The following is a 57052-nucleotide window of genomic DNA, read 5'->3' as shown; positions in this document are numbered from 1 at the left end:
CCCGCTTGGGCGGGCCGGTAGAGGTCGGCCGCGCACCGCACCCCGCCGGACTCGAAGGACACTTCCTCAAACGCTGACACACCGGTTCCGCTCTGAGTCGGTACAACGTGGTCTCAATCTGCCCGTGGCCGCGCCGCCCCACCAGAACCAAGAGGACCACCCTTCGGTGACCTTGGCCCCTACTGAACGGTCAAGCGGATGTCGATGCTCTCGGTATGCGTGGCAGACGACCGCAGTTGCTGCTCGACCAACTCCACGACGAACGCGGCCGACGGGTTGTGCTGGTCTCGCACTGCCTGCTGAACGAAAACACCCGTTACGCCGGCGGCGCCACCCGACCTGGTGCCGTGCCGGAGGTGGTCGAGGAGCTGATGAACGCGGGTTACGGAATTCATCAGCTGCCGTGCCCGGAGCGGCTGGCCTGGGGCGGGGTATTGAAGCCCCACAGCCTGCACCTGCACCACTCCAAGGGCGGATGGCTGTATCCACTGCGCGGCCCACTGCTGCATGCCTTCGTGCTGTGGACCCGCCTCGTCTATCGGCGCTTGGCGCGGCAGGTCGCCCGCGACGTTGCCGACTACCAGCGTTCCGGGATCACGGTGGCCGGCATCGTCGGGATCGGTGCCTCGCCGTCGTGCGGGTTGACCACGACGCTGGACATGCGGGCCTCGCTGGAGGTTGTCGCGTCGTGTCCGGCCGCCGCCCTGACGCGGGACGTGATGACCGAACGTGCCGTTCTCGGGTGCCGTCGCGAGGGTGAGGGCTTGTTCATCGCTGCGCTGGATCGGCGGTTGCGCCGTCGGGAATTAGAGGTTCCGGCGCTCGAACACGACCTCGCGGCGGAGCTTCGGGGTTCGCGGCAGACAGTGCTCGCCGTGGGAGCGGTGCGGACCCTGGGTGCACTCGGGCAGCGAGATACCCCGCCGAGCGGTGGCACACCCCACTGACCGTGCTCCCGAGTCCTCAGCTGCGACAGCACAACTCAATAACATCGGCCGCGCAAAAATGCTCTTGCGTTTGATACCCTACGGGGGTATAGTCCTCGGTATGAACGAGACAGATACCTGCCACTGCAAATCCACCGGTTGCACCTGTGGGGACTCCGCCTGCACCCGGGCGGGCGGCTGCACCTGCGGTCACCCCGCGTGCACGTGTAACGATTAGTCACCTTCAGTTCAAGGCCTCGACCCCGCGTCGAGGCCTTGACTGGTTTATCGATGCTTGCGGCCACAACGTTGACGTCATTACCCTACGGGGGTATGGTTGCCGGCATGGAAGCGGCCGAATCTTGCCGCAGATTCGCGGACTCAGGCTGTAAGTGAGTCATTACCAGGTGATTACGAGACTCTTTATCAGCATCAGCGTCGTCCTCGGCGCCGGGGTCGAGCTAGCGCCAGCGACCAGCGGTGACCCCGGCCCGTTCAGCAACCTGAGCTGTCATTGCCCGTCGCCACCGGATCCCAGTGCTGATGTTCCCGGTCAAATCGCCCGCGGAATGCACGACGGTCTCTCTCGGCTGCAAGCCCATCAAAGCGATTCGCCGCCAGCCAGACCCTGATGCGGGCCGCCCTGGGTGGTCTCGATCCGGCGTGCCCCTTGACACTCGTGGGCGCAGAGGACTTAAGCCCCTACCCCCTTGGGGTATGAGCTCGCACACTGAGGGTTACGCGCAACAGAGAACGGAGACTCTGATGAAATCTCGAGCGAGAAAGGCGATCGTGCTGTTCAGCGGTGCGACGGTGCTGACTTTGGCGGCAGGTTTCGGCGGCGGCGAAGTGCTCAGCAACACCACCACACCGATGGCAACCCCGACCTCCACCGTTGCGCCGGCACCCCCGGCCAAAGACGGTCCGGGAGCGCCCGCAACGAGTCAGCCCACGCGGGACTTCGACGGTCCACATGGCGACACCGGATGTATTCCCCATATCAACTGTTAGGTCATCGACACCGTCGCGAATGCGAACAGATGTGGTTGTGCCCGAACACATCCGGGCGGTGACGCGTAGTCGCTAGAAGAGGTGGGGGGTGCTTCGGTGATGTCGGTGGTCGTAGTGCACGACCGCCGCGACCACACCGGCGCCGAGACCGACGCAGGACAGCAACGCGGCGGCCGCCACCATCGCCCAGCCCGGGTGGCCGGAACCGGCCGCGAAGAGGGCCATCGGCAGCGCGGCGAACGCGAGCAGTGTGGACATGAGCCCGGTCCAGGCGGCGAATCTGTTGAGCATCATGATCTGAGCCTCCTTAGCCGTCAGTCACGATCATCGTCCTTGTCATGGCCGGCGGGCAAGATGCCAAATACATCGAAGTCCGTGCCGAGGTGCACCTCCGTCGCTGAACCCTCACCCATCTCCTGCTCTGCGTCACCGGCCGGAGCGCCTCGATCTGGACCGCCCGACCGCGGGCAGAGCGGGCCGGGCGGGAACTGGCTAGCCCCGTGTTACGGGGAACACGCTCTTCGTCTGGCGCGCAGCACTTCTCGGGACACAGCCGCCGAACGATCACCATTGAGTACGGCCGCGCGAACGAATTCGGTCACTTTCATCCTGGCTTCATGTGCCGGCGCTAGCGTCGCTTTCGCAACCAGGTCACGGACGGAAAGGGATGGATCCATGAGGGTCAGAACGAAGATCGGTATCGGTGTGGCCAGCGCCGCCACCCTAACGGCCATCGGCATCGGCGTCGCCGCCGCGGACGACCAGGAGATCACCGGGCCGGCCGCCGACCAGGCCCGCGCCGCGGCGGTACAAGCAATACCGGGCAAAGCCGGGAAGGTCGAAAAGGAGACCAACGAGGGCGCCGCATATTACGGGGTACTCGTTACCAAAACCGACGGCACTCAGGTGGAAGTCCACCTGGATCAGGGCTTCCATTTCCTGGGTACCGAAGCTCCGGATAACGATTGACCCCGGAATCTCGATTCGCATGGGTCGCGATGCCGATCCCTACTCCGGCGGGCGTCGGCGGACCCAGATCGACGGGATGGCGCAACTTCAGTCGGAGCTGCGGCGAAAGACGGGGGTTTCGAAGTGAGCCAAACCGTTGAAACGGCAACCTATCTCGCCGGGGCGGCCGAACGGTTCGGCGCGCCACGCATCGCGCTCACGGCAGGGCTGACCGGCGTGCTCACACTGGCCGCTGCGGCATGGCGGCTGCCGCGGAGTGCTTGGAGCGACGTCGTCGCCCTCGGCGCCCTGAGCGCGGCCGCGGTGTTCTTGTGGCGAATGTCCGCCAACATGCCACAACTCAACAGCGACGGGCTGCCAGGCTTTTCCGCGAACGATTGGCTGGCACCCGTAATGACCTATTTCTTCCTCTCGGCATACACCGATCTCCGGTCACCTAGTGATCCACGGCGTTATGGCCAAATCCGCACGATTGCCGTCGTAATATCGCTGTTCGTCAACGTCGTCACCATTTGAAAGACGCCGCGTAGTTCCCTGGCGTGCAACACTTCTCGGCCGTCTGGTTCGCCGATTCGTCTCACACCGGATTCAGGCGTCGATCGTCAGAGGCAACGTTGATTACATACTCGATATGAGTCAGGCCGACCCTTACCCACCCGCCGGCGCCGTCGGCTTCGGCCGGCTCCTCGCGTACTTCTTGAAGCTGGGCGCAATCGGGTTCGGTGGAGCACCAATGGATCGATCGTCAGGATTTCCTCGACGGAGGCTTCGTGCTGAGCATCGGCACTACCCCGACTGCAGGTTGGTGGAGTCGAGGGCCGGGCGCAGCCCCTTCGCCAGGGTGACCGCATCGTCGACCGCCCAATAATGCATGTAAAACAGCCGGGGCTCCTCGGTGAGGCCGTGATTGTGCAACTCGACAATCTGGATGTTGCCGCCGCGCAACGCCTGGATGACCTTCTGCACCTCGGGGGCGATCAGGATGAAATCACCGTTGATCGCTGTGCGACCGCCGCCGATCGGCTGAAAATTGACCACGGTCGTCAGGTTCAGCGATGCTGCGGGCAGCACGCGTCCGTCCTCGACGATGGTGTCTTTGCGGGGGATGCTGTACTTCAATAACCCGCCATCTTGGGTTCCCTTGCGGCCCAAAGTTTGTTGGACCCCGGCAACGTCGATGTCGACCGGCGGCTGCTGCGCCGGCGGCGGGATGGCCGGGCCGATCGATGTCGCGTCCAGCGCCGCTCTAAGCCCCTTTGCCAGCTGCACAGCATCACCCATGCCATGGATGTGGGTCCACCACACTGGCGGATTCTGTTGCAGCAGTTGCTTGTGCAGCCCGGTCTGGGCGATGCCATGCGCCTGCAGCGCATCGGTGACCGCGGGCAACTCTTCCTCGGTGACCACGAGGTCGCCCATCATCAGCGCCGCGTTGTCGCCGTAGCGGGCGAATGCCACATACCCGCCCAAGGACAACCCCGGTTTGATGTCCACACCGTAGGAGGTGATGTGAAGATCGTTGCGCGGCAGATTGATCCGATAGGCGGTGTTGTTGTCGCCGAGCTTTCCGGTCCGTCCGATAGCGTCGGCCACCGGCTTCCAGTCGGCATCGCTGGTGCTCACCGCTGAACGGGGGTTGGCCGGTTGCCCGGTGCCGCTACCCCCGCCGCCCTTGGAGCCAGAACCACACCCTGCCAGCACTACCGCCGCCACGGCGGTGATCGCGGCAATTCTCGCCACACCATGCTCGACACCCGCCATGGCCGTGGGTCTACCGCTTCTTCATGAAGCCACGATGAAGCTTGACCGGAGCGTGCCCGACACGGCGGGCGTGTCCTCATCGTGGCTTCATCAACGCCGACTACACCCGACATACGTCGACAAGGGCGATGATGGTGTAGGCCCGGTGCCGTCACAGGCACCGAGCACGGAAAGGGTGGTGACTACCGTGCGCGTGCTGGTCGTCGAGGACGAGCCCAAGATGGCCGACCTGCTGCGCCGGGGTCTGACCGAAGACGGCTACGCGGTCGATATCGTTGCCGATGGCGCCAGCGGCTACCACGCCGCGACCGTATACGACTACGACGCGGTGGTGCTGGACGTGATGCTGCCAGGCATGTCGGGTTTCGAAATTTGCCGAAAATGGCGCAGCAGGCAGAACTGGGTCCCGGTGCTGATGCTCACCGCGCGCGGCGCCGTCATCGACCGAGTCGCCGGGCTTGACGGGGGGGCCGACGACTACCTCACCAAGCCGTTCCACCTCGATGAGCTCTTCGCCCGGCTGCGGTCGCTGATCCGGCGCGGACCCACACCACGGCCCACCGTGTTGACGGCCGGGGAGCTGCGCGCCGACCCTGCGAGTCGCAAATGCTGGCGCGGAGATGTCGAAATCGACCTGACCACTAAGGAATTCGGTCTGCTCGAACTGCTGATGCGGCGGCCCGGCACGGTCTTGACCAGAGAGCTCCTGGTGGAACATTGCTGGGACTTCGCCTACGAATCGCGCTCCAACGTCGTCGACGTCCACATCCGCGCGCTGCGCGACAAGATCGACCGGCCGTTTGGGATGCGCTCCATCGAAACCGTGCGGGGTATCGGCTACCGGATGCGCACCGACGGCGGCGTGCCCGAGAAACCGGGCCGATGATCCGGCGCTGGCCGATCCGGATCAGACTCACCGCCGCCTTCACCGCCGTGATGGCGCTCTTGCTGTTGGCCGTTGCAAGCCTGACCGTTGGCCACACGAAGGAATCGCTGGACACGGCGATCACCGAGTCACTGCTAAACCAACTGACCAATTTGCGGCCGATCGCAGAGGACGATGATCCCTTGCTCGCCGGCGGCGATGCCGATACCGCCCAACAAGTCATCGCGGGCGACGGCAGGGTGCTTGCTGCCACCTCGAATCTCGTCGGGCAGACCGCGCTGACGCCGTCCGAGCTGGACAGCGCCCGACGCGGCCGGCTGGTTGCGGATCACTCTCGGCTGGGCAACCTGGAGAGCCCGGTTCGGGTGGCGGCAGGCCCGGTCGCGGGGGGACGCGTCGTTGTGGCGGCCCAGAGCATGGCCGACTGCGACGCAGCGGTGGCGGATCTGCGCAACGAGTTGGCCGTCGGTTTCCCGTTGGTGTTGTTCGTCGCCGCCATCGGAGCGTATCTGCTGGCGGCCGCCGCCCTTGGACCCGTCGAACGCATGCGCGCCCGTGCCGCGGGCATCAGCGCCACCGACGCGCACGCCCGCCTGCCCGTCTCGGCCGCCCGCGATGAAATCCAGTCGCTCGGAATAACATTCAATGAGCTCTTGCAACGGCTGCGCGACGCGCTGGAGCGGGAACGACAGTTTGTCAGCGATGCGGGCCACGAACTTCGCACCCCGCTCAGCCTGCTGACCACCGAACTCGAACTTGCCCTGCGACGCCCACGAAGCAACCCCGAACTGGTCTCCGCAATGCGCTCGGCCCTCGACGAAACCATCCGACTTTCCCGCCTGGCCCGGGACCTGCTCACAGTCGCAGACACCGGCGGCTCCGCCAAGCGGGAAACCGTTGACCTACGAACCCACCTTGATGCAATCGGCGAGCGTTACCGCCACGGCCTCGACGAACAACTCGAGATCGACTGCCCCGCGGGGCGATACGTCAGCGTCGATCCGGTCGACCTCGATCGGATCATTGGCAACCTGATCGACAACGCCACCCAACACGGCGCTCCGCCGATCACCATCCGCGTGCCGCAGGCATCCGCCGAGGGAGTGGAGATCCGCATCGGCGACCACGGTCCGGGATTCCCGCCCACCTTCCTCCCACATGCCTTCGGCCGATTCACCCGCGCCGACACGGCACGAACCACCGGCGGCACCGGACTTGGTCTGGCCATCGTCGACACCCTCACCCGGCGCAACCATGGCACCGTCACCGCCGGAAATCACGCCGCGGGCGGCGCGGAAGTGATTGTCACGTTGCCTGCCGCTGCACCGCCCGCGGAAACTGAATGACAACTCGCCTGAAGCGCCGCAATTAATCTATTATCTACGTATGGATGCAGATAGAGCTGGACGGCGATGACCGGCGAGAACGTTCACCAACATCACCACGACCATGGTCATGACCATGACCACCCAGGGGGGATTCGCGGCGTGGTGGCCCACCTTTTCGTCCCGCACAGCCACGACGCCGCCGACAGCGTCGACACCGCGCTGGAATCCAGTTCCGTCGGCATCCGGGCGGTCAAGATCAGCCTGATCGGCCTGGCCGCGACCGCCACCATGCAGGTGGTCATCGCCGTCGTGTCCGGGTCGATCGCCCTGGCCGCCGACACCATTCACAACTTCTCGGACGCGCTGACCGCGGTCCCGCTCTGGATCGCGTTCTCGTTGGGCCGACGTGCGCCAACCCGCCGATACACCTACGGCTACGGGCGCGCCGAGGACATCGCGGGCTTGTTCGTCATCGGCATGATCGCCCTGTCGGCGATCATCGCCGGCTACGAGGCCGTCCTGCGGCTCATCCACCCCGTCGCCGTCGAGCACGTCGCCTGGGTCGCGGTGGCCGGCATCGTGGGCTTCCTCGGCAACGAGGGCGTCGCGAGCTACCGGATCCGGGTCGGCCGCCGGATCGGCTCGGCCGCCCTCGTCGCCGACGGCCTACACGCGCGGACCGACGGATTCACCTCGCTGGCAGTGCTTTTCGGGGCGATCGGCGTCGCTCTGGGCTACCCGATTGCGGACCCGGTCGTCGGCATGATCATCACGGTGGCGATCGTGGCCGTGCTGTACCGCGCCGTGCGCGACATCTTCCGCCGGCTCATGGATGCGGTGGACCCGAGCCTCGTCGACACCGCCGAGGCGTGCCTTGCCGCCCGGCCGGGTGTCCGCAGCGTGCGCAGCATCCGGATGCGCTGGATAGGTCACCAACTGCACGCCGACGCGGAACTCGACATCGATCCCAACACCAGCCTCGAGGACGCCCACCGCATCGCTCATGACGCCGAACACGAGCTGACTCACGCGGTGCCCAAGCTCAACAGCGCACTTGTGCACGCCTACCCGGCGCACCACGACGAATAGGACGTCTTAGGTCAAGCCCAGCGCCTGCGGAACCATGTAGAGCCCGAAGCCCATGACAACGAGGCACAGAACCCAGGTGATGTATTTGTGCGGCCCGCGCATGCGCCACTGCTCGGGCAGCGCCTTGGCCTCCAGCGCCAACAGCAATCCCAGCACGATCGGCAGCAGCAGGGCGTTCATCACTTCGACGTCCACGGCGAGGTTCACCAGGTCGACGCTGGCCAGGACGAGCACGGCGCCGACGACGTGGGCGAGCCCGTAGGTGATGTAGAACTTGGCGGTCTCACGGTTGGGCCGCTCGTTGAGCGTGTGCCGCCACCCGAAGACCTCCGCAAGCCCCCATGCTCCGGCGAGCGATGCGACGATCGCGGCGACCAGCGCCGCGCCGAGCATTCCCAACCCGAAGAGGACCGTCCCGCCGGTGCGGCCCAGGTAGGGGGTCAGCGAATTGGCGATCTCGCCGACGGTGTTCAGGGAAGCTCCGCCGTCGTGCGCGCCAACCGTCGAGGCCATGGTGACGACCACCGCGATCATGATGAGCTGGGTCAGCACCGCGCCGGTGGCCGTGTCGTAGCGGGCCTGCCGAATCGTGGCCTCCGACAACCGCTTATCCACCACCGCGCCCTGCTGGTAGAAGACCATCCACGGCATGATGACGGCGCCGACGTTGGCCGCGACCAGCAGCAGGTATGACGAGTTGCCCAGCGGCATCGAGGACAGACCGTCCAGCAGCGCGTCCAGCCGCGGCCGCGCCAACACCATGGCGACCAGGAACGCCAGCTCGGCCGCGCCGACGATCAGGCCGATGCGTTCGACGCGCCGGTAGCTGCCGGTGAACGCCAACGCCAACAGCGCGCCGGTCGCGACCGGGATGCTGAACCACCGCGAAACACCGAAAAGTTCCCCCACCCCGGCGACCCCGGCGAACTCCGTCAGCAACGCCCCGATCGCCGAGGCGAACAGCGTGAAGGCCGACAGCCACGCCCAGCCGCGACCGAACCGCTCCCGGATCAGCGCGCCGTGACCGCGTTTGGTGACGATGCCGAGCCGCACCGTCATCTCCTGCACGCAATAGAGGATCGGCATCAACATGAGCTGCGGCAGCACCATCCGGTAGCCCCACTGGGCGCCGGACTGCGACGCGGTGATCAAGGAGCCCGCATCGGTGTCGGCCAGCATCACCACCAGCCCGGGGCCCCAGACCGCCAGCAGCCCCCACCGCAGCCAGCGGCCGCGCGCCCGCAGCGACACCGACGGCGGGCCGTCGAATTCCTCCGCCACTGGCGTGGTGGTATCGGTCACCCTTGCCCCATTCCTTCACACGACTGCGTTCAAGCGGCCCGACTGCCGATGATAACTAAGCCTCACCTAACCGCTGCAGTTTCGCCTGAAGAGCGGCATTCTCAAATCTGCGATCTGCCCTCTCCGAGAGCGAGAGTACGTTACCGGAGCATGCGCAAGGGACGAGACTTAATGCCCAGCCGGGTCAGGCGTCGATCACGAGGCGATCGCCCTTGGCCCGGGAGACGCACACCAGCATCTCGCCGTCGCCCTCCACGGTGCGGCCGCGGCGATCAACCTGCCCCGCAAGCACTTTCACCTTGCAGGTGCCGCAGAAGCCTTGCTGGCACGAGTATGCGGTCCTCGGGTCGCCGTCGAGCATCACGTCGAGCGCCGAGCGGTTTCCCGGGACGCTGAGCACGCGCCGCGAGCGGGCGAGCTCCAGCTCGAACGGCACACCGTCGACGACGGGCGGCGGCCCGAAGCGTTCGTAGTGCAGCGGCGCGTTCGCGTGCTGGTCGCGCTCCGCACGCACCGCTTCGAGCATGGCGGTCGGGCCGCACACGTAGACGGCCGTCGTGGGCCCGGCGTCGGCCAGCAGTTCGCCGGCGGTGGCTATGCGGCCGCGCTCGTCGTCGACCCATACCGTTACCCGGTCGGGCGCGATCGCCACGAGCTCGTCGAGCAGCGGCATGTACTCGCGGCTGCGCCCGGCATACACCGCGCGCCAGTCGATTCCGTGCTGCTGGGCGAGCCGGACCATGGGCAGGATGGGTGTCACGCCGATGCCGCCGATCACGAACAACACCTCACGCTCGTCGGTGACGAGATAGAACGCATTGCGGGGGCCCTCGAACTCGACCGTGTCGCCCACGTCGAAGGCGTCGTGCATCTCGATCGAGCCACCGCCGCCGTCGGCGATCCGGCGCACCGCGATGCGGTAGTCGGTGCGCCGACCGGGCGGACCGCACAGTGAGTACTGGCGGCGGCGGCCCGAAGCGAGCCGGATATCGATGTGCGCGCCGGGAGTCCACGACGGCAGCAGACCGCCTTGCGCGTCGGCGAGCGTCAACGCGACCACGTCGGGCGTGAGAAGTTCGCGCTTGGTGACCAGCGCTGTGTTGGTACGCGGCACCGGCACGATCCGCGACGGGTCCCACCGCGACGCCGATGCCAACCCGCCGAAGAGGGTGCCGACTCCCCACAATGCCGTGTAGAGACGATCGCGCTTGCGGCGACCGTACAGGTCGGCGGGTCTGTTACTCCAAATCGCATGTGCCACTGCGAATTTCCTATGCCTGTCGGATGTCGATGACCTGGTTGACCCATTCGGCCGTCAGCCGCGCGATGACGTCGGGATCGGAGGACACCACCCAGTGCCCGCCCTCGATCGGGATCACCCTGCCGCGGGCCGGTATCGAGCCGGTGAACCGCTGCAGGGGCGGGGACACGAAATAGTCCTTGCGCGCCACCAGCACCTGCACGGGGACGCTGGTCTCCGGCACCTGCTTTCCCGGAGCCAGGAAAGGTCCCGGCATGTTGGCGCGGTACAGGTTGAGCCCGTTGAGGTAGTCGCGGATCGACCGGGTGGTCGCCGCGCGCTGCCGGCGGGTGCCACGTGGGCGGCCGATCAGTTCGACCCCGGCGAAGACCGCCACGGTCGCCCGGGACCAGATCGCCAGCTCGGGCACCCCCGGACACAGGAAGAACCAGATGTACGTCGAGGCCAGCGCCTGCTTGAGCACGTCGAACACCCCCCGGGGCGTGCGTGCGGACCGCAGGAATTTGCCCGCGTAGTTCAGGTGCGGGCCGGAGATCGACGTGAACGAGGCGACCTTGCGCATCACCGTGTCGTCGGTTACCGCCGACCAGGCCTGGATGGAACCCCAGTCGTGGGCCACCAGGTGCACCTGGTCCACGCCGAGGCTGTCGATCACCGCGCCGATATCGGAAACCAGTTGGGGCAGGCGGTATCCCGAGCGCCGCGCCGGCTTGGACGAGGCACCGACGCCGCGCACGTCGAAAGCCACGAAGTTGAAGCGCCCGCCGAGCTCCTCGGCGACCCCATCCCACACGTGGTGGTTATCCGGGTAGCCGTGGATCGCCAAGATCGTCGGGCGCCCACGGTCGATCTCCGAGTGGGCGTGGACCGCAAGGGATACGCCGTCGGAAGCGATTACGTTGCTGCACTGGGTCATTCGCGCGAACTCCGGAAGCTCAATGCGCCGCGCGGGCGGCTGGTGATCGGGCCAGGTAGTCGACCGCGCGCCCGACTCCGCCAAGTTTGGAGGGGTGGAAACTCGGCGTGTAATAGGCGCCGATCACCCGCAGGAACTGGAAGGGGCCGGGCACCAGGCCACGCCGTGCCGCGCTGAAGTAGTCGCGCCAGCGCGGTTTGGTGCCCGGCGGCAAGTACGGGTCGACCGAGTACATGAACCGCACCCCGCGAATGAACAACCACAGCAGCGCCGGTGTCACCAGCAGCTGGGTGCGCACCTGGCGCCAGTAGCCGGCGCGCAGGTGCTTCATCGTGTCGAACGCCACCGCTTTGTGCTCGACCTCTTCCGCTCCGTGCCAGCGCAGCAGGTCCAGCATCACCGGGTCGGTGCCGAGGGCGTCGTGTTGCGGGGTGTCGAGGATCCATTCACCCAGGATGGCGGTGTAGTGCTCGAGGGCCGCCACCATCGACACCCGCTCGAGCAGCCAGCTCTGGCGTCGCCGCCGGCCCCATCCGGGCCGGTCCCCGATGAGTTGGGAGAACAGCCAGGCCATCTGGTCGGTGAACGGCGTGACGTCGACGCCGTTGGCCGCGAAATGGTCCAGCACCCCCGAATGCGCCTGGGAGTGCATGGCCTCCTGGCTGATGAAACCCTGCACGTCCAGCCGCAGTTGATCGTCTTTGATCATCGGCAACGTGTTCTTGAACGCGTCGACGATGAACTCCTCGCCGGCGGGCAGCAGCAGGTGCAGCACGTTGCAGAAGTGGGTGGTGAAGGGCTCGTTGGGCACGTAGTAGAACGGCAGCGACGCCCAGTCGAAGTCGACGTCACGTGCCTGCAGAACGATCCGCTCGTGGTCGAGCGACGCGTCATGCGGACCCGTCGCCTGATCGTCGACGGTGAACATAGAAGACCCCCTTACGGCTAGGCGCTGCGTTGCGCCTCGGCCTCAGCCTCGGTGATCAGGCGCTCACTGCGCAAGAACCGGACGAGATTCTCGACCGTCTCCGCCAGCGCCGGCTCACGCAGGCGGACCGCGGCCAGCGCGCGCGCACGTTGGTATTGGCTGTTGCCGTAGCGCTTGTCCCGCATCGCCGCGATCTTGTCCGCCGAGCGGGTGAGGAAATCCACCAGCGGGTAGATCGGATCGCGCGGCGTGCACCGACGGTTCATCTCGGCGGCAAACGACGGGATGTCGCGGTAATCGAAGCGGTAGCCATAGCGCTCGGTCAAGACCCGGGTGATGTCGGTCATGTTGTAGTAATCGTCAGCGGTCATGTTGAAGACCGTGCCCGCGTCGGCCGGCAGCTCCATCAACGCGACGATGTGATCGGCGATCAGGTCCGCGGGCAGCAGGCTGAGCTGGTTGAGCGCGTTGGCGGCGACGCCGTGCTCGATCATGAACGCCATGGTGCGCACCAGGATGTCGTCCTGGCTGCCGAACCCCGCGCTGGTCGGTGAGATCAACGAGGGCCGGAAGATGCGCACGTCGAGCCCCTGCCGCTGGGCGGCGAACGCCAGCTGCTCGGCGACCCATTTGGTCTGCGAGTAGCCGAAGTCCAGGGCGTTCATCTCCAGGTTCGCGTCGGACTCCCCGACCACCGGCTTGACGCTCCACCCGTAGATGAAGGTGCTGGAGACCAGGTGGAAGGTCTTGCGGTGCGCGGTCATGGCCAGCCGCAACAGCTCGTGCGTCCCGATCACGTTGGCGGGCCGCAGGGCGTCGTAGGTCCTGACGTAGTTGACCAGGGCGCCGTTGTGGACGATGGCGTCGACGCTCTCGGCCAGCCTCTGGAACCCCTGCTCACCGATGCCCAGCTGCGGCGCGGCGAGGTCGCCGCAGACCACGCGCACCCGCTGGCGGACCTCGGCTTCCAGGGCCGGCGACCACAGGCGCGCCTTGCGCAGCGACGCGACGATCCGGTCCAGGCCGTGTGCCGAGTCCGTGGCGCGAACCAGCGCGTGGACGGTGCACGACGTCCGGCCGAGCAGGCTGCTGACAAGGAACGGCCCCAGGAATCCGGTCGCGCCCGTCAACAGGATGTCGCTGGGCGCGCCCGAGCGTGCCGGCGGCAGCGCCGGCAGCGGAAGCTGCGCGTCCGCACGCATCCGGGCGACCTCGTAGGCCTCGTACTCCGTCGCAATCTGGTCCAGCGCCTGACGCAGCGCATCGAGCGGCTGGCCGGACTCCTCACCGAATTGCCGCATCAGGCGGAAGAATTCGGCCACCGTGAGTCGCTGCAGCAGGCGCGTGTTGACCTCCTCGGCCAGCCCACCCGCGCCGTGCTCTTCCAGCAGGGCCTGCAGGTCGGCGCGCAGCTCGGCTAGCGCCAGCGAATCGATGCCCAGGTCCGCGAAGGAGCAGTCCTCCTCGCCGGTGAGGTCGTAGCTCTCGATCAGATTCCGGAACCTGTCCAGCGGCCCGGGGTTCGCGTCGGCCCGGTCGTGCGGCTGATGGGTGTAGGCCGCCAGGACGGGCAGCTCGCCGTCCAGCCAGAGCTGGCGCGTCGAGGAGCGCCTGATCTTGCCCGACGTGGTCTTGGGAATGCTGTGTGGCGGCACGAACGCGATGGTGTGCGGGTCGATGTGGCCGTGCCGCCGGATGGCCCGCGCCAGGGCCTTGCCATCCGGTAGCGCGTGCTCGCCGCGCACCTCGGCCACCACGGTCAGCACTTCCTGCTCGTCGTGTTCCACCGAGAAGGCGGCGACGCAGCCGCCGCGGACCTCCGGGGCCGACCGCTCCACGATGCCCTCGATGTCGGAGGGGTAGCAGTTGACGCCGCGCACGATGATCAGGTCCTTGCTGCGGCCGCAGACGAACAGCTCGCCCTCGTACACGAAGCCGAGGTCGCCGGTTCGCAGGTAGGTGTGCTCGGTGTCGCCGGGGATGCGGGCCGCGAAGGCCTCCGCGCTCAGCTCCGGGCGGTTCCAGTAGCCGCCGCCCTTGGACGGCCCGTCCAGCCAGACCTCACCGACCCGGCCCTCGCCGAGGGCCCGCCCGGATTCCGGATCGACGATTCGGACGACGTTGCCGTCGATGGGCTTGCCGCAGCTCACCACCGGCGCCTGGTTGCTGTTCTCCGGCTGGGCCTTTTCGACGCGCGCCAGGTTGTTCTCCAGCGCGCGCTTGTTCAGCGCCAGCGTCTGGCGCCCGCGAAGCGAGACGATCAGGGTGTTTTCGGCCATGCCGTACGCGCCGGTGAGCGCGTTGGGCTCCAGGCCGTAGGGGGCGAAACGCTGCCGGAAGCGGGTGAACGTGCTGGCGCGCAGCGGTTCTGCACCGACGACGATGCTCTCCAGGCTGCTCAGGTCGATCCCGGCGAGCTCGGACGTGGGCAGCTTGTCCTCGCGCAGGCACAACTCGAGCGCGAAGTTGGGCACCGGCGTGTGGGTCGCGCGCACGTCGCTGATGAGCCGCAGCCAGGCCGACGGTCGCTTGAGGAAGTCCAGCGGGGACATCGCGTGTGTCGTCCCGCCGATCAGCGGGATGAACAGGTAGGCGGAGATCAGGCCCATGTCGTGGTGTTGCGGGAGCCAGCTGACCAGCACCTCGTCTTTGGTGAAGGCCGAGGCGTTGGCGATGACGTTGGCGTGGCTGACCACCACGCCCTTGGGGTCGCTGGTGGAGCCGGAGGTGTACTGCAGGAAGAGCACCGGTCCAGGCGTGTCGGGCACGGGCGTGCCGCCGAAGTCCTGCGTGCCGTCGGTGCCGTACCAGGGCAGTTCCGGGGGCCGTTGGGCGTCCGGCCAGGGCGACCCATCGTCGAGGTGGTTGAGCAGCAGGCGGTAGTCGTATTCGAACTGCTTGGTCGACAGCACCGCCTTCGCCTGGCAGTCGCGGGCGATGAAGCTGAGTTTGGCCAGCCCCGACTCGAACGACATCGGCAGCGGGGGGCTGACCGGCACAGCGATCACCCCGAGGCGGGCGCACGCGTAGAACGCAGCGACCATCTCCAGACCGGGTGGGTAGACCAGCAGGGCGCGGTCTCCCGGGCGCAGCCCGGCCTCCGCCGACAGGTAGGCGGCCAGCTCACGCGTCCGCTCGGCGAAACTTTGGTAGGTGTAGTGCTCCTGCTCGCGGCCTTCGTCGTCGACGAACCGGAAGAGGGTCTTGTCCGGAGTCAGCGCTTCCCGCATGTGCAGGTGATCAATGAGCGTCTCCATCGCAGGAGCCACCCCCTTCCGGGTCAACTATGAGCGATAAGAACTTTGGGATCAATCGATAAAGCCCAATGTAACGCCGCTAATGGGGGTCAGGCAAAGCGTGCAGAGGCTTTTCCTATACTGCACATTGATCTCACAGGATCGGCTTATCCAGCGACAACATTGTGCGGCGAGCCGCGTCCTTAACTACGGACTTCAGTATTTCAGTTTCCGCTTTTACCAGGGGCTTTCGTCGGTACAGCGTTCAGCAAGCCCGCGAATACTGAGATGCGTATTTGCGCTAATGCTGAATTCTTGCGTTTGAATCCGTAGGCAATTGCCCCGCCGTTTCGTATCGCCAACGCAAAGGGCATAGCCGCGTCCAAACGATTTGAAATCTCGCGCCTGCCGACGACGTTAGCAAGTGATTTCCACCACGGTTCTCGCGGCCCGCGTTGCGGATCTACTGAGATGCGGAGTCAGCCGGTTTGAGCGACGCGGATGAGCGGACCGGCGCGGGCCACCAGCCGGGTGATACCGACGAACCGTTCGCCGTCGATGATCGGTGAGAGCGGCTCCCCGTCGGCCTCGATGATCATTTCGTGGCCATTGACGTCGCGCACTCCGCGACCCCGGAGCGTGCCATTGGTGAGCGCCGCGGGCAGTTGCGCGACGATGCGCGAGGGCCGCACCTCGCCGGCCTGGAAGTGCAACGCGCCGGGCTTCTCGGCCTTCGGGAAAAGCCGGAACGGCCCGCCGATCCGCAGGTCGATGGCGCCGGCGTGCAGCACGCGGTGCATCCGTGTCGGAACCTCCTCACCGTCGATGACGACCCGGGCGCGCGTCGGGGCGAACAGCACGGACGCGTAATTGGAGTCCTGCGAACGGCCGACTTTCGTACCGAGGTAGTCGCGGAACGAGCGACCGATCACTCGAACGACTTCGCCTCGGCCATGATCGGGTTTCCCGTAATACATGTCGTAGAACCGATTTCCGACACCCCCGGCGGCCAGTCCGAAGCACAGACGATGGAACGCGGCGCCCTCGGCGGTTTCACCGTCGAGTTGCAAGGTGTCAAGGGGCATCTCGGGCGGGGGCCGATCCGCCTTGGCGGCGGCCGCCAGCGCGCGGATGATGGCATCGGGCCGGCCGCGCACGTGTGCCTTGCGGGCGACGGCGTTGACGCTGCCCCCGTTGGTGGGCACGAATGTCGGCCAGCGCTCCGGGTCGCTCTCGCAACGCTCGATCTCGTTGATCAGCCAGTGCAGTGCGCCGTCGCCGCCGTCCCCGACGAGGTGCGTGACCCGCGGATGGAGCTGGTCCAGGGTCTTGCCGAGGTCCTCGATCGAGGCGGTTTCGTGCACCTCGCCGAACGGACCGACGATGCGGCGCAACTCGGCGACGCGGTCGCCCCGCCCGCGGCGATTCCTGCGCGCGAGCGGATTGACGATGACCCCTAGGTACATCAGCGCCGTCCAGGTGAGGTTCCGCCGGCCATCCCACGCACGATACCTGCGGCGGCTTGGCGGGTGAGATCACGTAGTTAGGGTGGGCTGCATGCCTGGTTGGACCGCTGCAGACCTGCCTTCGTTCGCCGGACGCACCGTCGTGATCACCGGGGCCAACGCCGGTCTCGGCGAGGTCACCGCGCGGGAGCTGGCGCGGGCCGGGGGCCGCGTCGTTCTGGCGGTGCGGGACACGGAGAAGGGCAAGGCCGCCGCCGAGCGGATGGCCGGCGACGTCGAGGTGCGCCAACTCGACCTGCAGGACCTGGGCTCGGTGCGGCGCTTCGCCGACGAGATGGCCGCGCTGGACGTGCTGGTCAACAACGCCGGCATCATGGCCACCAAACATGCGGTGACCGTCGACGGCTTCGAGGGCCAGATCGGCACCAACCACCTCGGCCACTTCGCGTTGACCAACCTGCTGCTGCCCAAGCTGATCGACCGGGTGGTGACGGTCTCCTCACTGATGCACCACTTCGGCTACATCAGCCTCAAAGACCTGAACTTCCAGTCTCGCCCGTATTCGGCGTGGCTGGCCTACAGCCAGTCAAAGCTCGCCAACCTGCTGTTCACCAGCGAGCTGCAGCGACGTCTGGACACCGCCGGTTCTTCTCTGCGCGCGCTGGCCGCCCACCCCGGCTGGTCGCATACGAACCTGCAAGGCAACTCCGGCCGAAAGCTGGGCGACGCGGCGGTGTTGGCGGTCGACCGCATTGTGTCCACCGATGCCGACTTCGGCGCCCGCCAGACCCTGTACGCGGTGTCGCAGGATCTGCCGGGCGACACCTTCGTCGGCCCGCGCTTCGGCCTGTACGGGCGCACCCAGCCGACGTGGCGTAACTGGCCAGCCAAGCGAGCCGGCACCGCCGTGGCGCTGTGGGACCTGTCCGAAGAGCTCACGGGTACCGCGTTCCCGCTCTGAACCGCGCTCGGCGGGCGGTTTGCCGGGGCCCGGCTAGATTAGTGGCATGTCGAGGGCTGATATGGCGGCGATTCTCGCCCTGTGCGCCGCGCTGGCGTCGGCGATCGGCAACGTCGTCCGTCAGCGATCCGCCCAGGAGGTCACCGACAAACCCGTCGGCCACCTGGCGCTCTTCGGCATGCTGTTGCGCGATACGCGGTGGTGGATGGGCGGTCTCGGAGACATCGCCAGTTACATCTTGCTGGCTGCGGCCCTGGACAAGGGCTCGGTGCTGTTGGTGATGTCGCTGCAGGTGACCGCGCTGCTGTTCGCACTGCCGATCTACGCGCGGATGAGCCGCCATCCGGTCACCCGCGCGGAGTGGGTGTGGGCGGTGTTGCTGACCGCGGCGTTGGTGGTTGTCATCGCGGTCGGCGATCCGACCGGCGGCCAGCAGCGCGCGGCGGCACACGTGTGGCTGATCGTGGCCCTCGCGATGGCCCCACCGCTGCTGTTGGCGATGCTGGGCGCGCGCATCTGGTCGGATCGCCCGCTGGCCGCGGTATCGCTCGCGGCGGTCGCCGGCTCGTTGCTGGCGGTGTTCGCGGTGCTGATGAAGGGCGTCGTCGACATCCTCGAACACAACCCCGAACAGTTGTGGAGCAGACCCGAGGTCTACGGCTGGGTGTTCTGCGGCGCGGCCGGGATGGTGATCCACCAATCGGCATACCGCGCAGGGGCTTTGACGGCCTCACTGCCGACGATCATCGCCGCCAAGCCCATTGTCGGCGCGGTCCTCGGGATCACCGTGCTCGGCGAGACGTTGGACGCCCAGGGCTTCGATTGGGTCGTGCTGGCGGTGGCGGCGGTGCTGGTGATCGTCGCGACGGTGGGGCTGGCTCGCGGCGAGGCCGCGACCGTGTCGGCCGGCGCCGGCCGCGACGTGCGGACCGCCGACGAGCCGAAACCGCCGTCGCCGCAACGCCTGAGCGGGTAAGCCCTTCAGTCTGTTTGCGCGATGCTCGACTGCCCTCATCACAAGTGCCACACTGAGTTAGTGGGCTAGTGGTCAGGAGGAAGAACCGATGAGGAGGGCAATCGGGGCGTCCGTGGCGGCGCTGATAGCGCTGGCACCCCTCTGCATTCCACCGGCACAAGCGCGCGCCGACGACCCCTGTGCCGGCATCACCGATCCCACGGCCTACCAGGCTTGCACCGACAGCTCCTCGACCGATGACCCCATGCACGGGCCCCGAATGGGCAATTGCCAGGCCAGCCCCGACTACGGACAACTGGGGCAAGTTTGTCGCAATGCCTGGATTCGAAAGTCTCCGCCGCACACCGCTGCGCGTGGCTCAGCGGAGAGGATCACAGCCGGGGGCGCCCCCGGTGCGTTGAGAACGCTGTAACGGGAAGGGCGCTGACGAACGGGGGGGAGATGCGTTCAACACTGAGGCCTTTTCGTGTGCCAGGGACCGCGCCTCTTGCCGTCAACTGTCACATCCCAGGCAGGAGTTTTCGGCCAATCACGACTCGGGCGGCCTGCCCCCGCGCGGGCATCCAATACGCGCTTCGTGGGGAGGTCCGAAGTCGGAATCAGAGCGCACTGCCCCGGCTTTCCGCGCGAGTGGCGAATCGAGAGGCGCGGCGAGCTGACCAAATGGATCTCACGATTCCCGGAGTGAGCAACCCCGCGGGCGCATACGCTGTCAATCGACGAATCGGGCCACGTACCGGACAGGAACGTCACCGAAAGGGACAACGCGTGGGGAGTGAGAATCGGTCCCTCGGCGGACGCTTGGCCGCGCAGGCCCGCATGCGCGGCTTCAGGATTATCGACTCCAAGCTCTGACGGGGGGTCGGCGATGGACTTCTGGGCTCCTCCCGAGATCACATCGGCACTGATTCATTCAGGGCCGGGGCCCGGATCATGGCTCACCGCCGCCGACGCCTGGCGCCAGCTGGCAATCGAGCTGGGACAGACCGCCGCCGGCTACGCCTCCGTCGTGGCGGAGATTCCCTGGCAGGGGCCGTCAGCGACGGCGATGACCGCATCCACCCTGCCCTACGTCGCCTGGCTACAAACCACCTCGCTCCAGGCCGCTCATATGTCGATGGCGGCTGACACGATGGCCAGCTCGTTCGCCGCCACCCAGGCGGCTGTGGTGCATCCCAGCGTGGTCGCCGCCAACCGCGCGCAGCTGGCCCATCTGATCGCGACAAACGTTTTCGGCATCAACTTTCCCGCCATCGCTGCCAACGAGGCCCAGTACCTGCAGATGTGGGCGGGTAACACGACCGCCATGCTCGGCTATCAGGCCAGCAGCCTCCAGACCATGGCGATGCCGACGTTCAACCCGCCGTCCCCGATGACCGCTCCGACCGCCACTACCGTTCAAACGGCTGCAGTGAGCAGGGCGGCAGCCGCCGCGCCGGTGGTAGGCGCCCCGCTAGCCCCGGCAGCAGTCGACCCGACGCAATTCTTCGCCAATCCGTTCGTTCAGACCGTCAACGGTTATCTGCAAAACCTGGTCAGCAGCGGTATCGGCAACCCCCAGTCCTTCATAGGCTTGATTACGAGCGGCCACGATTACTTCCCCGGTCAGTTCCCAGACGTCCTGTCCGCGACGCCCCGCAACCTGGCCATCGCCTACAACATCACCGGTCCCGAGGCTGTGGGCGGGGCCCCCAATATCTATGCCCCGCCAGCCGCTACGGCCAGTACGGCCGGCGCAATCGAGAGTTCCGCCACCGCTTCTCTGGGCAAGGGCATGTACGTTGGCAATCTCGTGGTCCCGCCTTCGGCGGTCACCTCTCCGATCCAGCTGTCCGCCGCACAGGGCCCATTGATGGCAACGACGGCCGAGGGCGCGCCTCTCACCCCGATGTTCATCCCACCGATGCCGCCGGGGGCGCGTAAAGCCCAGCGGGACAAGCCCGACGAGAAGGGCTACGGACCGCCCATCTTCGGCCACATCATGCGCCGACCCCCGTCAGGCGGATGAGGCAAAGGCGCACCACGCCGGGTTCGCCCGTGCACATGTGTCGTCCTATCCCGCCCAAATACGTTGTGCTGCAATGCATTCAATTGAGCCAAGCAAGGTTCGAGGACAGCGGTTAGGCGTGTCAACAATGTGCCTATCCATGCAGTTCTCGTCGCCTGATTGATCAACTAATTTGCTGGATGGGTTGTAGGCGCCTACCACGTGTCGCTCGAGTCGCCGTCCACCCCGATCTATCCGATAATCAGTGGCCATCGAGGGTCGGGAAAGGACGAACCAATGAAAACGGTGGTAATAGGCGTGGCGGCGGCAACAGCCGTAGCATTGGGGCTCATCTGCATTCCAGCAGCACCGGCACGAGCCGACAATCCCTGTGCCGGCATCTCCGGTGCCGCCGCCCGTCAGGCTTGCATCGACAACCTCCCGCACGATAACCCCGTGCGCAGATACCAACTAGGCGATTGCGAGGGCGCGAGCCCCATTGACGGGCAGCTGGGCCAAATCTGTGGGTGATTTCTGGGTCCGAAATTCCGCCACCCGGATTTCAGTTCTTCCCGCATAGCCCTGTCCCCCGTTGGGGCGCACCGCCGCCGTCGAGTCGGCAATGTTGTCCGACTAGCGCGCCGGGTGGACGGAGTGCTTGCCCCCGGCGACGCCCACCAGCTAGTGCCTACTCAGCCTGCATCTAAGCCGGCCGTAGGCGGGACAAACTAGTTCTCTCACGAACGTTGGTGGCAGGTACAGGATTCGAACCTGTGAAGCTTTCGCGACGGATTTACAGTCCGCTCCCATTGGCCGCTCGGGCAACCTGCCGCCAGACAGGTTACAACGAGGGGGTAGACAAAGCACAAACGGCCATCACCGGATGAAGGGACGGATCGAATGGCGGACTCATCGTTCGACATTGTCAGCAAAGTCGAGCGCCAAGAGGTCGACAACGCACTCAACCAGGCAGCCAAGGAGCTGGCCACCCGCTTCGACTTCCGCGGCACCGACACCACCATCGCGTGGAAGGGCGACGAGGCTATCGAGCTGACGTCGTCCACCGAGGAACGCGTCAAGGCGGCCGTCGACGTCTTCAAGGAGAAGCTGATCCGCCGCGACATCTCGATGAAGGCCTTCGACGCCGGCGAACCGCAGGCGTCGGGAAAGACTTACAAGGTCAGCGGCACCCTCAAGCAGGGCATCGACAGCGAGCACGCCAAAAAGATCACCAAGTTGATCCGCGACGACGGGCCGAAGGGCGTCAAGACGCAGATCCAGGGCGACGAGATCCGGGTCAGCAGCAAAAAGCGCGACGACCTGCAAGCCGTCATCTCGATGCTCAAGCAGGCCGACCTCGACGTCGCGCTGCAGTTCGTCAACTACCGGTAGCTCCCGTGCGTTCGGTTCGTGCAGTAGAATGAACTGCACGAACCGAACGCTGGAGCGATCCCCATGACCACCGTCGCCGAGCTGGCCACCGCGCACGAGCGCCTCCGCGAAAGCGCGCGCGCGGTGGGCGTCGCGCTGTCGTCGGTCGCCGTCTATACCGAACCCGCGGTGGCGCGGGCGGTGCAGGCCGAGCAGAACCTGTACGGCCGCATCGAGGCCGAGTTCGGGATGCTGAGCAGCACCGACGCCGGTAAGCGGATGGGCTCGCGGTCGAGCGCACCGCGCAACCTGGCCACCACCGCCCACCGCAACAAGGCGCTGGTAGCCGTGCGGCGCGGCAATTACCTCGCGTACCCCGGGTTCCAGTTCGGCCCGGACGGGAAACCGCTGGCGGTCATCGCCCGGCTGCGCGAGATCGCGGAGGACAACGGCTGGTCGGAGGCCGGGCTGGTGCAGTGGCTGTGCTCGCCCACCACCTACCTGGACGGGAAGCGGCCCGTGGACCGCCTCGCCACCGATCCGGATCGCGTCGTTGCGGTCGCTGCGGAGGCCCTGGCCGTCTCGTGGTGAGGCGACCCCCGGACCCGTTCGACCCGGCCACGGCCACCCTGCCGGCGGGACACCCGCTCTACCGCGTGCTGTCGGCGACGCGCACCGCCACCGACTTCAACCCCGGCATCGGCGCGCGCACCCGCTTCGGTTTCTTCGGCGACCCGGTCGTGCCGATCATGTACGCGGCCGACACCGAGGACGCGGCCATCGCCGAGACGCTGCTGCACGACATTCCCGTCGAGGGCGGCCTGCTCCCCTACGACCAATACGCGGACAAAGTGCTCGTCCGACTGGAGGTGACCCGGCCCGTGCGCCTGGGCGTGCTGCACGGCACCGGGCTGCGACGCCTCAAGGTCACCGCCGGCGAGCTCACGGCGAGCCCGGCGTCGAGCTACGACACCACGATGCGCTGGGCCGAAGCCGCGCACAGTGCCGGGCTGGACGGGCTGGTGTGGATGTCGCGGCAATGCAACGACACCAAGGCCTACGTCTTCTTCGGCGACAGGTGCGGCCCCGGAACAGACCCGGCCTTCGCTCAGGACCCGTCCCACGCGCGCATCTTCGCCAGCCCCGCCGACCAGATCTGGCTGATCGACCGGTGCGCGCCGCTGCACGTCGACGTGCTGATGGAGCCGTTATGACGATCACTGGCCCGGCCAACCGCTGGGTGCCTACTCTAGTGACCAGTCCCACAAAGTGAGTGAGGTTCACGATGACCGTGACTCCCCAGGAAGCCGACGGCCAGACACCGACCGAGGCCGACTACTCCGACGTCATCATCGTCGGCGCCGGCATCTCCGGCATCGACGCGGCTTACCGAATCAGCGAGCGCAACCCCCAGCTGACCTACACCATCCTGGAGCGGCGCGCACAGATCGGCGGCACGTGGGACCTGTTCCGCTACCCCGGGGTGCGCTCGGACAGCAGCATTTTCACGCTCTCCTTCCCCTTCGAGCCATGGACGCGAAAGGAAGGCGTGGCCGACGGTGTTCACATCCGCGAGTACCTGGCCGCCACCGCGCACAAGTACGGCATCGATCGACACATTCGGTTCAACAGTTACGTCCGCTCGGCCGACTGGGATTCGTCCACCGACACCTGGACGGTCACCGTCGAGCAGGACGGCGCGCGGAAGCTGTACCGCGGCCGATTTCTGTTCTTCGGCAGCGGCTACTACAACTACGACGAGGGGTACACCCCTGAGTTCCCCGCCATCGAAACCTTCGGCGGCGTCGTGGTGCATCCCCAGCACTGGCCGGAAGACCTGGACTACACCGGCAAGAAGGTTGTGGTGATCGGCAGCGGGGCCACCGCTGTCACGCTGCTGCCCTCGCTGTCGGACCTGGCCGCCAAAGTGACCATGCTGCAACGCTCACCCACCTATCTCATCTCGGCGTCGAAGTACGGCACGGTCGCCGCCGTCGCGCGGAAAGTGTTGCCCCGCGGGCTGGCCCATCTCGTGGTCCGGATGTACAGCGCACTCACCGAAGCGGTGTTCTTCGCCCTGTCGCGCAAGGCGCCCGGGCTGGTGCGATGGCTGCTGCGACGCAAGGCGATCAGCAGCCTGCCCGCCGGCTATGACGTCGACACCCACTTCAAGCCGCGCTACAACCCGTGGGACCAACGGATGTGCCTGATCCCCGACGCCGACCTGTACAACGCCATCGCCACCGGCCGCGCCGACGTGGTCACCGATCACATCGACCATTTCGACGCGACCGGCATCGCGCTGAAATCCGGCGGGCACCTCGACGCCGACATCATCGTCACCGCCACCGGCCTGCAGCTGCAGGCCTTGGGCGGGACCGCGATCAGCCTGGACGGCAACGAGATCAAGACCAACGACCGCTTCGTTTACAAAGCCCACATGCTCGAGGACGTGCCGAACCTGTTCTGGTGCGTCGGCTACACCAACGCATCATGGACGCTGCGCGCCGATATCACCGCCCGGGCCACGGCAAAGTTGCTGGCGCACATGACCTCTCACGGCTACACCCACGCCTACCCGCATCGCGGCAACGAGCCGATGACCGAGAAGCCGTCGTGGGACATCAACGCCGGCTACGTGCTGCGGTCGGTGCACGCGCTGCCGAAATCGGGAACCAAGCGGCCCTGGAACGTGCGGCAGAATTACCTCGCCGACGCCATCGACTACCGCTTCGACCGCATCGAGGAAGCGATGGTCTTCGGCCGGGCATCCGACCGGGCACCCCTGGCCGGGTGAGGCTTGACCGACGCCGACCGAAGTTCGTGAACTGCTACTAAATGCGAGGTGTCGGCAATACGCTGATCGCCATGGCAGCTGAGAAGCGCGAACCCAAAGTCGTTGTCCTTGGTGGCGGTTCCTGGGGAACCACGGTGGCGTCCATCTGTGCGCGCCGCGGCCCGACGCTGCAATGGGTCCGCTCGGAGGAGACCGCAAGCGACATCAACGAGAAGCACCGCAACAGCCGCTATCTCGGCAACGACGTGGTGTTGAGCGACACCCTGCGCGCCACCACCGACTTCGCCGAGGCGGCGAACTCCGCCGACGTCGTGGTGATGGGCGTGCCCTCCCACGGCTTCCGCGGCGTGCTGGCCGAACTGGCCAAGGAACTGCGGCCGTGGGTGCCGGTGGTGTCATTGGTCAAGGGCCTCGAGCAGGGCACCAACATGCGGATGTCGCAGATCATCGAGGAGGTCCTGCCCGGCCATCCCGCGGGCATCCTGGCTGGGCCGAACATCGCGCGCGAGGTCGGCGAGGGCTACGCCGCCGCGGCGGTGCTGGCCATGCCCGACCAGCATCTGGCGACCCGGCTGTCCGGGCTGTTCCGCACCCGGCGTTTCCGGGTGTACACCACCGACGACGTGATCGGCGTCGAGATGGCCGGGGCGCTGAAGAACGTCTACGCGATATCGGTCGGGATGGGCTACTCCCTGGGCATCGGGGAAAACACCCGCGCGCTGGTGATCGCCCGCGCGCTGCGCGAGATGACCAAGCTCGGCGTCGCCCTGGGCGGCAATCCCGAGACCTTCCCCGGCCTGGCCGGCCTGGGCGACCTCATCGTGACCTGCACCAGCCAGCGCAGCCGCAACCGTCACGTCGGCGAACAACTGGGCGCCGGCAAGCCGATCGACGAGATCATCTCCTCGATGAACCAGGTCGCCGAGGGCGTCAAGGCCGCCAGCGTGATCGTGGAGTTCGCCAACGAGTTCGGACTGAACATGCCGATCGCCCGCGAAGTCGACGCGGTGATCAACCATGGGTCGAGCGTCGAGGAGGCCTACCGGGGTCTGATCGCCGAGGTACCCGGCCACGAGGTGCACGGTTCGGGGTTCTGAGATGTCCGTCGGATGATGCGGAATTTAAATCTTTGCGTTCCATATGGGGTTGGCTCGTCCGCTTGACCCCGGGTTTGCCAGCAAAATACCGTCACTAACGCAGCCAGGGGTTCCCGGCCATGATCCTGCGGATCCGGCCGGGTTGTAACCGTTTGTGCGCCAAGGTGTTACGCCGACGTAATACAACGCTATATGGGGCGGATATCGGAAGTTCCCCCGCTAACTCCTAACGAGGGACGAGACCGATGCAAAACATCGAACAGCTCGGCAATCAACCTCCCGACCAGGCCAAGGACTCACGCAAAGATCGAGTGCGATCGATCATCCGCCACGACCTTCCTTCGTCACTCGTGGTTTTCCTGGTCGCACTCCCATTGTCCTTGGGCATCGCGATCGCTTCCAACGCCCCGGTGCTCGCCGGCCTCATCGCCGCGATCGTCGGCGGCATCGTGGTCGGCGCCATCGGCGGATCACCGCTGCAAGTCAGCGGCCCAGCGGCGGGCCTGACCGTCGTCGTCGCCGACCTCGTATCCGACTTCGGTTGGGGCGTAACGTGTTTGATCACCGTCGCCGCGGGCGCCCTGCAGGTACTGTTGGGGCTCAGCCGCGTCGCACGGGCGGCCCTGGCGATCTCACCGGTGGTCGTGCACGCCATGCTGGCCGGCATCGGCATCACGATCGCGCTGCAGCAGGCGCACGTGTTGCTCGGCGGAAAGTCCAAGAGCACGGCCTGGCACAACCTCATCGGCCTGCCGGGCCAGATCATCAGCGCGCACCGGCCCGGGGTGATCCTGGGCGTACTGGTGATCGTCATCCTGGTGGCCTGGCGGTGGGTTCCGGCCAAGGTGCGCCGCATTCCGGGGCCGTTGGTCGCGATCGTGGCCGTGACGGTGATGTCGGTCGTCTTTCCGTTCCACGTGCGGCGGATCGACCTCGAGGGCTCGCCGCTGGACGCATTGCAGCTGCCCGACATTTCGCACGGCAACTGGGGCGCGGTTGCGATCGGGGTGATCACCGTCGCGCTCATCGCCAGCGTCGAGAGCCTGCTGTCGGCGGTGTCGGTCGACCGCATGCACAACGGGCCACGCACCGATTTCGACCGCGAGCTGGTCGGACAAGGCGCCGCCAACATCGTGTCGGGGACCATCGGCGGGCTGCCGGTCACCGGTGTCATCGTCCGCAGCTCCACCAATGTCAACGCGGGTGCCAAATCGCGCGCCTCGGCCTTCATGCATGGCGTATGGATCTTGTTGTTCACCATCCCGTTCGCCGGGCTGGTCGACGAGATCCCCACCGCCGCACTTGCCGGTCTGCTCATCGTCATCGGCGTTCAGCTGCTCAAGCCGGCACACATCGAAACCGCGATGAAGCATGGCGATCTCGCCGTGTACGTCGTGACCGCCGTCAGCGTCGTCTTCCTCAATCTGCTGCACGGCGTCCTGATCGGGCTCGCGTTGGCCATCGCGTTGACCGGTTGGCGGGTGATCCGGGCCAAGGTCGACGCCAAGCCCGTCGACGGTGAGTGGCAGGTGCTCATCGAGGGTGCGGCCTGCACGTTCCTGGCGCTCCCGCGGCTGACACGGGTGCTGGCGTCCATACCCGCCGGATCCCTTGTCACCGTTGAGGTTTCGGTGCACTACCTGGACCACGCGGCGCACCAGGCGATCAGCGACTGGCAGCACCAGCATGAGGCCAACGGCGGCATGGTGCGCATCCGGGGAAGGCTCGAGACGGGCCATTCCGCTCGCAAGGATGCAAGTGAGGCCATCGGACCCGAAAGGCCCGAGGCCGCAGCCTGAGTGGCGTGCTTAATCCCACCCGGAGAGCCCGAAGGTGCTGCTGGGCGCCCTCCCGCTGAGCTTCTGGACGATCCACTGGTTCATCGGCACCCCCTGCTCGATGGCTTCCAGCGCCAGGCGGGCATGCAGCTGCGGCGACGTTCTGACGAGGATTTTCCCGCTGTAGCGTCGTTCGGAAAGCGGTGTGGGGACTTGCTCTCCGGTGGCGCGCAGGCCCTCCACATGCTCCTTCACGGCCTCCACATGCTCCTTCACGGCGGCCACAGCCTGCGGCGCGGTCGGCGCTTCGCGCCTCATGTAGGGGAATTCGATACGCCCAGGTACTCGTCGTAGTCGCGCAACCACTGAGCGCGGTAGGTGTAGCGGTTCACGCCGGATTTGATAGCACGGGTGCTATCAAACCGGGAGTCACTCATCCCCAGGGACGCGCGGCTGTTCGGACCATATGGCTCTCACCGAATTTGATAGCGCGGGCGCTATCGAAAACGGCAGCGCACACATCCTTGCGGAGAGCGCTCATAGTGCGGGCCATATCTAGCCCCGCGCCATCGCCTCCAGGCGCCGGATGCGGTCCTCGATCGGCGGGTGCGTCGAGAACAGCGACCCGATGCGCTCGCCCGCGCGGAACGGGTTCGCGATCATCAAGTGCGCCTGGCTGGCCAGCTGCGGCTCCGGCGGAAGCGGGGCGACCTGGACACCACCCGAGATCTTGCGCAGCGCAGACGCCAAAGCCAGCGGGTCGCCCGTCAACACCGCGCCCGATTCGTCCGCCTGGTACTCGCGCGAGCGGGACACCGCCAGCCGCACCACGGTGGCGGCGATCGGACCCAGCAACGAAACCAGCAGCATCGCAAAGGGATTACCACCCTCCCGGTTTCCGCCGCCGCCGAAGAACATCGCCATGTAGGACAGGGCGGTGATCACCGACGCCATCGCGCCGGCGATGCATGAGATGAGGATGTCGCGGTTGTAGACGTGGGACAGCTCGTGTCCGAGCACCGCGCGCAGTTCACGCTCATTGAGGATGTCCAGAATGCCGGTGGTGCAGCAGACGGCGGCGTTGCGCGGGTTGCGTCCGGTCGCGAACGCGTTGGGCGCGTTGGTGTCGCTGATGTACAGGCGGGGCATCGGCTGGTGCGCGGCCGTGGCCAGCTCGCGCACGATCCGGTACATCACCGGCGCCTGCAGCTCGGAAACCGGTTGCGCGTGCATCGCCCGCAGCGCCAGCTTGTCGCTGTTGAAGTACGTGTAGGCGTTCATGCCGATGGCGAACAGCACCGCCAGCCACATCGCCGTCCGGCCGAACAGCGAGCCGACAAACACGATCAACGTGGACATGCCGACCAACAGGGCGAAGGTCTTCAGCCAATTGGCATGCGGATGCCAGGTCATCGGTGTCCTCCTACGAGAGCCCGTTCATTGCTTGACTGTTGTCGATTGAACGCCCGAGGAGACCTCTGGGGTTCCTGGACGCGCTATCCGTGCCGGCTGATGGTGTATTCGACCAGCGTCTGCAGCGCGTGCCGGCCGGGAACGTCGGGCAAAAGGGCCAGCTCGTCGCGCGCTTGGGCCGCGTATTCCGCCAAGGTGTGCTTCGCCTTGGCCATCCCCGGGGACGCCCGTAACAGCGCCAGCGCCTCGGCCACCGCATCGTCGTCCTCGATGGGCCCGGCCAGCAGCTCACGCAACCGCGCCGCGTCGGGCCCGGGTTCGCGCAGCGCGTAGACCATCGGCAGGGTGTGCACACCCTCGCGGACGTCGGTGCCCGGTAGCTTGCCGGACTCGTGCGAGTCGCTGTCGATGTCGATGATGTCGTCGGAGATCTGGAAGGCCGTGCCCACGATGCCGCCGAGCCGGCTGAGCCGCTCGACCTGCTCGGCCTCAGCGCCCGAGAACATGGCGCCGAACCGGCCCGCCGCGGCGATCAGGCAAGCGGTCTTCTCGTAGACCACCTTCAAGTAGTGCTCGATCGGGTCGGCCCCTTCGGACGGGCCCGTCAGGCCGCGCGTCTCGCGCATCTGCCCCGTCACCAGCTGGGCGAACGTCTCGGCGATCAGGCGCACCGCCTCGGGCCCCAGCCGCGACACCAACCGCGACGCCGTGGCAAACAGGTAGTCCCCGGCCAAGATCGCGACGTTGTTCCCCCAGCGGACGTTCGCGGTGGGGGCACCGCGGCGCACCTCCGCCTCGTCCATCACGTCGTCGTGGTAGAGCGTGGCCAGGTGAACCAGTTCGATGACCGCGCCGGCGATGGTCACCTCGTGCGCGTCGGGGTCCCGCCCGATCTGGGCGGACAGCACCGTGAACAACGGCCGGAATCGCTTGCCGCCGGCCTTGAATAGGTGCGTCAGCGACTCGGTCATCACCTCGTCGGCGCTGCGCAGTTCGGTGTCCATGAGCTGCTCGATCCGCCCGACGCCGCCGCGCACCGTCGCGGCGAACGCGGGGTCACCGAAGTCAACGCCCGCCACCACCGTCGCCGGAGTACTCACTCGACCAACATACTGGTGAGCGTGGAGACCCAAGCCGACCTGGTGGTCGTGGGCGCCGGACCCGCCGGTTCGGCCGCCGCCGCGTGGGCCGCACGCGCGGGCAACGACGTCCTGGTCATCGACTCCGCCAGCTTTCCGCGGGACAAGCCGTGCGGTGACGGGCTGACCCCGCGCGCGGTCGCCGAGTGCGAGCGCCTCGGGCTGGGCGACTGGCTGGACACCCGCATCCGGCATCGCGGCCTGCGGATGAGCGGGTTCGGCGGCGAGGTGGAAGTCGACTGGCCCGGCCCGTCGTTTCCGTCGACCGGCAGCGCGGTGGCCCGGTTCGAGTTGGACGACCGGATCCGCAAGGTCGCCGAAGATTCCGGTGCGCGGATGATGCTGGGAACGAAAGCCGTTGCGGTGCATCATGACTCGTCGAGGCGAGTGGTGTCGCTGACGTTGGCCGACGGCACGGAGGTGGGTTGCCGCCAGTTGATCGTGGCCGACGGGGCCCGGTCTTCGCTGGGCCGCAAGCTAGGCCGGCGTTGGCACCAGGAGACGGTCTATGGCGTCGCGGCCCGCGGGTACCTGGCCACTTCGCGCGCCGACGACCCGTGGCTGACGTCGCATCTCGAACTGCGCTCCCCCGACGGCGCGGTGTTGCCCGGCTACGGCTGGATCTTCCCGCTGGGCAACGGTGAGGTGAACATCGGCGTCGGGGCTTTGTCGACGTCGAAACGGCCGGCCGACCTGGCGCTGCGACCGCTGATCAACTACTACACCGACCTGCGCCGCGACGAGTGGGGCTTCGACGGGCCGCCGCGGGCCGTGTCGTCGGCGCTGCTGCCGATGGGCGGTGCCGTGTCCGGGGTGGCAGGCCCCAATTGGATGCTGATCGGCGACGCCGCGGCCTGCGTGAACCCGCTGAACGGCGAGGGCATCGACTACGGGATGGAGACCGGGCGGCTGGCCGCCGAGCTGCTGGACTGTCATGACCTGTCCCGGGTGTGGCCGTCGCTGTTGCAGGAGCACTACGGCCGGGGGTTCTCCGTCGCCAGACGGCTGGCGCTGTTGCTGACGTTCCAGCGGTTCCTGCCCACGACGGGGCCGATCGCGATGCGCTCCCCGAGGCTGATGACGATCGCCGTGCGGGTGATGGCCAACCTGGTCACCGACGAGGACGCCGACTGGGTGGCGCGGGCCTGGCGGGGCGGCGGCCGGCTGTCGCGGCTGCTCGATCGCCGGGTGCCGTTCAGCTGAACGCCTTTGACGTGCGCAAACGGTGCTCCGACCAGATTGCGGCCATCGAGAATTTTCCGCACGGTTCCGGCGAGCGGTGTATAGTCCGGCTAATGAAGGGAACGAAGCTGGCTACTATCGGCGGCCTGGCCGCCGCCGCCATCGCGTTGGCCGCTCCGGCGCTGGCCTCCCCGCCGCCGCCCAACGACCAAGACGCGCCGTTCAAGAACACCGTCAACGGCTTCGGCATCTACCAGCCGCAGGACCAGCTCGCCTGGCTGGGCAAGATCACGTGCGAACGGATCGGCAGGGGCGTGGACGGCGACCCGTACAAGTCCGCCACTTTCATCCAGCGGAACCTGCCGCGGGGCACCACCCAGGGCCAGGCGTTCCAATTCCTCGGCGCCGCGGTTGACCACTACTGCCCCGACCAGGTCGGCTTCGTCCAGAGCGCCGGTTCCCACTAGGTCGTTCTCAACGCAGGGGCTTGTACCCCGCGTGTAGGGCCACGATGCCGCCGGTCAGGTTGCGCCACCGCACCGCCGCCCATCCCGCACGTGAGATGTCGTGCGCCAGGCTCGCCTGGTCCGGCCAGGCCCTGATCGACTCCGCGAGATAGACGTAGGCATCGGGGTTGCTGGACACCCCGCGCGCCACCCGCGGCAGCGCACGCATCAGATACTCCTTGTAGACCGTGGCAAAAACCCGGTTGGTGGGCGTGGAGAATTCGCACACCACCAACCTCCCACCCGGCCGGGCGACGCGCACCATCTCGCGCAGCGCGGCCTGGGGGTCCACAACATTTCGCAAACCGAAACTGATTGTGACAGCGTCGAATACGTCGTCGCCGAATGGCAGCCGGGTGGCATCGGCGGCGATCTTGGGCACGTTGCGCGCGGCACCCGCTGCCAGCATGCCGACCGAGAAATCGGCCGCCACACACCACGCCCCCGATTTCCTCAGCTCGACGGTGGATACCGCGGTGCCCGCGGCCAGGTCCAACACCTTTTGGCCGGGCCCGATCGCCAGCGCCGACCGGGTGGCTTGCCGCCAGTAGCGGTCTTGTCCCAACGACAACACCGTGTTGGTCACGTCATAGCGGCGGGCGACGCCATCGAACATCGACGCGACATCTCGGGGGTCCTTGTCCAACGCCGCGCGATTCACGATGAAGACGCTACCTGCCGGGAATTAGGTGGCGACATCGGCGTTGTACCGCTGCGTGACTGAAAAAGTTTGGTTTATCACCGGTACATCGCGAGGTTTCGGACGGGCATGGGCGATCGCGGCGCTGGAGCGCGGTGACAAGGTCGCCGCGACGGCGCGCAACACGGCGTCGCTGGAGGACTTGGCCGAGAAGTACGGCGACGCGCTGTTGCCGATCCGGTTGGACGTCACCGACCGGGACGCGGACTTCGCGGCGGTCAAGCAGGCGCACGACCACTTCGGGCGGCTGGACATTGTGGTCAACAACGCCGGCTACGGCCAGTTCGGGTTCGTCGAGGAGCTCTCCGAGCAAGAGGCACGCGAACAGATCGATACGAACGTGTTTGGGGCGCTGTGGATCACCCAGGCCGCGTTGCCGTACCTGCGCGAGCAGCGCAGCGGCCACATCATCCAGGTTTCATCGATCGGGGGCATCACCGCGTTCCCGTTGCTCGGCGCCTACCACGCGTCGAAGTGGGCGCTGGAAGGCTTCTCGCAGGCGCTGGCCCTGGAGGTCGCCCCGTTCGGCGTGCACGTCACGTTGATCGAGCCGGGCGGCTTCGACACCGACTGGGCCGGAGATTCGGCGAAGCTGGCCGATCCGCTACCGGCGTACGACGACGTTCGCGCCGCCGTGCAGGCCGAGCGCAGCAAGCGCTGGGCCAGCCCGGGCAACCCGGAGGCATCCGCCACAGCGCTGCTGAAGGTCGTCGACGCCGAAAAGCCGCCCCTGCGAGTGTTTTTCGGCGCATCGCCGCTGGAAACGGCCAAGGCGGACTACGAAATCCGGCTGCGCACCTGGGAGGAATGGCAGCCCGTTGCGGAGCTGGCGCAGGGGTAGCTAGCGAGAACCGGGCTCGCCTCGATAACTATCGCGCGGTGCGGATGACAAAGGCATCGATGTTCTCGTCATAATCGACCGACTCATCCACGAGCAGTTCGCCCACCGGGTGGCCGTCCTCAGCGACGGCGATGAAGGTCGCTTCCTCCGGGTTGTACGTTACCGATCCTTGCACGAACATCGCTGCAACCTCGTGCCCGTCGGCTCCGAAAACGACAAGCTTCAACCCTCCGGCGTCCTTGACGTATTCCGCCGCTTCAGCACGTGTCGTGATCATCGCATCGATTCCATTCCTGTTGCGGGTCAACTCTTTCGCCTCGCCACTTACCTGCAATCAGGGTATCGAATGGAATGACGGCGTCACACCGACGAACCCGCGCAACCATGACGAAAAATGGTCACCCTTCGACGTCGCCGGCGCTCCTACCTATGAGCGGGTCCACCCCGGGCTTGCCGGTCAACAAATCGCACGAGAAGGAAAGATCAAATGAGTATCAACCACGACAAGATCGCGCTGCGCCGACAGAGCATCCGCACACTGACCGCTGACGAGCTGCGCATCGCCCCCGGCGGCCGCGGCAACGGCACCGGCACGCGCACGGCGCACACCAAGACGAAGGCGTGAGCTGCTCGGCAAACAGGTCACAATCGTCGGCACCGCCCCATAACCGTTGCATCGGTTATGGGGCGGTGGTCGTACGCGTGCTCCAGGTACCGACCCTTACCAAACAGGTAGGAAACCCTTCCCTTGCGGAAGCTGAAACTGGCTTTCACGGTAATTACGAAATCAACCAGCAACCCCGAGCATTTCAGTCATGACTTTCATGACCACGGTGCCGAAGAACCCCATTATCAGCGACACGGACCTCGCCCGCGCCGCGGCGACCGGCGATCGCGCCGCGCTGGCCGCGATCTACAACCGCTATGCAGGCCCACTGCACGCCTACTGCGTCGGCATGCTGCGTGACCGCCACGCGGCCTCGGACTGCGTGCAGGAGGTCTTCTGCATCGCGACGACAGAGTTGCCGAAGTTGCGTGATGCGGACAAGCTGAGGCCGTGGCTGTACGCCATCGCCCGTCGCCGCGCCCTGCGGACCCTGGCCGAACGTCGCCGTGAGGCCGCCTGTGACGAGCTGCCCGACGATGTGGCGACGGGTCCGGGGCCGTTTACGCTGACGGCCCAGAACGAGCTCCGCCAACTGATCGACCAGGCCGCCGGCGGATTGTCCGAGCGGGACCGGCAAGTGCTGAACCTTGCCTACCGCCACGGCGTGACAGGAACCGAGCTCGCGGAAGCGCTGGGCATCAGTTATGAGTCCACCAAGAAGCTCCTGCAGCGGCTGCGCGACACCGTCGAGCGCTCGCTGGGTGCGCTATTGGTGGCAAGGCGCGCCCCGCGGAACGGGTGCCCCCGGCTCGCCGCGGATCTGTCGGGCTGGGACGGAGAGTTCACCGTGCTGATGCGGAAGCGCATTGCCCGCCATATCGAGTCGTGCCCCACATGTGACGGATACCGTCGCAGTGCCCTCAATGCCGTCGCCATGCTCGGCGGCGGGGTGCTCGACAAGATCTCCTAGTCACCCTTGCGTACGGCGGTCTCGCAGCATGGAGCGGTTGACGGCGCCGAGCCGGATGGCCGCATTGGCCAGTCTTACCCGGCGATCTCCCTCGGTGCTGATGCCGAACTTGTCGTAGAGGTGTTGCAGATGTTGCTTGACGGCTGCTTCGGTGACGAACAGCTCCTGGGCCATCCGACGAACCGATGCAGGCTCGGGAAACGGGTCGTCGGATACGAAGGGGCGACACAAAACCTTGAGGACGTCGAGTTCGCGCTGGGTCATCCGAGGTGGCCGCAGGACGGACTTGCCGGTTTCGGTTTCTTGATCGCCCGGTGCTTCGTCAGCGCCCCTGGTCATCCAGAAGACCAACCGTGAACTGCCGAGCCGCAATTCGTCGCCAGACCGCAGAATCCGTTCCGCAGCGATCTTTTCTCCGTTGACAAAGGTGCCGTTGCGGCTACCCAGGTCCCGCACGGACCACGCTTGACCGAAGTTCTCCAAGACGGCGTGAACGCGAGACACGGTCGGGTCGTGCTCGAACGACACCGCGTTGGTCAAGGACTTGCCGAGGGTCATTCGTTCACCGCTCAGCGCGATCAGCTCCCGCCCTGACGGTTTCCACACCTCCAAATGCGAAGCCATGCTGACCCTCCTATCAGGCCAATTCTGCCCCTGCGACTCAGAGCTTGGCCGAGCCGTCGATGCAGCCCGTGACCAAGGCAACGCCCTTGCCCCGCCGACCCGGCACCAAACTTGGATGTTAAGGCCCAACACACGGCCGCGAGAAACATTCAGCCGAGCTGACGACAGCAAATCGTCGTCCGCGTGGGCCCGCCCCGGGCCGAACGCTAACTCACTCGCCCTGCGCGTACCGCTTGGCGAACATCCGCCTGCGGGCAAACGGCGAGAGCACCGCCTCATAGTGGCCGAGCAGCTCATCACAGATGACCGGCCAGCTGCGGCCGAGCACGCTGCGCCGGGCGGCCAGCGCGTACCGGTGGCGTTCGTCGATCAAATGGGTGACGGCCGCGAGCAGCCTCGCCTCGAATTCGCCGACGCCCAGTAACAAACCGGTGCGCCACGGCGTGACGAGATCGCGTGGGCCGCCGGCGTCGGGGGCGATCACTGGCAACCCCGACGCCAGCGCTTCCTGCACGACTTGGCAAAACGTTTCGTGCTCGCCGGGATGCACGAAGACGTCCATGCTGGCGTACGCCGTTGCGAGTTCGTCGCCGTACAACGCACCCGTGAAAACCGCTGTCGGCATTGCCTTTTGCAACTTGCTCCGATCAACGCCGTCACCGACGATGACGAGTTGCACGTCGTCTCGGGCCGCCAGCGGGATCAGCCGCTCGACGTGCTTCTCGGGCGCCAACCGGCCCACGAAGCCGACGATCGGCTTGGCTTGCGGCGACCATCGTTGTCTGAGTGCCTCGTCACGCGCCGACGGGGCGAACCGCAGCACGTCGACCCCGCGTGCCCACTGGTGAACTCGCGGGAAGCGATGCGCCACAAGTGATTCCATCGTGACGCTGGACGGCGCTAAGGTTCGGTCGGCGAGGCTGTGCAGATGGCGGAACCAGGCCCACGCGGCCCGTGTCGTCATGGGAATGCCATAGCTCGCCGCGAAACCCGGTACGTCCGTTTGATACACGGCGACCGTCGGCACCCCCAGCCACCGGGCCGCCTTCACCCCGCCGTAACCCAGCAGCGCCGGAGAGGCCAAATGCACCACGTGCGGGTCGAATCCGCGTAACACGCTCACCATCCGGGGCATCGGCACACCGAGGGGCAGCGTGGTCACCTTGGGAAACATCCGCGACGGAACACGATGCACGCGGATCCCGTCGTAGACGCGATCGGCCGGGGCGGCACCGGGCGGGGTGTCCGGGGCGATGACGAGGGCTTCGTGACCGTTCCGGCGCAGGTGCTCGAGCACCCGGATCACCGAGTTGCTGACACCATTGACTTCCGGCAGGAACGATTCGGCGACGATGGCAACGCGCACAACACCACAGTTTCAGCACCGACTTTCGACAAGGTTGCCTACGGGCATACGTCGTGCGAAATCTGCTGGTCGGGAGCCCCAGCGCGACGATCCAGCATCTTGTCCAGCAGCGCCAGTCCTACCAGGAGGACCGTCGCCGCCAGCCAGCACACCACCGCGATCGACCCCGCCGGGATGATGGCCAGCCCGGCATTGCGGTGCTGCACGCGAACCAGATTCGGGTCGTTCTTGTTGTACTCGACGTAGATTCGCATGCCCGTGGCCAGATGCGACGGGTACAGGACGCCGAGCTCGGGACGGTACGTGACCCGCTCGGGTGTGACGAATTCGATGGTCGAGCGGCGCGGCCCGGCACTGAGCACCTCGGCCTGCGCCACCCCCATATTGTGTTGGATCGCAAGGTCGTTGCGCCAGGCGCCCGCGACGAGCAGGGCCGATTGCAATGTCACCAAGCCGGCCACGATCAGCACCGCAATCCGGGCCCAGCGCAACGCAATCCTCGACGGGGTATTCGGCGGCTTCTCGCTGCGGCCGTGAATCAGTATGTGCAGCACCCTTTTCGGGTAGTTCACGAAACCCTCACAGGGCCGCCTTGATGGCCGCATGCAGCTGCCGCAGCGAGGACCGGTCGGCCTTGACCTCCAGCACCCGCATCCCGGCCGCGGGTTCGTCGAGGGCCGCGCTGAGCTGGTCCACCTCGATCTGGCGGCTCTCAACGTGATAGGCACGGCACAGCGCGCCCACATCGACGTCGTGCGGCGTTCCGAAGATTCGCGACGACACGTCGGAGAACCGCGGGTCGCCCTGCTCGAGCAGTTCGAAGATGCCGCCGCCGTTGTCGTTGGAGACCACGATGGTCAGCTTGCGCGGTGTCGGCTCGGTGGGGCCGATCAGCAGACCGGAGCTGTCGTGGACGAACGTCAGGTCGCCGATCAGCGCGACGGTGCGTCCCTCGTAGGCGAGCGCGGCCCCGATCGCGGTGGAAACGGTGCCGTCGATGCCGGCGACCCCGCGGTTGGAGCGGACCTGGATGTCGTGGGTGTCCAGGCCGACCAGCGCCGCGTCCCGGACCGGGTTGGACGCGCCGAGTACCAACTGGTCTCCGGGGCGCAGCGCGCCGGCCACCGCCGCGGCGACGTGCAGGCCGGTGGTGAGCGGGTGCGCCTCGAGTTGGCCGCGCACCGCTTCGATCGCGTGCCTGTTGACCTCCGCGCAGCGCTTCAGCCACGCCGGATTCGGCGTCCCGGTGGTCACCGCCCGCGTGCCTGTCGCCTGGGAGTTGCCCGAGACGTCGGGCCAGCGCGGCCCGGTGGTCAACGCGTACACCGGCACCTTCGGATCGGCCAGCAATGCCGAGACGGGCCGGTGCAGCGTCGGGCGGCCGAGCATGATCACCTGCTTGGGACGCAGCAGCGGCAAGGCCAGCGGGTGCAGGGGGTTGGCCGGGGCCGGTGCCGTCGGCTCGGCGACGGTCGGCAACTCCGCCAGGTTGGGGTGCGCGCCCGCGCCGTGTCCGGCGATGACGACGGTGTCGGGCGACAGGTCGATGTCCAGCGGCTGGTCGAACGTGACCGGCGGCGTGTACGTCCACGGCCGTCCGCCGGGCCGTCCCTGCGGGATCGCGGCGCCGTGCGGTTCGGGGTCCGGCACCAGAGGCTCGCGCAGCGGGATGTCGAACTGCACCGGGCCCGCGTTGGCCGTGCGAGATCCCGTGGCGGCTGTCAACACCCGGCAGGTGGCCGACCGCCAGGTGGCGTTGAGGGCGTCCAGCCGTTCGGGCGCGTCCTCGGCCAGGCCCAGGCTGATGGCAGCGCGGACCTGGGTGCCGAAGTACCCCAGCTGCTCCATGGTCTGGTTGGCCCCGGTGCCCAGCATTTCGTAGGGCCGGTTGGCCGACAGCACGATCAGCGGCACCCGCGCGTAGTTGGCCTCCACCACGGCCGGCCCGAGGTTGGCCACGGCGGTGCCCGACGTCATCGCAACGCACACCGGGGCACCGGCGGCGATTGCGAGGCCGATGGCCAGGTAGCCGGCGGTGCGCTCGTCGATGCGGACGTGCAGCCGGATCCGGCCAGAACGGTCCGCATCCTGCAGCGCGAACGCCAGCGGCGCGTTGCGCGACCCGGGGCACAGCACCACGTCGCGGACGCCGCCGCGGATCAGCTCGTCAACGACGACGCGCGCCTGTGTCGTCGAGGGGTTCACTCCTACAGCCTGTCACAACCAGCACATCGGGGGCGCCGAGCGCAGCTGGCGCCAGAACTAGTTGCTGGCGAAGAACTTCAGCGCGGCCTCGTTGACGGCGTCGGGGCGCTCGAAGAAGCCGAGGTGGCCGGCGTCGGGTATCTGCACGTAACGGCCGTTGGGCAGCGCGTCGGCGACCTCGCGCCCCAGGTAGGGCGGCGTCAACACGTCGTCGGAGAAGCCGATCACCAGCACCGGCGTCGCGATGCTGCGGTAGGCCGGCAACCGGTTGGTGTGCGGGGCGATGTCGAGCTGGCAACGCGTTCCCGGGGTTGCCTTGACGGGCCACATGCTGAACATGGCGATCCAGTCCGCGACCGCGACGTCGTCGTTGAGCGTCTTGTGCGAAAAGTTTTCCAGCAGGCGGATTTTCGCCTCGTACGAGCTCGGCACCTGGACACCGGCGTCGGCCAGCTCGGCCTCGGCGTCGCGGAAGAACTCGCGGGTTTTATCCATGCGGCCCCGGGTGCCCATCAACACCGCGGAGCTGACGAGCTCGGGCCGCGCGAGCATGAGTTCCTGGGCGATGAACGCACCCATCGACATCCCCACGATGCGGGCCGGCGCGGCATCCAGTCCTTCGATCAGCGCCGCCGTGTCGGCCACCATGGTCTGCGTCGTGAAACCCTGCGCGTTCTCCGTGGCGCCGATGCCCCGATTGTCGAAGGTGATGACGCGGTAGCCGGCCGCCAGGAACGCGGGGACCTGATACGGCTGCCAGGTCCGGCCGGCCCCGCCGTGGCCGCTGATGAACACCACCGGCTCACCGGAGCCGCGGTCGTCGTAAGCCAGGTTGATCACTCGGACGACGGTACAAGGAGTGCGTGGCAGGCCCTGACCCGGTCGATCCACCATTGCCGCCGCTCCGCGGGCGCGGCGAGGTCCCGCAGCCGGGCTGGGTCGGGGGTGACCGGCCCGACCGCCAGGGTGCCGTCGACGGGGGAGGCAACGTCGGCCACGTCCGCTACGAACAGCCCGCCGGTGCCGAGCCCGCACGCGTGGCTCAGCACCGGGAGGGCCGCCGCGGCGGCCAGGCCATGACTGATGCCGACCGCCGAGTCGATCGCGCTGGAGACCACGACCGGAATGTCGATCTGCGCGGCGATCGCAAGCATGGCCGCAACGCCGCCCAGCGGGGCGACTTTCAGCACCGCGATGTCGGCGGCGCCGGCGCGGACCACGGCGAGCGGGTCGTCCGCCTTGCGGATGCTTTCGTCGGCGGCGATCGGCACGTCGATCCGCGCGCGCAGGGCGGCGAGCTCGTCGACGGTCGCGCATGGTTGTTCGAGGTATTCCAGCGGGCCGTCGACGGTCAGCGCGGTGGCTGCCCGCACCGCCTGCTCGACGGTCCAGCCGCCGTTGGCGTCCACCCGCACGGTCGGCACGAGTTCGCGCACCGCGTTGACCCGCTCGACGTCGTCGGCCAGCGTCTGGCCCGGCTCGGCGACCTTCACCTTGGCCGTGCGGGCGCCGGGGAACCGGGCCAGCACCTCGCCCACCCGGGCGGCGTCGACGGCCGGGACGGTGGCGTTGATCGGGATGCGGTCCCGCCGCGGCTGCGGCGGCGGGCGGTAGGCGGCCTCGATGCCCGCGGCCAGCCAGTGCGCGGCCTCGGGCGGCGCGTACTCCAGGAAGGCCCCGAACTCCCCCCAACCCGCGGGGCCCTCGATGAGCGCGACCTCCCGGGTGGTGATGCCGCGGAACCGCACCCGCATCGGCAACGCGACCACGTGCAGGCGGTCCAATAGGTCGTCGAGCGTGGGCGTCACCGGCCGTAGACCTGGCGGCCCGCCAGGAACGTCGCGCGCACCTCCAGGTCGGCGATCTCCTCGGGCGGCACGGTCCGCGGATCGGCCGACAGCACCACCAGGTCGGCGTACTTGCCCACCTCCAGCGAGCCGATGACGTCGTCGGCGAACAACTGCCACGCCGCGTCGATGGTCTGCGCGCGGATGGCCTGCTCGACCGTCAACCGCTCCTCGGGCGCCAGTACCCGGCCGCTGGGCGCCGTGCGCGTCACGGCCACGCTGATGTTGCGCAACGGCTCCTCGGGCGTGACCGGGGGGTCGTTGTGCAACGAGATGCGCATGCCGGTGGCGACCGCGGAACCGGCTGGCATCCAACGGGATCCGCGTTCGGGGCCGAACAGGCCGTCGACGATGATGTCGCCCCAGTAGTGGATCTGGTCGACGAAGATGCTGCAGGTGACCCCGAGGTCGGCGGCGCGCTGCAGCTGCTCGGGCCGGATGGCGCCGACGTGCTCGAGCCGCAGCCGATGGTCGTCGCGCGGGTGGCGGTGCAGCGCCTCCTCGTAGACATCGAGGATGGTGTCCACCCCGGCATCGCCCTGCACGTGGCAGGCCATCGGCCAGCCCAGCGGGAAGTAGGCGCCGACGATTTCGCTGAGCTGCTCGCGGGTGTAGTTGGCGTGGCCGCAGGAGCCGGGCGGCACCCCGATGGTGCGGGTGGCGTCGGTATCCAGGTACGGGAAGGACAGGGCGATGTTGCCGACCCACGGGGAGCCGTCTACCCAGATCTTGATGCCGACCTGGCGCAGCATGTCGTCGCCCTGGCCGGGGGTGGCGTCGGTGCGCATCTGCGGATTGGAGATCTCGTAGGTGCGCAGCCGGACCGTCAGCTGGTCGCGGAGCCGCTCGACCACCGGCCCGAACGCCGGGTCGAAGGCCATCTCGGAGCAGGTGGTCAGGCCGGCGCGGTTGAGCCGCGCGCATTCGGCGAGCAGCATCGCCGGATAGTCGCCGGGCGCGATGGCCCCGGCCAGCAGCGGGAACACCGCGCCGGTCTCCTCGGCCGTGCCGTCCAGCTCGCCGTGCGCGTCGCGGCCGAACCGGGCGCCCTTGGGATCGGGGGTGTCACGGGTCAGGCCGGCGCGCCGTGCGGCGGGCGAATTGAAATAGGCCTTGTGCCCGGAGTTGTGGATGATGATCAACGGCCCGTTCGGCGCGATCTCGTCGAGCCAGGCCAGCGTCGGCTGGGGCAACCCGGACTGCAGCAGCGGGTCCCAGCCGTTCAGGTAGGCGCCGGCCGCTCCCCTGGCGGCGACCTCACGGCGGACGGCGCCGACGACGTCGTCGGCTTCTCGTATGGTGACCGGCCGGATGTCGACGATGCGGTCCGACAGCGCCAAGGCCTCCATCAGCGGATGGCCGTGCGCCTCAACGAATCCCGGCATGACGCAGCCTTCGCCGAAGTCGATGGTCCGCGTCTCGGGGCCGGTCAGCATGGCCACATCGGAGCGGCTGCCGACGGCGACGATGCGCCCGTCGGCCACGGCGAGCGCCTCGGCGGTGGGCCGCGCGTCGTCGACGGTCAGGATGGTTCCGGTAACGACCAGATCTGCCTGCGCCATGTGCAGGGATGCTAGTGCTCCGAGGGGGTGGCTGACCGGAATTGCAACACGTTCTAGTCTTGCCCCATGAGTGACGATCTGCTGCGCCATCCCATTCATTCCGGACACCTGACAGTCGGTGCGCTCAAGCGCAACAAGAACAAGCCGGTGTTGCATCTCGGCGACACCACGCTGACCGGTGGACAGCTCGCCGAGCGCATCAGCCAATACATCCAGGCTTTCGAGGCGCTCGGTGCGGGCACCGGCGCGACCGTCGGGCTGCTGTCGCTGAACCGGCCCGAGGTGCTGATGATCATCGGCGCCGGCCAGACCCAGGGCTACCGGCGCGTGGCCCTGCACCCGCTGGGTTCCCTGGACGACCACGCCTACGTGCTGGGCGACGCCGGCGTGACGTCGCTGATCATCGATCCCAACCCGATGTTCGTCGAGCGGGCGCTGGGCCTGCTGGAGAAGGTGCCCGGCCTCAAGCAGGTGCTGACCATCGGCCCGGTCCCCGAAGCGCTGGGTGATTCCGCGGTGGACCTGGTGGCCGAGGCCGCGAAGTATCCGCCGCAGCCGTTGGTGGCGGCCGACCTTCCGCCCGATCACATCGGCGGAATGGCCTACACCGGTGGCACCACCGGCAAGCCCAAGGGTGTGCTGGGCACCGCGCAGTCGATCACCACGATGACCACGATTCAGCTCGCGGAGTGGGAGTGGCCGGAGAACCCGCGCTTCCTGATGTGCACGCCGCTGTCGCATGCCGGTGCGGCGTTCTTCGTGCCGACGATCATCAAGGGCGGCGAGCTGGTCGTGCTGACCAAGTTCGATCCGGCCGAGGTGCTGCGGGTGATCGAGGAGCAGAAGATCACCGCGACCATGCTGGTGCCGTCGATGATCTACGCGCTGATGGACCACCCGGATTCGCACACCCGCGACCTGTCGTCGCTGGAGACGGTCTATTACGGCGCCTCGGCGATGAACCCGGTGCGGCTGGCCGAGGCCATCCGCCGCTTCGGGCCGATCTTCGCCCAGTACTACGGGCAATCCGAAGCGCCGATGGTCATCTCCTACCTGGCCAAGAAGGACCACGACGAGAAGCGGCTGACCTCCTGCGGGCGGCCCACGCTGTTCGCCCGCACCGCACTGCTGGACGCCGACGGCAACCCGGTGCCGCAGGGCGAGGTCGGTGAGATCTGCGTGTCCGGGCCACTGCTGAGCGGCGGGTACTGGAACCTGCCGGAGGAGACGGCCAAGACGTTCAAGGACGGCTGGCTGCACACCGGTGACATGGCCCGCGAGGACGAGGACGGCTTCTGGTTCATCGTGGACCGGGTCAAGGACATGATCGTCACCGGCGGATTCAACGTGTTCCCCCGGGAAGTGGAGGACGTTGTCGCCGAGCACCCGGCCGTCGCGCAGGTGTGCGTGATCGGCACGCCGGACGAGAAGTGGGGCGAAGCCGTCACCGCGGTGATCGTGCTGCGACCCGACCATCCCTCCGACGAGGAGTCGGTGGCGCGGGTGACCGTCGAGATTCAGTCCGCGGTCAAGGAGCGCAAGGGTTCGGTGCAGTCGCCAAAGCAGGTGATCGTCGTCGAGTCGGTGCCGGTGACCGCGCTGGGCAAGCCGGACAAGAAGGCCGTGCGCGCCCAGTTCTGGGAGGGCGCCGGCCGCGCCGTCGGCTGAGTTTGTGTCGCCGAGCGTCACGCCAGCGTGGCGCTCACCGGGCGCCGTCACTCCAGCGTGACGTTGGGCGCAAAAATCCGGCTAGCTTGTCGCGATGCCGGCCGCCAGCAGGTCGAGCATGCGGCCCGTCTGCTCGGGCGAGCCGCTGGCCAGGAAGATGCCAATCAGGCTGGACACCACATCGTCGGCCTGCACGTCGGGGCGCAGGCTGCCGTCCTCGACGCCCGCACGCAACAGCAGGTCGACGGCGCCGACGATGCTGTCACGAGTCTGGCCGGCCTGCATGGCGCCGGAGGCGAAGATCGCCTGCAGCGACTCGGCCATGCCACGCTTGGCGGCCACGAATGACGCGTAGCGGTCCATCCAGCGGCGCAGCGCGGCCTTGGGCGGATGCCGCTTGAGTAGCCGGTCGGCCGTTGCGGCCACTTCGGCGAGCTCGGCGCGATAGACCGCCTCGACGAGCGCCTCCCGATTCGGAAAGTGGCGGTAGAGCGTGCCGATCCCGACGCCGGCCTCGCGCGCGATGGCCTCGAGCGACACGGATCGCCCTTGGCCGGCGGTGAACGCCGCCGTCGCCACCTCGAGCAGCCGCTCACGATTACGGCGCGCGTCCGATCGGATCTCGACCAAAGCGGAGGTTCCTCCGTTTCTGCTAGGCTCGAACAAGCGGAGGACCCTCCGCATTTCTCCAGTGTGGCACGAGGGAGCACCATGACGGACAAACCACAACCCGGCGGGCGGGGCAACATTGGCGCGTCGGCAGTCGCCCGCATCGGCTACGGCGCGATGCAGCTGTTCGAGGCCCCGTCTGCCGAGGATGCGGCCGCGGTGCTGCGCCGCGCGGTCGACCTCGGCGTCAACCACATCGACACCGCGTCGTTCTACGGCCCCGGCGAAGTGAACCGCCGGATCCGGGCGGCGCTGGCCCCCTACCCGGACGACCTCGTCATCGTCAGCAAGGTCGGTGCGCGCTTCACCGGCGAACAACCGATCCCCCTGGCCGCCGCACAAAAGCCCGAGCAGCTGCGCGCCGCGGTCGAGGACGACCTGCGCCAGCTCGGTCTGGACTGCGTTCCGGTGGTCAACCTGCGGCGCATGGACCTGGGGCCCGGCGTGGCCGCCGAGGGCGACCAGGTCGTCGACGTCGACGACCAGCTCGCCGAGATGATCGCGCTGCGCGACGAGGGCAAGATCGGCGCGATCGGCATCAGCGCCGTGCCGCTCGAGGTGGTGCGGCGGGCGTTGCCCGCGGGGATTGCCTGCGTGCAGAATGCCTACAGCCTGCTCGACCGCTCACAGGAAGCCACGCTGGACCTGTGCGCGGCCGAGGGCGTCGCCTGGGTGCCTTACTTCCCGCTGGGCTCGTCGTTTCCGGGCTTCCCGAAGGTCGCCGACCATCCTGCGGTGGCCGAGATCGCCGGTGCGCTCGGCGTCACGGGCGCCCAGGTCGGCTTGGCGTGGCTGCTGGCGCACGCGCCGAACACATTGCTGATCCCGGGCACGCGATCCGTCGGGCACCTCGAGGAAAACCTTGCCGCGGCCGACGTCGCCCTCGATGCCGAAGCACTGGAAACGCTGGACGCCGTTGGTACAACCGAACCCCAGCCCCATGGCGCGGAGCCCTTTGAGAGGTAACGTCGCTGCCTATGGGAAGCGGCAAACCGATCAAGCCGCCGTGGTGGTTGAAGCCGGCCAACAAGGTCTTCATCCAGATGTCGCGGCTGGGAATGAGTTTCGGCGGCGAGAGCCCAGTGGTGCTGACGGTGACCGGCCGCAAGTCCGGCGCGGACCGCTCAACCCCGGTGACCCCCATGACCGTCGACGGCCGGCAGTACGTCGTCGCCGGGTTCCCGGGCGCCGACTGGGTGGCCAACGTTCGGGCCGCCGGTGAGGCCACGATCGCGCGCGGCCGTCACGCCCAGAGGGTACGGATGGCCGAGCTGTCCGCCGACGACGCGCGGCCGATCCTGCGACTCTTCCCCACCGAGGTGCCGACGGGCGTCGGCTTCATGAAGCGGGCGGGGCTCGTCACCGAAGGGCGCCCCGACGAGTTCGAAGCCCTCGCCGGCCGCTGCGCAGTGTTCCGCCTGGACCCGGTATAGGAGTTCGAAACCCTTGACTGACAATCCCTTTGACGCCCAGGCCTGGCGGCCCGTGGCCGGGTTCGACGACCTGACCGACATCACCTACCACCGGCACGTCACCGACGCGACCGTGCGGGTGGCGTTCGACCGGCCCGAGGTGCGCAACGCCTTTCGGCCGCACACCGTCGACGAGCTCTACCGGGTGCTCGACCACGCGCGGATGTCCCCCGACGTGGGCGTGGTGCTGCTGACCGGCAACGGTCCGTCGCCCAAAGACGGCGGCTGGGCGTTCTGCTCCGGCGGCGATCAGCGGATCCGGGGGCGCAGCGGTTACCAGTACGCGAGCGGCGACACCGCCGAGACCGTCGACCCCGCCCGCGCCGGCAGGCTGCACATCCTCGAGGTGCAGCGGCTCATCCGGTTCATGCCCAAGGTGGTCATCTGCCTGGTCAACGGCTGGGCGGCCGGCGGCGGGCACAGCCTGCACGTGGTCTGCGATCTCACCCTGGCCAGCCGCGAGCACGCCCGGTTCAAGCAGACCGACGCCGATGTCGGCAGCTTCGACGGCGGCTATGGCAGTGCGTATCTGGCGCGTCAGGTGGGCCAGAAGTTCGCCCGCGAGATCTTCTTCCTCGGCCGCGCGTACACCGCCGAGCAGATGCACCACATGGGCGCGGTCAACGCGGTCATCGACCACGCCGACCTGGAGAAGGCAGCAATCGAGTGGGCCGCCGAGATCAACGCCAAATCGCCTCAGGCGCAACGGATGCTCAAGTTCGCCTTCAACCTGCTCGACGACGGGCTGGTGGGCCAGCAGCTGTTCGCGGGAGAGGCCACCCGGCTGGCCTACATGACCGACGAGGCCGTCGAGGGCCGCGACGCCTTCCTGGAGAAGCGGCCGCCGGACTGGAGCCGGTTCCCGCGCTACTTCTAGCGGGTCCGACGCTCGGCGGCCCACGTCACGCTGGCGTGACGTTCGGCGGCCCACGTCACGCTGGCGTGACGTTCGGGGGCACGGGGCGCGCCCCTAGACTCCCCACGTGAGCAAGAGTCCCCTGCGCCGGATCACCGATCAGCTGGTCCTGGCCACCATGCGCCCCCCGATGGCCCCGCAGGTGCTGATCAACCGGCCCGCCATCAAGCCGGTCGACCTCAACGGCAAGCGCATCCTGCTGACCGGCGCGTCGTCGGGCATCGGCGAGGCCGCGGCCGAACTGCTGGCCTGCCAGGGCGCGACGGTGGCCGTCGTCGCCCGTCGACAGGAACTGCTCGACGCGCTCGCGGAGCGGATCACCACGGCGGGCGGCACCGCGCTGTCCCTGCCGTGCGACGTCTCCGACATGGACGCCGTCGACGCGTTGGTCGCCGACGTCGAGAAGCGGCTCGGCGGGGTCGACATCCTGATCAACAACGCCGGCCGGTCCATCCGCCGGCCGCTGGCGGAGTCGCTGGAGCGCTGGCACGACGTCGAGCGGACGATCGCGCTCAACTACTACTCGCCGCTGCGGCTGATCCGCGGGCTGGCGCCCGGCATGCTCGAACGCGGCGACGGCCACATCATCAACGTCTCCACCTGGGGGGTGCTGTCGGAGGCGTCGCCGCTGTTCGCGGTCTACAACGCATCGAAGGCGGCGCTGTCGGCGGTAAGCCGCGTCGTGGAGACCGAGTGGGGGCGCAAGGGTGTGCATTCGACGACGCTGTACTACCCGCTGGTGGCCACGCCGATGATCGCGCCGACGAAGGCGTACGAGGGCATGCCCGCGCTCACGTCAGAAGAGGCCGCCGAATGGATGCTGACCGCCGCCCGCACCCGGCCGGTGCGGATCGCGCCGCGGATGGCGATCGCCGCGAAGGCGATCGACACGTTCGGTCCCCGGCTGGTGAACACGCTCATGCAGCGGCAGCGGATCCAACCCAACCGCGAAAACGGCAGCTGAACCGGCCCATGTGATAGACACGACGCTATGGAGATCCTGGCCAGCCGGATGCTGTTCCGGCCGGCGGACTATCAGCAGTCGTTGACGTTTTACCGAGACCAGATCGGGCTCGCAATAGCCCGTGAATACGGCGCGGGCACAGTCTTTTTCGCCGGCCAGTCGTTGCTGGAGCTGGCGGGCTACGGCTCCTCGGACCATTCCCGGGGCCCGTTCCCCGGCGCGCTGTGGCTTCAGGTTCGCGACATCGAAGCGACCCAGGCCGAGCTGCAAAGCCGGGGCGTGCCGATCGCGCGCGAGGCGCGCCAAGAACCGTGGGGCCTATACGAAATGCACGTGACGGACCCGGACGGGATCACGCTGATCTTCGTTCAAATCCCGCCCGACCACCCGCTGCGCCGCGACACCCGGGGTAAACCGCAGGGGAATTCCGGTTAACTGAGAGGTAACATCTGGCGACGACTCTCAATACACCCGCGATTCAGGTCTTCCTGCATTCGACAATGGAATCCCCCTACCACCAGAATCGGGCGCTGTGAACATCCAGTTGTTCCTCTTGAGTATTGTCGTAATCACGGCACTGGCTTTCGATTTCACGAACGGCTTCCACGACACCGGCAACGCGATGGCGACCTCCATCGCCAGCGGCGCGCTCAAGCCCAAGGCGGCGGTCGCACTGTCCGCGGTGCTGAACCTGGTAGGCGCGTTCATGTCCACCGCCGTCGCCGCCACGATCGCCAAGGGCTTGATCGACGGGCACATCGTGACGCTGGAGCTGGTATTCGCCGGCTTGGTCGGCGGCATCGTGTGGAACCTGCTGACGTGGCTCTTCGGTATCCCCTCGAGTTCCTCGCACGCCTTGATCGGCGGCATCGTCGGCGCCACGATCGCCGCCGTCGGCGGGCACGGGGTGCTGTGGAAAGGCCTGGTATCCCACGTACTCATCCCGGCTGTGGTGGCCGCGATCCTGGCCATCGCCGTCGGGGCGATCGCGACCTGGCTGGTGTACCGGATCACCCGCGGCATCCCGGTCAAGCGCACCGAGGCCGGGTTCCGGTACGGCCAGTGGGGCTCGGCGTCGCTGGTTTCGCTGGCGCACGGGACCGGCGACGCGCAGAAGACGATGGGCATCATCTTCCTGGCGCTGATGTCCTACGGCTCGATCAGCAGAAACGCCGCGATGCCGCCCCTATGGGTCATCGTCGCTTGCGCGTTGTCCATGGCGGCGGGCACCTACCTGGGCGGCTGGCGGATCATCCGCACGCTGGGCAAGGGGCTGGTGGAGATCCAGTCGCCCCAGGGCATGGCGGCCGAGTCGTCCTCGGCCGCAGTGATTTTGCTGTCCACCCACTTCGGCTATGCGCTGTCGACCACCCAGGTCTGCACCGGTTCGGTGCTGGGCAGCGGACTCGGCAAGCCCGGCGGCGAGGTCCGCTGGGGCGTCGCCGGCCGCATGGGCGTCGCCTGGCTGGTGACGCTTCCGTTGGCCGGGCTGGTCGGCGCGGTCACCTACTGGATCGTGCACTACATCGGCGGCTACCCCGGCGCGATCGTCGGCTTCGCGCTGCTGGTCGCGGTTTCGGCCACCATCTACATCCGGTCGCGCAAGGTCAAGGTCGACCACAACAACGTCAACGCCGAATGGAAGGGCGACCTGACCGCCGGGCTCGAAGCCGCGGACGGCCACGAGCCGCCCTCCGACGGTGGCCCCATGGCGGGCGCCACCCCCCGGTACGACTCCGACGACCCCACGATGAAGGCGAACGCTTGATGAGTCACTTCAGCGACTGGTTCAACTACCAGGCCTCCCTCAAGATCCTGCTCTTCGCCATGCTGGCCGGAGCCGCGTTGCCGGGGTTGTTCGCCCTGGGGCTCCGATTCCACGCAGTGGGTGCGGGGCAGGTAAGCACCGACGGCAGCTCGGCACAAAAAAACCCGGTGCTGCTGGCCCTCGCATGGGCGATTTATGCGGTGGTCCTGCTGGCGATCGCCTTTGCTCTGGCGTACATCTCCCGGGATTTCATCGCCCATCACACCGGCGTCGCCTTCCTTGGAGCCAAACCCAAGTAGCATCGAGCGATGCCCACCGCGTCAACGAGCCGGACACCGGGGGGAGTTGGACCAGCGTGAACGGATTTCTCAATTCGATCGTCTCGTGGCTGCGCGCGGGATACCCGGAAGGCGTCCCGCCGACGGACACCTTCCCGGTGCTGGCGCTGCTGGCCCGCCGGATGTCCAACGACGAGGTCAAAGAGGTGGCCTGCGAGCTGATCCGCCGCGGCGAATTCGACGACGTCGACATCGGTGTGCTGATCACGCAGATCACCGACGAGCTGCCCAGCCCCGACGACGTCGAGCGGGTGCGGGTCCGGCTGGAAGCGCAGGGCTGGCCGTTCGATGACGCGGACCAGGTCGAGGACCCCGCATAGCCGTACTGCGCGCCCAGACCGTCCTGCCGGGTTCGGCCGTCTCGTCGCTGTTGCCCGCCCTGGAACGGGTGCTGGATGGCCGCGACTCCGCCCTGGTCGCCCTGGCCCCCGGCTCGGATGCGCTGGCGGCGGCCCTGCGGGTGGGGGAAGAGATCGACGACGGCGTGGCCCTGGTGGTGACGACGTCGGGAACCACGGGTGCGCCCAAGGGGGCCCTGCTGACCGCGGCCGCGCTGACGGCCAGCGCCGCGGCGACCCACGACCGCCTCGGCGGGCCGGGCAGCTGGCTACTGGCGTTGCCGCCGTACCACATCGCCGGACTGCAGGTGCTGGTGCGCAGCGCGCTCGCGGGCTCGGCGCCCGTCGAGCTGGACGTCACAAACCCCACCAAGGGCTTCGATGTGGCCGAATTGCCCGGCGCGATAAGGCGATTGGGACCCGGCCGGCGCTACACGTCGCTGGTCGCGGCGCAGATGGCCAAGGCGCTGACCGATCCGGCGGCCGCGGGCGCGCTCGCCGAACTCGATGCCGTGTTGCTCGGGGGTGGACCGGCCCCGGCGGGCGTGCTCGACGCCGCGGCGGCCGCCGGCATCACCGTGGTTCGCACCTACGGCATGAGTGAGACCGCCGGTGGCTGCGTCTACGACGGCGTGCCGCTGCGCGGCGTATTGGTCCGGGTGGACGACGGGCGCATCGCCCTCGGGGGCGCGACCCTGGCCAAGGGCTACCGCAATCCGGTGGACCCCGACCCGTTCGCCGAGCCGAGCTGGTTCCGCACCGACGATCTCGGCGTCGTCGACGAGGCGGGCGTGCTGACCGTGCTGGGCCGCGCCGACGACGCGATCAGCACGGGCGGCTTGACCGTGTTGCCGCAGCTGGTCGAGGCGGCGCTGGGCACCCACCCCGCCGTGGCGGACTGCGCGGTTTTCGGCGTGGCCGACGACCGGCTGGGCCAGCGGGTGGTGGCCGCGGTCGTGCTGGCCGAGGGCTGCCCGGCGCCGACGCTGGACGCGCTGCGCGCCCACGTGACGGGCACCCTGGACCCCACCGCCGCCCCGCGCGAGTTGCACGTGGTCGACGCGCTGCCGCGGCGGGGCATCGGCAAGGTCGACCGGACGGCGCTGGGGCGCCGGTTCGGCCGATCAATAGGCTGATCGACCGTGAGGGTGGCACGTCGGGAGTCAGCGGCCGTCGCGGTCGGGGTGGTACTGGTCGGGGCGGCGTTCATCCTGCCGCGGCTGCACTGGGGCGTGCGGCCGCGGACCGATGTCGGGCAGGAGCGGTTCGGCACGCACGCCGGAGCCGCGCCGATTTTCGGTGCCTGGGAAATCCACGCCAGTTGGGGTACCGGGCCTGCCATCGCCCTCGCGATTGCCGCGGTGGCGTGGGGACCGATTCTGGCGCAACGCCTTTCGTGGCGGATCCTCACGCTGGGCACCTGGGCCACCGCCTGCGGCTGGGCCTTCGCGCTGGCGATGATCGACGGGTGGCAACGCGGCTTCGCCGGCCGGCTGACCACCCGGGACGAGTACCTGTCCCAGGTGGGAAGCATCGCCGACATTCCGGCTACGTTGCGCACGTTCGCGAGCCGGATCGTCGACTACCAACCGAACTCCTGGACCACCCACGTCTCCGGGCACCCACCCGGCGCGCTGCTGACCTTCGTCTGGCTGGACCGGATCGGCCTGCACGGGGGCGCGTGGGCTGGGCTGCTGTGCCTGCTCGTCGGCTCCAGCGCGACGGCCGCGGTGCTGATCGCCGTTCGCGCGCTGGCCGACGATGAGACCGCGCGACGTGCTGCGCCGTTCGTGGCCGTGGCGCCAACCGCAATCTGGGTAGCGGTATCCGCCGACGGCTACTTCGCCGGGGTCGCGGCATGGGGCATCGCGCTGTTGGCCGGAGCGGTGCACCGACCGGTCCGGTTCCCCGCGGGGGTGGGCACCGCCGCGGGCCTGCTGCTGGGCTGGGGCGTGTTCTGTAACTACGGCCTGATGTTGATGGGGCTCCCGGCCCTGGCGGTGCTGGCATCGGCCGCCGACTGGCGCGCCGTGCTGCGGGCGCTCGGCCCGGCGACGCTGGCCGCGGTGGCGGTGGCGGTCGCCTTCGCGGTGGCGGGGTTCTACTGGTTCGAAGGCTATACCCTTGTGCAGCAACGCTATTGGCAGGGCATCGCTAAAGACCGCCCGTTCGCGTACTGGAGCTGGGCCAACCTGGCGTCGGTGGTGTGTGCGATCGGGTTGGGCAGCGTGGCCGGCATCAGCCGGCTGTTCGACCCGGTGGCCATCCGCCGCCGTTCCGGGTTCCACCTGCTGCTGCTGGCGGCGCTCGCCGCGATCGCCTGCGCGGACCTGAGCATGCTCAGCAAGGCCGAGGTCGAGCGCATCTGGCTGCCCTTCACCATCTGGCTCACCGCGGCGCCCGCGCTGTTGCCCGTCCGGTCGCACCGAGTGTGGCTGGCGCTCAACGTCGCCGGCGCCCTGGCGCTCAACACCCTCATCGTCACGAACTGGTAGGCGCGGGCTACAGGCCGGCCGCGCGGGTCACCTTCGCGAAGCGACTGGCGGGCCCGCACGCCTCGCGCACCACCGCCACGTCGTCGAAGACGTCGAAGTCGGCCAGTCGGGGCGCCGCAACGGGCTCAATTCCCAAGTCGTGCAACGCCCGATACGTCAGCAGTCCGGTATCGGGCTGCGACATCGGGACGGTGCGCAGGCATTCGGCCGTTTCGGGGCTCCGCAATCCGAGCACCCACCAGCCGCCGTCGACGGCCGGCCCGAGCACGGCCGGCGCCTCCTGCAGGCGTTGCGCGCAGTCGATCAACATGTCGGCGGTCACCTGCGGGGTGTCCATCCCGATCTGCACCACCGGATAGCCGTCCGCCGCGTCGGCATGGGCGTTGGCGAGGCGATCGGCGAAGTCGTTGCCGCGCTGGGGAATCACCGTGAAGGACTCCAGCCGTTGCCGGATCTCGTCGGCGGCGGCTGCGGCGCTCAGGTCGCCGGTCATGGCCACCACCCGGTTCGCCACCGGCGCGGCGGCCACCGCGTCCAGCGTGTCCAGCAGTGCGGCGGCGGCGATTTCGGCGGCGACGAGGTCCCCGACCGTCGCGGCGAGCCGGGTCTTGGCCCGGCCGGGCTCGGGCGCCTTCGCGACCACCAGCAGCGTCACCGCCACGACAGTCACGAGATCACCTTCCAGAAGTCGACGATCGCGGTGATGCTCCCCCGCAGCGAACCGCTGACCTTCGACTGGCCGCCGGTGCGGGGGCCGTAGCTGACGTCGAGTTCGACCACGCGCCAGCCGGCGGCCGCGGCCCGGACCAGCAGCTCCAGCGGGTAACCCGAACGCCGGTCGACGACACCGAGATTCAGCAGCGCCTCGCGCCGGGTCACCCGCATCGGCGCGATGTCGTGCACCGGCAATCCGTGGCGGGTGCGCAGCCGCCAGCTCATCACCACGGTGCCGACCCGGGCCACCCACGGCCAATGCAGCCCGGCTACCGGCCGGCGCCGTCCGATCACCAGATCGGCACCCTGCTCGAGCGCGGCGACCAGCCGCGGCAGCTCCCCGGCGTCCATCGAGCCGTCGGCGTCGATCACCGCCACGATCGGCGTCCTCGCGGCCACCACGCCCGCGTGCACCGCCGAGCCGTACCCGGCCCGCGGCTCGACCACGACCTCGGCGCCGTGCCGCCGCGCGACCCCGGCAGTGTCGTCGGTGCTGTTGTTGTCGACGACCAGCGCCCGGTATCCGGCGGGGATGGCCGCCAGCACCGCGGGCAGCGACTCCTCCTCGTTGAGGCAGGGCAGCACCACCGTGACGGCGTCGGGCATGGACGCCTCAGAACCCGCGATGGGTGCGTGGCTGCTGCGGGGCGAGCGTTTGCGGGGTCTGCGTGTGCGGCGCCACCGTCGTTTCGTGCGTGCTGGGCGGCGGCGCGGCGGTTGTCGGCGTTTGCGTCGAGGTGAACGGCTCCTTAGAGCTCGTCGGCGGGGTGGTCGTGGTCACGGGCGGTGTCGTCGTCGTCGGCGTCGTCGTGGTTGGCGTTGTGGTGGACGGCTCCGTCGTGGTGGACGTCGTTGTGGTCGGTGTCGTGGTCGTCGGCGTCGTGGTCGTGGTCGTGATCGTCGTCGTGGTCGTCGGCGTCGTGAACGTCGGCGGGTTGTATGGGGGCGGCGGATACACCGGGACCGGAACGATGATCGGGACCGGAACGGGCACAGCGGGATTCGGGTTAGGTACGAAGCCGGGCGACACCGGCGCGGCGGGGACGGCCGGCCCACCGCCGCCCTGTGCCGGAATAAGACCGTTGGCATCCGGGATGACGCCGCCCTGGAAACCCGCGTTGGGCTGATCAACCGGGGGCGGTGGCACCGGCGCCTGCTGCTGGGTCGGCAACAACGGCATGAACTTGCCCGGGGCGGCGTTCTGGTGTCCCACCACCGGCTGTTGGCTCGCGGTGGGACGGACCGCAATGGCCACCGCGGCGGCCAGCGACGCGAAACCGATGACCGCGAAGGCGATCACGGCGTTGCCCACCACCAGGGATCGGCGGCTCAGCCGCGAGGGGATGGCCGTGGTCTCGTCGACGTCGTCGAAGTCGTCGTATTGGGGGCCGTACTCGTCGCCGGCGAACGGCTCGGCATCGTCGGTCATCGAGTACGCCAGCTGTGGTTCCTCCACATCTGCCGGAGGCACGACCGTCGTCTCGTCCCCGGTGAGCCCGGGCGCCATGGCGGTCTCATCCCCGGTGAGCCCGGGCGCCATGGCGGTCTCGTCCCCGGTGAGTCCCACGGCCGGCGCCATCGCGGTGGCATCCCCGGCCGACAACGCCGTCTGCGCCGCGGCGGCCATCGCCGCGCCGCGGGCGATCGCGAAGGCGGGGTCGTCGGCGACCTGCACCCGCATGGTCGACGCATCGCGGATCTGGTCGGCGACCTGAGCCAGCTCGGGCGAAGCGCCCACCAGGTACACGTCGCCCGGGGCGTCCGGCCTGGCGCCGAGTTGGGCCATCATCGTGTTGAACGTCGCGGTCGCGTCGCTGCCGGCGACCGCCTCCCTGGCCAGCACGGTCGGCGGTGCGTTCTGGTCATCGGCAGAACCCGGCACGGACAGCGTCGCCGTCGCGTCGTCCAGCACCAGCGCGGCGGCGCCGGGGCGGCCGGCCGCGCGCATCAGCGCGGCCACCGCTTGCGAGTCGGAGAGCAATGCGACGTTGGAAACGCCGGAATCTTCCAGTGCCTGCCGCAGCTGGCCGGCCCGCGGATCGTCGCTCCAGCACACCCGGGTGCTGACCAGCCGGTGGTTCTCGTCCGCCAGGAGCCGATTGGTGCCGACCACCGTCTCGGTGAGTTTGCCGACCGGGTTCTCATCCAGGTCGACGACGGATTGGTCGATCACGTCCGCGCCCGGCCCGACAAGCGCCAAGCGGGCAACCGGGCCCGTGACCGCGACCCCCAACACGACGTCCATCCCGGTTCTCCTTCGGCTGGCTACCCCACGACCAGCAATGTCCCGGCATCATTACACTTGCGATACCGTTGGCAGTATCCGTTATTCGGGCGACAACGTTTGCCCATAGCGCAGCGTAACCAGCTTCTCGAACGACAGGACGGTCGCGGGGGAATCTGCGAGGGCGTCCGAACGGAGAATATGTTCGCAAGCGAGCAGTCCGGCCGCCTCGGCAGGGTGTTCACCCGCCGCGCAACCGAACCTGCGCCACGATTGACGGTCCTTGAATTCCGGGGGGCATGGTGATCCAGAGCAGTGACGACGCGCCCACCGGCCCAATCGATCCCGGACAGGCGCAGCAAACCGCTCGCATCATCCGGCCGGGCGCCCCCCCCCCCCCCCCCGCCGGGGCCCCGCCCCCCCCGCGCCCGCCCCCCCGCGCCCGCCCCCCCCCCCCCGCGCGGGGGGGCGGGGGGGA

57 protein-coding genes, 1 tRNA gene and 1 pseudogene (1 of these 59 cut by a window edge) are annotated in these 57052 nt (G+C 67.9%); 33 read left to right on the top strand and 26 right to left on the bottom strand.

Annotated elements, in window-relative coordinates; all coding sequences use genetic code 11:
- A protein-coding gene (locus A5773_RS13010) for an alpha/beta hydrolase (RefSeq protein ID WP_066956626.1) crosses the window boundary here: on the bottom strand, positions 1-80 show its 5' end (the start). Its footprint begins 835 nt before the window's first position; only the first 80 of its 915 coding nucleotides appear in the window; it begins with the start codon at positions 78-80; the stop codon falls past the left edge of the window.
- Positions 81-215: 135 nt separating this feature from the next.
- On the opposite strand from A5773_RS13010, the gene A5773_RS13005 reads away from it, so the two are divergent.
- Entirely contained in the window at positions 216-947 is a 732-nt protein-coding gene (locus A5773_RS13005) for a 2-thiouracil desulfurase family protein (RefSeq protein WP_082948218.1), read from the top strand.
- 744 nt (positions 948-1691) lie between these two features.
- A complete protein-coding gene (locus A5773_RS26040) occupies positions 1692-1937 on the top strand; it encodes a hypothetical protein (RefSeq protein WP_156659714.1) in 246 nt (81 codons plus the stop codon).
- Positions 1938-2009: 72 nt separating this feature from the next.
- Here the strand turns inward: A5773_RS26040 and A5773_RS13000 are convergent, their stop codons facing one another.
- The gene (locus A5773_RS13000; protein WP_066956618.1) at positions 2010-2231 is read right to left on the bottom strand and encodes a hypothetical protein; all 222 of its coding nucleotides are present in this window, start codon (positions 2229-2231) and stop codon (positions 2010-2012) included.
- Between the two features lie 381 nt (positions 2232-2612).
- On the opposite strand from A5773_RS13000, the gene A5773_RS12995 reads away from it, so the two are divergent.
- On the top strand, positions 2613-2906 hold the full coding sequence (locus tag A5773_RS12995; RefSeq protein WP_066956615.1) for a PepSY domain-containing protein: 294 nt from the start codon (positions 2613-2615) through the stop codon (positions 2904-2906).
- A gap of 123 nt (positions 2907-3029) precedes the next feature.
- On the top strand, positions 3030-3422 hold the full coding sequence (locus A5773_RS12990) for a hypothetical protein (RefSeq protein ID WP_066956613.1): 393 nt from the start codon (positions 3030-3032) through the stop codon (positions 3420-3422).
- A 270-nt stretch (positions 3423-3692) separates the two neighbouring features.
- On the opposite strand, the gene A5773_RS12985 is transcribed toward A5773_RS12990, so the two are convergent.
- The gene (locus A5773_RS12985) at positions 3693-4667 is read right to left on the bottom strand and encodes a DUF1259 domain-containing protein (RefSeq protein ID WP_067791198.1); all 975 of its coding nucleotides are present in this window, start codon (positions 4665-4667) and stop codon (positions 3693-3695) included.
- 178 nt (positions 4668-4845) lie between these two features.
- Here A5773_RS12985 and A5773_RS12980 point away from each other — a divergent pair, with 178 nt between their 5' ends.
- The 3 genes from A5773_RS12980 (at position 4846) to A5773_RS12970 (ending at position 7970) form a co-directional block, all read left to right on the top strand.
- Positions 4846-5553 (top strand): response regulator transcription factor, encoded by a 708-nt coding sequence (locus tag A5773_RS12980; RefSeq protein ID WP_066956691.1) that lies wholly within the window; start codon positions 4846-4848, stop codon positions 5551-5553.
- Positions 5550-6899, top strand: a complete 1350-nt coding sequence (locus A5773_RS12975; protein ID WP_066956606.1) for an ATP-binding protein — start codon at positions 5550-5552, stop codon at positions 6897-6899. Before A5773_RS12980 ends, A5773_RS12975 begins: the two co-directional genes overlap by 4 nt.
- Before the next feature lie 66 nt (positions 6900-6965).
- Entirely contained in the window at positions 6966-7970 is a 1005-nt protein-coding gene (locus A5773_RS12970) for a cation diffusion facilitator family transporter (RefSeq protein ID WP_066956603.1), read from the top strand.
- 6 nt (positions 7971-7976) lie between these two features.
- On the opposite strand, the gene A5773_RS12965 is transcribed toward A5773_RS12970, so the two are convergent.
- From A5773_RS12965 to A5773_RS12940, 6 genes are all read right to left on the bottom strand, one after another.
- Entirely contained in the window at positions 7977-9272 is a 1296-nt protein-coding gene (locus tag A5773_RS12965) for an NRAMP family divalent metal transporter (RefSeq protein WP_066956600.1), read from the bottom strand.
- A 184-nt stretch (positions 9273-9456) separates the two neighbouring features.
- Positions 9457-10533 carry a PDR/VanB family oxidoreductase gene (locus A5773_RS12960; RefSeq protein ID WP_066956597.1) on the bottom strand — a complete coding sequence of 359 codons (1077 nt, stop codon included), beginning with the start codon at positions 10531-10533 and terminating at the stop codon, positions 9457-9459.
- A gap of 10 nt (positions 10534-10543) precedes the next feature.
- Positions 10544-11449 (bottom strand): alpha/beta fold hydrolase, encoded by a 906-nt coding sequence (locus A5773_RS12955; RefSeq protein ID WP_066956689.1) that lies wholly within the window; start codon positions 11447-11449, stop codon positions 10544-10546.
- 19 nt (positions 11450-11468) lie between these two features.
- On the bottom strand, positions 11469-12377 hold the full coding sequence (locus A5773_RS12950; RefSeq protein WP_066956595.1) for a metal-dependent hydrolase: 909 nt from the start codon (positions 12375-12377) through the stop codon (positions 11469-11471).
- 17 nt (positions 12378-12394) lie between these two features.
- Positions 12395-15634 (bottom strand): fatty acyl-AMP ligase, encoded by a 3240-nt coding sequence (locus A5773_RS12945; RefSeq protein ID WP_066956592.1) that lies wholly within the window; start codon positions 15632-15634, stop codon positions 12395-12397.
- Positions 15635-16092: 458 nt separating this feature from the next.
- A complete protein-coding gene (locus A5773_RS12940) occupies positions 16093-17079 on the bottom strand; it encodes a diacylglycerol kinase family protein (RefSeq protein WP_066956589.1) in 987 nt (328 codons plus the stop codon).
- Between the two features lie 91 nt (positions 17080-17170).
- Between A5773_RS12940 and A5773_RS12935 the strand changes: the two genes are divergently transcribed.
- The 3 genes from A5773_RS12935 (at position 17171) to A5773_RS12925 (ending at position 21024) form a co-directional block, all read left to right on the top strand.
- On the top strand, positions 17171-18040 hold the full coding sequence (locus tag A5773_RS12935; protein WP_067791196.1) for an oxidoreductase: 870 nt from the start codon (positions 17171-17173) through the stop codon (positions 18038-18040).
- A 46-nt stretch (positions 18041-18086) separates the two neighbouring features.
- The gene (locus A5773_RS12930; RefSeq protein ID WP_066956583.1) at positions 18087-19016 is read left to right on the top strand and encodes a DMT family transporter; all 930 of its coding nucleotides are present in this window, start codon (positions 18087-18089) and stop codon (positions 19014-19016) included.
- 868 nt (positions 19017-19884) lie between these two features.
- Positions 19885-21024 carry a PPE family protein gene (locus A5773_RS12925; RefSeq protein ID WP_067791194.1) on the top strand — a complete coding sequence of 380 codons (1140 nt, stop codon included), beginning with the start codon at positions 19885-19887 and terminating at the stop codon, positions 21022-21024.
- A 726-nt stretch (positions 21025-21750) separates the two neighbouring features.
- Here the strand turns inward: A5773_RS12925 and A5773_RS12920 are convergent.
- A tRNA-Tyr gene (locus tag A5773_RS12920) sits at positions 21751-21834 on the bottom strand.
- A 69-nt stretch (positions 21835-21903) separates the two neighbouring features.
- Here A5773_RS12920 and A5773_RS12915 point away from each other — a divergent pair.
- The 6 genes from A5773_RS12915 (at position 21904) to A5773_RS12890 (ending at position 28067) form a co-directional block, all read left to right on the top strand.
- On the top strand, positions 21904-22395 hold the full coding sequence (locus A5773_RS12915) for a YajQ family cyclic di-GMP-binding protein (protein WP_066956577.1): 492 nt from the start codon (positions 21904-21906) through the stop codon (positions 22393-22395).
- A gap of 63 nt (positions 22396-22458) precedes the next feature.
- Positions 22459-22965, top strand: coding sequence for a DUF2384 domain-containing protein (locus A5773_RS26295; protein WP_067791192.1), 507 nt, complete (start codon positions 22459-22461; stop codon positions 22963-22965).
- Positions 22962-23588, top strand: a complete 627-nt coding sequence (locus tag A5773_RS12905; RefSeq protein WP_197507877.1) for an RES family NAD+ phosphorylase — start codon at positions 22962-22964, stop codon at positions 23586-23588. Before A5773_RS26295 ends, A5773_RS12905 begins: the two co-directional genes overlap by 4 nt.
- 71 nt (positions 23589-23659) lie before the next feature.
- Positions 23660-25171: an NAD(P)/FAD-dependent oxidoreductase gene (locus A5773_RS12900; protein ID WP_067791187.1), complete on the top strand. Its 1512-nt coding sequence runs from the start codon at positions 23660-23662 to the stop codon at positions 25169-25171.
- A 71-nt stretch (positions 25172-25242) separates the two neighbouring features.
- Positions 25243-26268, top strand: a complete 1026-nt coding sequence (locus tag A5773_RS12895; protein ID WP_156744838.1) for an NAD(P)H-dependent glycerol-3-phosphate dehydrogenase — start codon at positions 25243-25245, stop codon at positions 26266-26268.
- A gap of 245 nt (positions 26269-26513) precedes the next feature.
- Positions 26514-28067, top strand: a complete 1554-nt coding sequence (locus A5773_RS12890) for a SulP family inorganic anion transporter (protein ID WP_067791184.1) — start codon at positions 26514-26516, stop codon at positions 28065-28067.
- 9 nt (positions 28068-28076) lie between these two features.
- Here the strand turns inward: A5773_RS12890 and A5773_RS12885 are convergent.
- The 3 genes and pseudogenes from A5773_RS12885 to grcC1 form a co-directional block, all read right to left on the bottom strand.
- A pseudogene (locus A5773_RS12885) lies at positions 28077-28438 on the bottom strand (toxin-antitoxin system HicB family antitoxin).
- Between the two features lie 163 nt (positions 28439-28601).
- Positions 28602-29459: a zinc metalloprotease HtpX gene (htpX, locus tag A5773_RS12880; protein WP_067791182.1), complete on the bottom strand. Its 858-nt coding sequence runs from the start codon at positions 29457-29459 to the stop codon at positions 28602-28604.
- Positions 29460-29542: 83 nt separating this feature from the next.
- Positions 29543-30559: a nonaprenyl/(2E,6E)-farnesyl/geranylgeranyl diphosphat synthase gene (gene grcC1, locus A5773_RS12875; RefSeq protein ID WP_066956557.1), complete on the bottom strand. Its 1017-nt coding sequence runs from the start codon at positions 30557-30559 to the stop codon at positions 29543-29545.
- Positions 30560-30574: 15 nt separating this feature from the next.
- On the opposite strand from grcC1, the gene menJ reads away from it, so the two are divergent.
- Positions 30575-31801 carry a menaquinone reductase gene (menJ, locus tag A5773_RS12870; protein WP_156744836.1) on the top strand — a complete coding sequence of 409 codons (1227 nt, stop codon included), beginning with the start codon at positions 30575-30577 and terminating at the stop codon, positions 31799-31801.
- 92 nt (positions 31802-31893) lie between these two features.
- On the top strand, positions 31894-32247 hold the full coding sequence (locus tag A5773_RS12865; protein WP_066956686.1) for a DUF732 domain-containing protein: 354 nt from the start codon (positions 31894-31896) through the stop codon (positions 32245-32247).
- A gap of 7 nt (positions 32248-32254) precedes the next feature.
- On the opposite strand, the gene A5773_RS12860 is transcribed toward A5773_RS12865, so the two are convergent.
- Positions 32255-32947 (bottom strand): demethylmenaquinone methyltransferase, encoded by a 693-nt coding sequence (locus tag A5773_RS12860; protein ID WP_066956551.1) that lies wholly within the window; start codon positions 32945-32947, stop codon positions 32255-32257.
- A 55-nt stretch (positions 32948-33002) separates the two neighbouring features.
- Between A5773_RS12860 and A5773_RS12855 the strand changes: the two genes are divergently transcribed.
- On the top strand, positions 33003-33827 hold the full coding sequence (locus A5773_RS12855; protein WP_067791178.1) for an SDR family oxidoreductase: 825 nt from the start codon (positions 33003-33005) through the stop codon (positions 33825-33827).
- A gap of 28 nt (positions 33828-33855) precedes the next feature.
- On the opposite strand, the gene A5773_RS12850 is transcribed toward A5773_RS12855, so the two are convergent.
- Complete coding sequence (locus A5773_RS12850) at positions 33856-34104, bottom strand: hypothetical protein (protein WP_066956545.1); 249 nt, start codon at positions 34102-34104, stop codon at positions 33856-33858.
- Here A5773_RS12850 and A5773_RS26035 point away from each other — a divergent pair.
- From A5773_RS26035 to A5773_RS12845, 3 genes are all read left to right on the top strand, one after another.
- On the top strand, positions 34097-34318 hold the full coding sequence (locus A5773_RS26035; RefSeq protein ID WP_156659708.1) for a hypothetical protein: 222 nt from the start codon (positions 34097-34099) through the stop codon (positions 34316-34318). The two genes, A5773_RS12850 and A5773_RS26035, sit on opposite strands and share 8 nt — an antisense overlap.
- Positions 34315-34452 carry a hypothetical protein gene (locus tag A5773_RS26030; protein ID WP_156659706.1) on the top strand — a complete coding sequence of 46 codons (138 nt, stop codon included), beginning with the start codon at positions 34315-34317 and terminating at the stop codon, positions 34450-34452. Before A5773_RS26035 ends, A5773_RS26030 begins: the two co-directional genes overlap by 4 nt.
- A gap of 190 nt (positions 34453-34642) precedes the next feature.
- A complete protein-coding gene (locus tag A5773_RS12845) occupies positions 34643-35404 on the top strand; it encodes an RNA polymerase sigma factor (protein WP_066956543.1) in 762 nt (253 codons plus the stop codon).
- On the opposite strand, the gene A5773_RS12840 is transcribed toward A5773_RS12845, so the two are convergent.
- From A5773_RS12840 to A5773_RS12810, 7 genes are all read right to left on the bottom strand, one after another.
- Positions 35405-36028, bottom strand: coding sequence for an FHA domain-containing protein (locus A5773_RS12840; RefSeq protein WP_066956540.1), 624 nt, complete (start codon positions 36026-36028; stop codon positions 35405-35407).
- A 211-nt stretch (positions 36029-36239) separates the two neighbouring features.
- Complete coding sequence (locus A5773_RS12835) at positions 36240-37394, bottom strand: glycosyltransferase family 1 protein (protein ID WP_067791176.1); 1155 nt, start codon at positions 37392-37394, stop codon at positions 36240-36242.
- Positions 37395-37432: 38 nt separating this feature from the next.
- Positions 37433-37999, bottom strand: a complete 567-nt coding sequence (locus A5773_RS12830) for a DUF3592 domain-containing protein (protein WP_067264860.1) — start codon at positions 37997-37999, stop codon at positions 37433-37435.
- On the bottom strand, positions 37974-39599 hold the full coding sequence (gene menD / locus A5773_RS12825; protein ID WP_067791173.1) for a 2-succinyl-5-enolpyruvyl-6-hydroxy-3-cyclohexene-1-carboxylic-acid synthase: 1626 nt from the start codon (positions 39597-39599) through the stop codon (positions 37974-37976). Before menD ends, A5773_RS12830 begins: the two co-directional genes overlap by 26 nt.
- Positions 39600-39656: 57 nt before the next feature.
- Positions 39657-40439, bottom strand: a complete 783-nt coding sequence (locus A5773_RS12820) for an alpha/beta fold hydrolase (RefSeq protein ID WP_067264849.1) — start codon at positions 40437-40439, stop codon at positions 39657-39659.
- Positions 40436-41353, bottom strand: a complete 918-nt coding sequence (locus A5773_RS12815; RefSeq protein WP_232001845.1) for an o-succinylbenzoate synthase — start codon at positions 41351-41353, stop codon at positions 40436-40438. Before A5773_RS12815 ends, A5773_RS12820 begins: the two co-directional genes overlap by 4 nt.
- Before the next feature lie 50 nt (positions 41354-41403).
- A complete protein-coding gene (locus A5773_RS12810) occupies positions 41404-43008 on the bottom strand; it encodes an amidohydrolase (protein WP_067791169.1) in 1605 nt (534 codons plus the stop codon).
- Between the two features lie 66 nt (positions 43009-43074).
- Here A5773_RS12810 and fadD8 point away from each other — a divergent pair, with 66 nt between their 5' ends.
- Positions 43075-44676, top strand: coding sequence for a fatty-acid--CoA ligase FadD8 (gene fadD8, locus A5773_RS12805; protein ID WP_067791168.1), 1602 nt, complete (start codon positions 43075-43077; stop codon positions 44674-44676).
- 81 nt (positions 44677-44757) lie between these two features.
- On the opposite strand, the gene A5773_RS12800 is transcribed toward fadD8, so the two are convergent.
- Positions 44758-45306: a TetR/AcrR family transcriptional regulator gene (locus A5773_RS12800; RefSeq protein WP_066956515.1), complete on the bottom strand. Its 549-nt coding sequence runs from the start codon at positions 45304-45306 to the stop codon at positions 44758-44760.
- A gap of 81 nt (positions 45307-45387) precedes the next feature.
- Between A5773_RS12800 and A5773_RS12795 the strand changes: the two genes are divergently transcribed.
- The 10 genes from A5773_RS12795 (at position 45388) to A5773_RS12750 (ending at position 53636) form a co-directional block, all read left to right on the top strand.
- Positions 45388-46311, top strand: coding sequence for an aldo/keto reductase (locus A5773_RS12795; protein ID WP_066956513.1), 924 nt, complete (start codon positions 45388-45390; stop codon positions 46309-46311).
- A gap of 11 nt (positions 46312-46322) precedes the next feature.
- Positions 46323-46778: a nitroreductase family deazaflavin-dependent oxidoreductase gene (locus tag A5773_RS12790; RefSeq protein ID WP_066956509.1), complete on the top strand. Its 456-nt coding sequence runs from the start codon at positions 46323-46325 to the stop codon at positions 46776-46778.
- A 13-nt stretch (positions 46779-46791) separates the two neighbouring features.
- Positions 46792-47694 (top strand): 1,4-dihydroxy-2-naphthoyl-CoA synthase, encoded by a 903-nt coding sequence (locus A5773_RS12785; protein WP_066956506.1) that lies wholly within the window; start codon positions 46792-46794, stop codon positions 47692-47694.
- Between the two features lie 106 nt (positions 47695-47800).
- On the top strand, positions 47801-48697 hold the full coding sequence (locus A5773_RS12780; RefSeq protein ID WP_067791167.1) for an SDR family oxidoreductase: 897 nt from the start codon (positions 47801-47803) through the stop codon (positions 48695-48697).
- Positions 48698-48724: 27 nt separating this feature from the next.
- Positions 48725-49132, top strand: a complete 408-nt coding sequence (locus A5773_RS12775) for a VOC family protein (protein WP_067791166.1) — start codon at positions 48725-48727, stop codon at positions 49130-49132.
- Positions 49133-49229: 97 nt separating this feature from the next.
- Positions 49230-50465 (top strand): inorganic phosphate transporter, encoded by a 1236-nt coding sequence (locus tag A5773_RS12770; protein WP_066956498.1) that lies wholly within the window; start codon positions 49230-49232, stop codon positions 50463-50465.
- Positions 50465-50764 (top strand): hypothetical protein, encoded by a 300-nt coding sequence (locus A5773_RS12765; protein ID WP_067791165.1) that lies wholly within the window; start codon positions 50465-50467, stop codon positions 50762-50764. The genes A5773_RS12770 and A5773_RS12765 overlap by 1 nt, the downstream gene beginning before the upstream one ends.
- A 56-nt stretch (positions 50765-50820) precedes the next feature.
- Positions 50821-51123 carry a DUF3349 domain-containing protein gene (locus A5773_RS12760; protein ID WP_067791164.1) on the top strand — a complete coding sequence of 101 codons (303 nt, stop codon included), beginning with the start codon at positions 50821-50823 and terminating at the stop codon, positions 51121-51123.
- A 68-nt stretch (positions 51124-51191) separates the two neighbouring features.
- Complete coding sequence (gene menE / locus A5773_RS12755; RefSeq protein WP_067791219.1) at positions 51192-52277, top strand: o-succinylbenzoate--CoA ligase; 1086 nt, start codon at positions 51192-51194, stop codon at positions 52275-52277.
- A gap of 6 nt (positions 52278-52283) precedes the next feature.
- On the top strand, positions 52284-53636 hold the full coding sequence (locus tag A5773_RS12750) for a hypothetical protein (RefSeq protein WP_067791163.1): 1353 nt from the start codon (positions 52284-52286) through the stop codon (positions 53634-53636).
- Between the two features lie 7 nt (positions 53637-53643).
- Here the strand turns inward: A5773_RS12750 and A5773_RS12745 are convergent, their stop codons facing one another.
- From A5773_RS12745 to A5773_RS26025, 3 genes are read right to left on the bottom strand one after another with little or no spacing between them, the layout of a single operon-like run.
- Positions 53644-54306 carry a DUF2064 domain-containing protein gene (locus tag A5773_RS12745; RefSeq protein WP_067791161.1) on the bottom strand — a complete coding sequence of 221 codons (663 nt, stop codon included), beginning with the start codon at positions 54304-54306 and terminating at the stop codon, positions 53644-53646.
- A complete protein-coding gene (locus A5773_RS12740) occupies positions 54303-54956 on the bottom strand; it encodes a glycosyltransferase family 2 protein (RefSeq protein ID WP_066956480.1) in 654 nt (217 codons plus the stop codon). The genes A5773_RS12745 and A5773_RS12740 overlap by 4 nt, the downstream gene beginning before the upstream one ends.
- A 7-nt stretch (positions 54957-54963) precedes the next feature.
- Positions 54964-56595 carry a hypothetical protein gene (locus tag A5773_RS26025; protein WP_067791159.1) on the bottom strand — a complete coding sequence of 544 codons (1632 nt, stop codon included), beginning with the start codon at positions 56593-56595 and terminating at the stop codon, positions 54964-54966.
- Positions 56596-57052 lie beyond the last annotated feature (457 nt).

It is taken from the genome of Mycobacterium sp. 852014-52450_SCH5900713, assembly GCF_001667075.1.
In the GTDB taxonomy this organism is placed as follows: Bacteria; Actinomycetota; Actinomycetes; order Mycobacteriales; family Mycobacteriaceae; genus Mycobacterium.
Note: the sequence above shows the minus strand (reverse complement) of the source record. Positions and strands in the feature narration are given on the sequence as shown.

Bases quoted from the DNA above. Each gene is read 5' to 3' on its own strand.
- A5773_RS12840 (WP_066956540.1), bottom strand. From the start codon at position 36,028: ATGGCTTCGCATTTGGAGGTGTGGAAACCGTCAGGGCGGGAGCTGATC.
- A5773_RS13005 (WP_082948218.1), top strand. From the start codon at position 216: ATGCGTGGCAGACGACCGCAGTTGCTGCTCGACCAACTCCACGACGAA.
- A5773_RS12915 (WP_066956577.1), top strand. From the start codon at position 21,904: ATGGCGGACTCATCGTTCGACATTGTCAGCAAAGTCGAGCGCCAAGAG.
- A5773_RS26295 (WP_067791192.1), top strand. From the start codon at position 22,459: ATGACCACCGTCGCCGAGCTGGCCACCGCGCACGAGCGCCTCCGCGAA.
- A5773_RS12975 (WP_066956606.1), top strand. From the start codon at position 5,550: ATGATCCGGCGCTGGCCGATCCGGATCAGACTCACCGCCGCCTTCACC.
- A5773_RS12890 (WP_067791184.1), top strand. From the start codon at position 26,514: ATGCAAAACATCGAACAGCTCGGCAATCAACCTCCCGACCAGGCCAAG.
- A5773_RS12815 (WP_232001845.1), bottom strand. From the start codon at position 41,353: ATGCGGGTGCGGTTCCGCGGCATCACCACCCGGGAGGTCGCGCTCATC.
- A5773_RS12845 (WP_066956543.1), top strand. From the start codon at position 34,643: ATGACTTTCATGACCACGGTGCCGAAGAACCCCATTATCAGCGACACG.
- A5773_RS12970 (WP_066956603.1), top strand. From the start codon at position 6,966: ATGACCGGCGAGAACGTTCACCAACATCACCACGACCATGGTCATGAC.
- A5773_RS12925 (WP_067791194.1), top strand. From the start codon at position 19,885: ATGGACTTCTGGGCTCCTCCCGAGATCACATCGGCACTGATTCATTCA.
- A5773_RS12795 (WP_066956513.1), top strand. From the start codon at position 45,388: ATGACGGACAAACCACAACCCGGCGGGCGGGGCAACATTGGCGCGTCG.
- A5773_RS26030 (WP_156659706.1), top strand. From the start codon at position 34,315: ATGAGTATCAACCACGACAAGATCGCGCTGCGCCGACAGAGCATCCGC.
- A5773_RS12790 (WP_066956509.1), top strand. From the start codon at position 46,323: ATGGGAAGCGGCAAACCGATCAAGCCGCCGTGGTGGTTGAAGCCGGCC.
- A5773_RS12940 (WP_066956589.1), bottom strand. From the start codon at position 17,079: ATGTACCTAGGGGTCATCGTCAATCCGCTCGCGCGCAGGAATCGCCGC.
- A5773_RS12955 (WP_066956689.1), bottom strand. From the start codon at position 11,449: ATGACCCAGTGCAGCAACGTAATCGCTTCCGACGGCGTATCCCTTGCG.
- A5773_RS12995 (WP_066956615.1), top strand. From the start codon at position 2,613: ATGAGGGTCAGAACGAAGATCGGTATCGGTGTGGCCAGCGCCGCCACC.
- A5773_RS12765 (WP_067791165.1), top strand. From the start codon at position 50,465: ATGAGTCACTTCAGCGACTGGTTCAACTACCAGGCCTCCCTCAAGATC.
- A5773_RS26025 (WP_067791159.1), bottom strand. From the start codon at position 56,595: ATGGACGTCGTGTTGGGGGTCGCGGTCACGGGCCCGGTTGCCCGCTTG.
- A5773_RS12985 (WP_067791198.1), bottom strand. From the start codon at position 4,667: ATGGCGGGTGTCGAGCATGGTGTGGCGAGAATTGCCGCGATCACCGCC.
- A5773_RS12950 (WP_066956595.1), bottom strand. From the start codon at position 12,377: ATGTTCACCGTCGACGATCAGGCGACGGGTCCGCATGACGCGTCGCTC.
- A5773_RS26040 (WP_156659714.1), top strand. From the start codon at position 1,692: ATGAAATCTCGAGCGAGAAAGGCGATCGTGCTGTTCAGCGGTGCGACG.
- A5773_RS12775 (WP_067791166.1), top strand. From the start codon at position 48,725: ATGGAGATCCTGGCCAGCCGGATGCTGTTCCGGCCGGCGGACTATCAG.
- A5773_RS12740 (WP_066956480.1), bottom strand. From the start codon at position 54,956: ATGCCCGACGCCGTCACGGTGGTGCTGCCCTGCCTCAACGAGGAGGAG.
- A5773_RS12850 (WP_066956545.1), bottom strand. From the start codon at position 34,104: ATGATCACGACACGTGCTGAAGCGGCGGAATACGTCAAGGACGCCGGA.
- A5773_RS12935 (WP_067791196.1), top strand. From the start codon at position 17,171: ATGCCTGGTTGGACCGCTGCAGACCTGCCTTCGTTCGCCGGACGCACC.
- A5773_RS12865 (WP_066956686.1), top strand. From the start codon at position 31,894: ATGAAGGGAACGAAGCTGGCTACTATCGGCGGCCTGGCCGCCGCCGCC.
- A5773_RS12900 (WP_067791187.1), top strand. From the start codon at position 23,660: ATGACCGTGACTCCCCAGGAAGCCGACGGCCAGACACCGACCGAGGCC.
- A5773_RS12810 (WP_067791169.1), bottom strand. From the start codon at position 43,008: ATGGCGCAGGCAGATCTGGTCGTTACCGGAACCATCCTGACCGTCGAC.
- A5773_RS12895 (WP_156744838.1), top strand. From the start codon at position 25,243: ATGGCAGCTGAGAAGCGCGAACCCAAAGTCGTTGTCCTTGGTGGCGGT.
- A5773_RS13000 (WP_066956618.1), bottom strand. From the start codon at position 2,231: ATGATGCTCAACAGATTCGCCGCCTGGACCGGGCTCATGTCCACACTG.
- A5773_RS12945 (WP_066956592.1), bottom strand. From the start codon at position 15,634: ATGGAGACGCTCATTGATCACCTGCACATGCGGGAAGCGCTGACTCCG.
- A5773_RS12830 (WP_067264860.1), bottom strand. From the start codon at position 37,999: ATGCGGCCATCAAGGCGGCCCTGTGAGGGTTTCGTGAACTACCCGAAA.
- htpX (WP_067791182.1), bottom strand. From the start codon at position 29,459: ATGACCTGGCATCCGCATGCCAATTGGCTGAAGACCTTCGCCCTGTTG.
- fadD8 (WP_067791168.1), top strand. From the start codon at position 43,075: ATGAGTGACGATCTGCTGCGCCATCCCATTCATTCCGGACACCTGACA.
- A5773_RS12930 (WP_066956583.1), top strand. From the start codon at position 18,087: ATGTCGAGGGCTGATATGGCGGCGATTCTCGCCCTGTGCGCCGCGCTG.